This window comes from Mesorhizobium sp. M0060 (assembly GCF_040323155.1).
Taxonomy (GTDB): Bacteria; Pseudomonadota; Alphaproteobacteria; order Rhizobiales; family Rhizobiaceae; genus Mesorhizobium.
The window spans coordinates 1-50,000 of sequence record NZ_JAMYUP010000009.1; the positions used below are offsets into that span (position 1 = coordinate 1).

Annotated in this window: 48 protein-coding genes, 1 tRNA gene and 3 pseudogenes; 36 read left to right on the forward strand and 16 right to left on the reverse strand. The window is 62.8% G+C overall.

Going from position 1 to position 50,000, the window contains the following annotated elements:
* Positions 1 to 105: 105 nt before the first annotated feature.
* Positions 106 to 750, reverse strand: a pseudogene (locus NKJ94_RS11145) (LysR family transcriptional regulator); the annotation flags it as partial.
* Between the two features lie 67 nt (positions 751 to 817).
* On the opposite strand from NKJ94_RS11145, the gene NKJ94_RS11150 reads away from it, so the two are divergent.
* From NKJ94_RS11150 to NKJ94_RS11175, 6 genes are all read left to right on the forward strand, one after another.
* The gene (locus NKJ94_RS11150) at positions 818 to 1,618 is read left to right on the forward strand and encodes an SDR family NAD(P)-dependent oxidoreductase (protein ID WP_352524980.1); all 801 of its coding nucleotides are present in this window, start codon (positions 818 to 820) and stop codon (positions 1,616 to 1,618) included.
* A gap of 12 nt (positions 1,619 to 1,630) precedes the next feature.
* Positions 1,631 to 1,933 carry a putative quinol monooxygenase gene (locus NKJ94_RS11155; protein WP_352524982.1) on the forward strand — a complete coding sequence of 101 codons (303 nt, stop codon included), beginning with the start codon at positions 1,631 to 1,633 and terminating at the stop codon, positions 1,931 to 1,933.
* Between the two features lie 157 nt (positions 1,934 to 2,090).
* Positions 2,091 to 2,531 carry a TOBE domain-containing protein gene (locus tag NKJ94_RS11160; RefSeq protein ID WP_352524983.1) on the forward strand — a complete coding sequence of 147 codons (441 nt, stop codon included), beginning with the start codon at positions 2,091 to 2,093 and terminating at the stop codon, positions 2,529 to 2,531.
* Positions 2,532 to 2,622: 91 nt separating this feature from the next.
* Positions 2,623 to 3,621, forward strand: coding sequence for a zinc-binding dehydrogenase (locus NKJ94_RS11165; RefSeq protein WP_352524985.1), 999 nt, complete (start codon positions 2,623 to 2,625; stop codon positions 3,619 to 3,621).
* Positions 3,622 to 4,189: 568 nt separating this feature from the next.
* A tRNA-Leu gene (locus tag NKJ94_RS11170) sits at positions 4,190 to 4,274 on the forward strand.
* A 187-nt stretch (positions 4,275 to 4,461) separates the two neighbouring features.
* A complete protein-coding gene (locus NKJ94_RS11175) occupies positions 4,462 to 5,160 on the forward strand; it encodes an SDR family NAD(P)-dependent oxidoreductase (protein WP_352524986.1) in 699 nt (232 codons plus the stop codon).
* Between the two features lie 93 nt (positions 5,161 to 5,253).
* Here NKJ94_RS11175 and NKJ94_RS11180 read toward each other — a convergent pair whose 3' ends face one another.
* Together NKJ94_RS11180 and NKJ94_RS11185 are read right to left on the reverse strand one after the other, a co-directional pair.
* A complete protein-coding gene (locus tag NKJ94_RS11180; RefSeq protein ID WP_352524988.1) occupies positions 5,254 to 5,460 on the reverse strand; it encodes a sugar phosphorylase in 207 nt (68 codons plus the stop codon).
* Positions 5,461 to 5,791: 331 nt separating this feature from the next.
* Positions 5,792 to 6,400: a hypothetical protein gene (locus tag NKJ94_RS11185; protein ID WP_352524989.1), complete on the reverse strand. Its 609-nt coding sequence runs from the start codon at positions 6,398 to 6,400 to the stop codon at positions 5,792 to 5,794.
* A 416-nt stretch (positions 6,401 to 6,816) separates the two neighbouring features.
* Here NKJ94_RS11185 and NKJ94_RS11190 point away from each other — a divergent pair, with 416 nt between their 5' ends.
* Positions 6,817 to 7,140 (forward strand): hypothetical protein, encoded by a 324-nt coding sequence (locus NKJ94_RS11190; RefSeq protein WP_352525213.1) that lies wholly within the window; start codon positions 6,817 to 6,819, stop codon positions 7,138 to 7,140.
* A 10-nt stretch (positions 7,141 to 7,150) separates the two neighbouring features.
* On the opposite strand, the gene NKJ94_RS11195 is transcribed toward NKJ94_RS11190, so the two are convergent.
* Positions 7,151 to 8,431, reverse strand: a complete 1,281-nt coding sequence (locus NKJ94_RS11195; protein WP_352524991.1) for a GNAT family N-acetyltransferase — start codon at positions 8,429 to 8,431, stop codon at positions 7,151 to 7,153.
* Positions 8,431 to 9,831: a lipopolysaccharide biosynthesis protein gene (locus NKJ94_RS11200; RefSeq protein ID WP_352524993.1), complete on the reverse strand. Its 1,401-nt coding sequence runs from the start codon at positions 9,829 to 9,831 to the stop codon at positions 8,431 to 8,433. The genes NKJ94_RS11195 and NKJ94_RS11200 overlap by 1 nt, the downstream gene beginning before the upstream one ends.
* A 261-nt stretch (positions 9,832 to 10,092) precedes the next feature.
* Between NKJ94_RS11200 and NKJ94_RS11205 the strand changes: the two genes are divergently transcribed.
* On the forward strand, positions 10,093 to 10,278 hold the full coding sequence (locus NKJ94_RS11205) for a hypothetical protein (RefSeq protein ID WP_031194557.1): 186 nt from the start codon (positions 10,093 to 10,095) through the stop codon (positions 10,276 to 10,278).
* A gap of 62 nt (positions 10,279 to 10,340) precedes the next feature.
* Here NKJ94_RS11205 and NKJ94_RS11210 read toward each other — a convergent pair whose 3' ends face one another.
* Positions 10,341 to 10,532, reverse strand: coding sequence for a hypothetical protein (locus tag NKJ94_RS11210; protein WP_352524995.1), 192 nt, complete (start codon positions 10,530 to 10,532; stop codon positions 10,341 to 10,343).
* 56 nt (positions 10,533 to 10,588) lie between these two features.
* Between NKJ94_RS11210 and NKJ94_RS11215 the strand changes: the two genes are divergently transcribed.
* Both NKJ94_RS11215 and NKJ94_RS11220 read left to right on the forward strand, forming a co-directional pair.
* Positions 10,589 to 11,131 carry a hypothetical protein gene (locus tag NKJ94_RS11215; RefSeq protein WP_352524997.1) on the forward strand — a complete coding sequence of 181 codons (543 nt, stop codon included), beginning with the start codon at positions 10,589 to 10,591 and terminating at the stop codon, positions 11,129 to 11,131.
* Position 11,132: 1 nt separating this feature from the next.
* Complete coding sequence (locus NKJ94_RS11220; RefSeq protein ID WP_352524998.1) at positions 11,133 to 12,251, forward strand: helix-turn-helix domain-containing protein; 1,119 nt, start codon at positions 11,133 to 11,135, stop codon at positions 12,249 to 12,251.
* 23 nt (positions 12,252 to 12,274) lie between these two features.
* Here the strand turns inward: NKJ94_RS11220 and NKJ94_RS11225 are convergent, their stop codons facing one another.
* Positions 12,275 to 12,613 carry a hypothetical protein gene (locus NKJ94_RS11225; RefSeq protein WP_352525227.1) on the reverse strand — a complete coding sequence of 113 codons (339 nt, stop codon included), beginning with the start codon at positions 12,611 to 12,613 and terminating at the stop codon, positions 12,275 to 12,277.
* On the opposite strand from NKJ94_RS11225, the pseudogene NKJ94_RS11230 reads away from it, so the two are divergent.
* Positions 12,569 to 12,726: pseudogene (locus NKJ94_RS11230) on the forward strand (IS1380-like element ISCARN79 family transposase); the annotation flags it as partial. The gene NKJ94_RS11225 and the pseudogene NKJ94_RS11230 overlap by 45 nt on opposite strands.
* A gap of 227 nt (positions 12,727 to 12,953) precedes the next feature.
* A complete protein-coding gene (locus NKJ94_RS11235; protein ID WP_352525000.1) occupies positions 12,954 to 13,904 on the forward strand; it encodes a 2-hydroxyacid dehydrogenase in 951 nt (316 codons plus the stop codon).
* A 255-nt stretch (positions 13,905 to 14,159) separates the two neighbouring features.
* On the opposite strand, the gene secA is transcribed toward NKJ94_RS11235, so the two are convergent.
* Positions 14,160 to 16,892 (reverse strand): preprotein translocase subunit SecA, encoded by a 2,733-nt coding sequence (secA, locus tag NKJ94_RS11240; RefSeq protein ID WP_352525002.1) that lies wholly within the window; start codon positions 16,890 to 16,892, stop codon positions 14,160 to 14,162.
* A 251-nt stretch (positions 16,893 to 17,143) separates the two neighbouring features.
* On the opposite strand from secA, the gene NKJ94_RS11245 reads away from it, so the two are divergent.
* Positions 17,144 to 18,061: a peptidylprolyl isomerase gene (locus NKJ94_RS11245; protein ID WP_352525003.1), complete on the forward strand. Its 918-nt coding sequence runs from the start codon at positions 17,144 to 17,146 to the stop codon at positions 18,059 to 18,061.
* A gap of 67 nt (positions 18,062 to 18,128) precedes the next feature.
* Here the strand turns inward: NKJ94_RS11245 and NKJ94_RS11250 are convergent, their stop codons facing one another.
* Complete coding sequence (locus NKJ94_RS11250; protein ID WP_352525005.1) at positions 18,129 to 18,785, reverse strand: TetR/AcrR family transcriptional regulator; 657 nt, start codon at positions 18,783 to 18,785, stop codon at positions 18,129 to 18,131.
* 110 nt (positions 18,786 to 18,895) lie between these two features.
* Here NKJ94_RS11250 and NKJ94_RS11255 point away from each other — a divergent pair, with 110 nt between their 5' ends.
* Positions 18,896 to 19,132 carry a putative antibiotic biosynthesis monooxygenase gene (locus NKJ94_RS11255; protein WP_352525007.1) on the forward strand — a complete coding sequence of 79 codons (237 nt, stop codon included), beginning with the start codon at positions 18,896 to 18,898 and terminating at the stop codon, positions 19,130 to 19,132.
* Positions 19,133 to 19,135: 3 nt separating this feature from the next.
* Here the strand turns inward: NKJ94_RS11255 and NKJ94_RS11260 are convergent, their stop codons facing one another.
* The gene (locus tag NKJ94_RS11260) at positions 19,136 to 20,350 is read right to left on the reverse strand and encodes a caspase family protein (protein ID WP_352525215.1); all 1,215 of its coding nucleotides are present in this window, start codon (positions 20,348 to 20,350) and stop codon (positions 19,136 to 19,138) included.
* A gap of 193 nt (positions 20,351 to 20,543) precedes the next feature.
* Between NKJ94_RS11260 and argJ the strand changes: the two genes are divergently transcribed.
* The 5 genes from argJ to NKJ94_RS11285 all read left to right on the forward strand — a co-directional run bounded on the left by argJ (position 20,544) and on the right by NKJ94_RS11285 (position 23,716).
* Positions 20,544 to 21,785 carry a bifunctional glutamate N-acetyltransferase/amino-acid acetyltransferase ArgJ gene (gene argJ / locus NKJ94_RS11265; protein ID WP_352525008.1) on the forward strand — a complete coding sequence of 414 codons (1,242 nt, stop codon included), beginning with the start codon at positions 20,544 to 20,546 and terminating at the stop codon, positions 21,783 to 21,785.
* Positions 21,785 to 22,564 (forward strand): GNAT family N-acetyltransferase, encoded by a 780-nt coding sequence (locus tag NKJ94_RS11270; RefSeq protein WP_352525009.1) that lies wholly within the window; start codon positions 21,785 to 21,787, stop codon positions 22,562 to 22,564. Before argJ ends, NKJ94_RS11270 begins: the two co-directional genes overlap by 1 nt.
* Positions 22,561 to 22,983, forward strand: coding sequence for a (deoxy)nucleoside triphosphate pyrophosphohydrolase (locus NKJ94_RS11275; RefSeq protein WP_352525011.1), 423 nt, complete (start codon positions 22,561 to 22,563; stop codon positions 22,981 to 22,983). Before NKJ94_RS11270 ends, NKJ94_RS11275 begins: the two co-directional genes overlap by 4 nt.
* 125 nt (positions 22,984 to 23,108) lie before the next feature.
* Positions 23,109 to 23,426 (forward strand): hypothetical protein, encoded by a 318-nt coding sequence (locus NKJ94_RS11280; protein WP_352525012.1) that lies wholly within the window; start codon positions 23,109 to 23,111, stop codon positions 23,424 to 23,426.
* A gap of 110 nt (positions 23,427 to 23,536) precedes the next feature.
* The gene (locus NKJ94_RS11285) at positions 23,537 to 23,716 is read left to right on the forward strand and encodes a Flp family type IVb pilin (RefSeq protein ID WP_352525013.1); all 180 of its coding nucleotides are present in this window, start codon (positions 23,537 to 23,539) and stop codon (positions 23,714 to 23,716) included.
* Between the two features lie 5 nt (positions 23,717 to 23,721).
* Here NKJ94_RS11285 and NKJ94_RS11290 read toward each other — a convergent pair whose 3' ends face one another.
* Positions 23,722 to 24,594, reverse strand: a complete 873-nt coding sequence (locus tag NKJ94_RS11290) for a class I SAM-dependent methyltransferase (RefSeq protein WP_352525014.1) — start codon at positions 24,592 to 24,594, stop codon at positions 23,722 to 23,724.
* A 54-nt stretch (positions 24,595 to 24,648) separates the two neighbouring features.
* On the opposite strand from NKJ94_RS11290, the pseudogene NKJ94_RS11295 reads away from it, so the two are divergent.
* The 4 genes and pseudogenes from NKJ94_RS11295 to NKJ94_RS11310 all read left to right on the forward strand — a co-directional run bounded on the left by NKJ94_RS11295 (position 24,649) and on the right by NKJ94_RS11310 (position 27,054).
* Positions 24,649 to 25,448, forward strand: a pseudogene (locus NKJ94_RS11295) (ComF family protein).
* Positions 25,449 to 25,485: 37 nt separating this feature from the next.
* The gene (gene grxC, locus NKJ94_RS11300) at positions 25,486 to 25,755 is read left to right on the forward strand and encodes a glutaredoxin 3 (protein WP_352525016.1); all 270 of its coding nucleotides are present in this window, start codon (positions 25,486 to 25,488) and stop codon (positions 25,753 to 25,755) included.
* A gap of 10 nt (positions 25,756 to 25,765) precedes the next feature.
* Complete coding sequence (locus tag NKJ94_RS11305) at positions 25,766 to 26,632, forward strand: carbon-nitrogen hydrolase family protein (RefSeq protein ID WP_352525018.1); 867 nt, start codon at positions 25,766 to 25,768, stop codon at positions 26,630 to 26,632.
* The gene (locus NKJ94_RS11310; RefSeq protein WP_352525020.1) at positions 26,629 to 27,054 is read left to right on the forward strand and encodes a DUF1178 family protein; all 426 of its coding nucleotides are present in this window, start codon (positions 26,629 to 26,631) and stop codon (positions 27,052 to 27,054) included. Before NKJ94_RS11305 ends, NKJ94_RS11310 begins: the two co-directional genes overlap by 4 nt.
* A gap of 202 nt (positions 27,055 to 27,256) precedes the next feature.
* Here the strand turns inward: NKJ94_RS11310 and NKJ94_RS11315 are convergent, their stop codons facing one another.
* Positions 27,257 to 27,982, reverse strand: a complete 726-nt coding sequence (locus tag NKJ94_RS11315; protein WP_352525022.1) for an SDR family NAD(P)-dependent oxidoreductase — start codon at positions 27,980 to 27,982, stop codon at positions 27,257 to 27,259.
* A gap of 160 nt (positions 27,983 to 28,142) precedes the next feature.
* On the opposite strand from NKJ94_RS11315, the gene NKJ94_RS11320 reads away from it, so the two are divergent.
* Positions 28,143 to 29,363, forward strand: coding sequence for a helix-turn-helix domain-containing protein (locus NKJ94_RS11320; protein WP_352525023.1), 1,221 nt, complete (start codon positions 28,143 to 28,145; stop codon positions 29,361 to 29,363).
* Positions 29,364 to 29,372: 9 nt separating this feature from the next.
* Entirely contained in the window at positions 29,373 to 30,026 is a 654-nt protein-coding gene (locus NKJ94_RS11325) for a Vgb family protein (RefSeq protein ID WP_352525024.1), read from the forward strand.
* Positions 30,027 to 30,065: 39 nt separating this feature from the next.
* Here NKJ94_RS11325 and NKJ94_RS11330 read toward each other — a convergent pair whose 3' ends face one another.
* The gene (locus tag NKJ94_RS11330) at positions 30,066 to 30,551 is read right to left on the reverse strand and encodes a MarR family winged helix-turn-helix transcriptional regulator (RefSeq protein WP_352525026.1); all 486 of its coding nucleotides are present in this window, start codon (positions 30,549 to 30,551) and stop codon (positions 30,066 to 30,068) included.
* A 101-nt stretch (positions 30,552 to 30,652) separates the two neighbouring features.
* Between NKJ94_RS11330 and NKJ94_RS11335 the strand changes: the two genes are divergently transcribed.
* Entirely contained in the window at positions 30,653 to 31,543 is an 891-nt protein-coding gene (locus tag NKJ94_RS11335) for a DMT family transporter (protein WP_352525028.1), read from the forward strand.
* 3 nt (positions 31,544 to 31,546) lie between these two features.
* On the opposite strand, the gene ubiG is transcribed toward NKJ94_RS11335, so the two are convergent.
* Positions 31,547 to 32,296, reverse strand: a complete 750-nt coding sequence (gene ubiG, locus NKJ94_RS11340; protein ID WP_352525029.1) for a bifunctional 2-polyprenyl-6-hydroxyphenol methylase/3-demethylubiquinol 3-O-methyltransferase UbiG — start codon at positions 32,294 to 32,296, stop codon at positions 31,547 to 31,549.
* A 217-nt stretch (positions 32,297 to 32,513) separates the two neighbouring features.
* Between ubiG and NKJ94_RS11345 the strand changes: the two genes are divergently transcribed.
* From NKJ94_RS11345 to NKJ94_RS11385, 9 genes are all read left to right on the forward strand, one after another.
* Positions 32,514 to 33,203: a putative glycolipid-binding domain-containing protein gene (locus NKJ94_RS11345; RefSeq protein ID WP_352525031.1), complete on the forward strand. Its 690-nt coding sequence runs from the start codon at positions 32,514 to 32,516 to the stop codon at positions 33,201 to 33,203.
* A 76-nt stretch (positions 33,204 to 33,279) separates the two neighbouring features.
* The gene (locus tag NKJ94_RS11350) at positions 33,280 to 34,533 is read left to right on the forward strand and encodes an aspartate kinase (RefSeq protein ID WP_352525033.1); all 1,254 of its coding nucleotides are present in this window, start codon (positions 33,280 to 33,282) and stop codon (positions 34,531 to 34,533) included.
* Between the two features lie 181 nt (positions 34,534 to 34,714).
* Positions 34,715 to 36,985, forward strand: coding sequence for a phosphoenolpyruvate--protein phosphotransferase (gene ptsP / locus NKJ94_RS11355; protein ID WP_352525035.1), 2,271 nt, complete (start codon positions 34,715 to 34,717; stop codon positions 36,983 to 36,985).
* 9 nt (positions 36,986 to 36,994) lie between these two features.
* Positions 36,995 to 38,074, forward strand: coding sequence for a peptide chain release factor 1 (prfA, locus tag NKJ94_RS11360; protein ID WP_352525037.1), 1,080 nt, complete (start codon positions 36,995 to 36,997; stop codon positions 38,072 to 38,074).
* On the forward strand, positions 38,067 to 38,936 hold the full coding sequence (gene prmC, locus NKJ94_RS11365; protein ID WP_352525038.1) for a peptide chain release factor N(5)-glutamine methyltransferase: 870 nt from the start codon (positions 38,067 to 38,069) through the stop codon (positions 38,934 to 38,936). The genes prfA and prmC overlap by 8 nt, the downstream gene beginning before the upstream one ends.
* Positions 38,937 to 39,276: 340 nt before the next feature.
* The gene (locus NKJ94_RS11370; protein ID WP_352525039.1) at positions 39,277 to 40,188 is read left to right on the forward strand and encodes a DUF4167 domain-containing protein; all 912 of its coding nucleotides are present in this window, start codon (positions 39,277 to 39,279) and stop codon (positions 40,186 to 40,188) included.
* A 237-nt stretch (positions 40,189 to 40,425) separates the two neighbouring features.
* Positions 40,426 to 43,032, forward strand: a complete 2,607-nt coding sequence (clpB, locus tag NKJ94_RS11375) for an ATP-dependent chaperone ClpB (RefSeq protein WP_352525041.1) — start codon at positions 40,426 to 40,428, stop codon at positions 43,030 to 43,032.
* A gap of 148 nt (positions 43,033 to 43,180) precedes the next feature.
* On the forward strand, positions 43,181 to 43,546 hold the full coding sequence (locus tag NKJ94_RS11380) for an MmcQ/YjbR family DNA-binding protein (RefSeq protein WP_352525043.1): 366 nt from the start codon (positions 43,181 to 43,183) through the stop codon (positions 43,544 to 43,546).
* A 240-nt stretch (positions 43,547 to 43,786) separates the two neighbouring features.
* Positions 43,787 to 45,253: a L,D-transpeptidase family protein gene (locus tag NKJ94_RS11385; protein WP_352525045.1), complete on the forward strand. Its 1,467-nt coding sequence runs from the start codon at positions 43,787 to 43,789 to the stop codon at positions 45,251 to 45,253.
* 20 nt (positions 45,254 to 45,273) lie between these two features.
* Here the strand turns inward: NKJ94_RS11385 and NKJ94_RS11390 are convergent, their stop codons facing one another.
* A complete protein-coding gene (locus tag NKJ94_RS11390) occupies positions 45,274 to 45,906 on the reverse strand; it encodes a TMEM175 family protein (protein ID WP_352525047.1) in 633 nt (210 codons plus the stop codon).
* A gap of 167 nt (positions 45,907 to 46,073) precedes the next feature.
* Here NKJ94_RS11390 and NKJ94_RS11395 point away from each other — a divergent pair, with 167 nt between their 5' ends.
* On the forward strand, positions 46,074 to 47,639 hold the full coding sequence (locus tag NKJ94_RS11395) for an MFS transporter (protein ID WP_352525049.1): 1,566 nt from the start codon (positions 46,074 to 46,076) through the stop codon (positions 47,637 to 47,639).
* A gap of 14 nt (positions 47,640 to 47,653) precedes the next feature.
* Here the strand turns inward: NKJ94_RS11395 and NKJ94_RS11400 are convergent, their stop codons facing one another.
* Entirely contained in the window at positions 47,654 to 49,612 is a 1,959-nt protein-coding gene (locus tag NKJ94_RS11400; protein WP_352525051.1) for a M23 family metallopeptidase, read from the reverse strand.
* Positions 49,613 to 50,000: the final 388 nt, after the last annotated feature.

Sequence of the window (50,000 nt, forward strand, 5' to 3'; positions counted from 1 at the left end):
TTTCTGCTCATCTTCTTCGATCACTTGGTGTCCACCTATTTCGGTGGACACCTTGTGCATCAGAGCACTCAACAGCAAAAGGTGCGGGGAAATTCGCGCTTACGATTGGCCGATATCCCTGCCTTCGAAGCGGAAGGGCCAGGATGGCCGGGTGCGGCGAAAGTTGAATGTCAGGCAGTCGTGGCGTTCGAGATCGGCCGGCGTCGCAGGCCTGCCATGACGCGCGATGTAGTGTGGAGCGGCGCATACGACGCGCCGGCTGTGCCCGAGTTTCCTAGCAATCAGACCGCTGTCCGCTAAATTGCCCATGCGGATGGCGACATCGGTCTTCTCCGCGACGAGATCGACGATCCCATCCATGAAGCTCAGGTCGACGACGAGGTCGGGGTTGCGTGCGAGGAAGGCCGGCATAACCGGGGCAACGAACATGGTGCCGAAGGGGATCGTGGTGTTGACCCGCAGCCGCCCCCGAACCGCCCCGCCAGACGCCTCCTGATCGGCGTCGTTCAGATCCTGCAAGATCCTCAGCGCGGCATGATGATAGGCCTCGCCTTCCTCGGTCAACCTGATGGCACGCGTCGTGCGCAACAGAAGGCGCGTGCCGAGGCGCGCTTCCAGCCGGGCGATCAGCTTGCTCACCGCCGACGGTGTAATGTCGAGCTTGCGCGCCGCCGCGGAGAAGCCGCCCTCCTGCACCACGCGGGCGAACACCTCCATCTCGCCTGACCGTTCCATCAGTATGCGCGGCATTGATGATCTTCATTCACAGGTGCATATCCTGTATTGGCAATAGTTCTCCTGACTCTCAAATCATAGATTGCCTCCAGACACAATCTGGAGACGTTCCAAGACCGCCCTTGTCACCGGCGCCACTGCCGGCATCGGGCTCGAAATCGCCCGCGCACTCGCGCTCGAAGGCGCAATCGTCATCATCACCGGCCGCGACCGGGCGAAGCTCGATGCGGCGATCGCCACCGTCAAGGCGTCAGGCGACAAGGCCGTCAGCGGCATCCTGGCCGACGCCGCCAGCGCCGAGGGCGCATCCCTCATCGCCAAGGCCGCGCCAGCGATTGATATCCTCGTCAACAATCTTGGCATCTACGAGAGCAAGCAGTTTGGCGATATCACCGACGCGGACTGGAACCATCTGTTCGATATCAACGTGATGAGCGGCGTGCGCCTGTCTCGCGCCTATCTGCCGGGCATGCTGGAGCGGAGCTGGGGCCGGATCATCTTCATCTCCAGCGAATCCGGTCTCGCCGTCCCGGCCGACATGATCCACTACGCGACCACCAAGACGGCGCAGCTCTCGATATCGCGCGGGTTGGCACAACTTACGCGCGGCACCAACGTCACGGTCAACGCGGTGATGCCGGGGCCGACCCGTTCGGACGGCATCGAGACTTTCCTGCGCAGCCAGGCGGGCGACCCGTCCGCACCGATCAAGCAAATCGAGGCCGAATTCTTCGCCACCGCGCGCTCGTCTTCGATCCTGCAGCGCATGGTGGAAGCGGAAGAGGTCGCCAGCCTCGTCGCATATCTCGCCAGCCCACGCTCATCGGCCACCAACGGCGCCGCCCTGCGCGCCGAGGGCGGCCTCATCAACACCATCGCCTGAGAGAGGTTTTCGATGTCACAGTCACCGCTTACCGTCATTGCCATCACCACAGCCAAACCGGGCAAGGAGGCGGCGCTCGGCGCCGCCCAGGAAAAGCTGGTCGCAGAGACGCTGCTCGAAGACGGCTGCCTGCGCTACGAACTGCATCAGTCGCTTGATGATGGCCGGATCCGCATCTTCGTCGAGACATGGGAAAGCGAAGCTGAGTGGCGCGCCCATATGGACGGCGCTGCGATGCAGCGCTTCCAGGCGAGAGGCGTCGGTGACTATTTCGCCGATTTCGCCCTGCATCGCCTGACCAAAGTCGCAGGCTGACATGGGGCATCCGTCATCCGAACACGGTGGTGCTCGGGTCGGGATATATGCCGACGGACCTGCGCGCAATCCCGTCTAATCCCGTGCAAAAAGAGATTCCATCATGGAACGACGGCTACTTACCGTTCTTTATGTGACGCACGACCAGATCGAGGCGATGACCCTCGCCGACAGGATCGTCATCATGAAGGACGGTTACATCGAGCAGGTTGGGTCGCCGGAAATGGTGTTCACGCAGCCGCATAATCTGTTCGTCGCGAGCTTTATCGGCAGTCCGTCGATGAACCCTCTTCCGGCGACGGTCGAGACGGCTGACGGCGAGCCGGTGCTGGTTTCCGGGTCGCTGCGGATACAGGCGCCTGATGTGATGGCCACCGCCCTGAAGCCGACGCAGCGCGTCACGATCGGCGTGCGCCCATCCGATGTCGGCCTGGGGAACGGCAATACACCCGGAAACGGCTACGACGCAGCGATCGAGGTCGTCGAGTATCTGGGCACCGAGGCGCTCCTCAATGTCAAGGTCGGCGGTCAGGAAATGGTGGTGCAAATTCCGGCGTTGGCCAGACGACGGGCAAAAGAGCGTTCGCATCGTTTTTGATCCTGACAAACTGCACATTTTCGACACGCAAAGGGGCCTAGCCATTCGGCCTTGAGCCTCGCCAACGCTATCGATTCTTCTGGAGGACGCCATGGGGCGCGAGATCGTTTTCACCGGAAGGCGAAAATTCGAACTGCTGGACTACGACGATGCGCCGGCTGCGCCGAACGAGGTCCGTGGCCGCACGCTCGCGACCCTGGTCAGTCCTGGCACGGAACTCGCATGGGCCGATGCCGGCGATTTCCCGGTTCGCCCCGGTTACGCGGCCGTATTCGAGGCCGAGGACATCGGGGCGGCCGTCTCCGGCATCAATCCGGGCGATAGGCTGCTGTGCATGGGCGCGCATCGCTCCACTCAGAAGACCGACGCCCGCTACCTGCTGAAATTACCCGACGGCGTGTCGCCTGAAACGGCGGTTGTTGCCCGTCTCATGGGCGTATCGATGACCACATTGATGACGACCGCGGCACGGCCCGGGGACAGAGTTATCGTCTGCGGGGCAGGCCCTGTAGGCTATCTGGCGGCACATCAGTGTCGAATTTCCGGATACGAGGTGACCCTTGTCGAACCTGACGAACGACGGCGCGTCCAGGCCATCAACTCAGGCATTGCCGACACGCTTTCAGCTGTTCCGATTGGTGACCCGGCCTATGCGGGCAAGGTCGCGCTGGTGATCGATTGCTCGGGACATGAACAGGCCGTGCTTGACGGCTGCAAAGTGGTGCGCAAGCGTGGCGAAGTCGTGCTGGTAGGCGTGCCGTGGAAGCCTCATACCGGTGCGCTCGCCCACGAGATTCTTCACGCTGTGTTCTTCAACTATGTCATCTTACGCAGCGGCTGGGAGTGGGAGGTTCCTCTGCTCTCGCGCGGCTTTGTGTGGGAAGAACTATACGACGGATACAACAACGCGCCGCACAGCACCTATTCCGGCTTGGCCAAGGCGTTGAAATGGCTGTCCGAGGGCCGCGTTCCCCTCGATCGCCTCGTGCGCAGCCTACATCCCGGAGATCCCTCCGCCGTCTACAATGCGCTGATCAACAGAGAGATCGATGAACCCTTTGTGGTGCTCGATTGGAGCCGAGTCAGGTGAAAAGCGCGTTCTGGAACGGGCCACGGTGACCCATTGTCGATCATCTTTGTTCGACCATAAGGGAAGGATCACGTGAGTTGATCCCGAGCCCCACAATTTGACCAGCTGGATAATGTCGAACCCACGGGTTGCTGTCTCAATCGCTCCGCGCGCCGAGCCATTCCTGATTTGGTGGCAGCCGGGAAGGACGAGCCGAACAAGATCGCGGCGGCGCCAACAAAATGCAATCTCCAAGCCAATCAATCGACGGCGAACATGTCAGAAACCTGGCCGTCATCGCCGCCAGCAAGTTTGTTTGTGTTAAAACGAGATTGTTGGTGTTCTGACAATCTGTCGATCTAGTCGAGATCTGGGAGCTTGCGATGCGCGGCTCGCCGTCGGTTATGAACGGAGTTGGTGCCAAACGGCTAGGTAACTTCGTTTTGCTTTGAGCGAGCAAATAGCACGAAATTCGTCGCGAAAACACTCTGGACTTCATGGAATACGTTGTGGCATACGCGGTCGAGGAGCCACACGGAGTCGCGGGATCCCCACTGAAGGGGCCGCGAAACGGATTTGGTGGCTGGATGCGGGTGTGGTGGAATTGGTAGACGCGCTGGATTCAAAATCCAGTTCCGAAAGGAGTGTCGGTTCGAGCCCGACCACCCGCACCACTTCTTAAATCAATGGCATTCGGCAGTCAGGCGGTTTGAATTAAACCCGGCTCCTCGGGCATCGGCAACGTCACATGCGCCCTCCGAAAGCGAAGGCCTCGCGTTCGAATCGCGGCGAGGCGCCAACATTCTTCAGAGATTCGAACTACGAATCTGGGGGTTGGAAGTCACAGACAAAGCGGTTCTCGTGACCGGGGCCAATCGCGGCCTCGGCAAGGCGCTGGTCGAGGAAATATTGAAACGGGGTGCGAAGCGGGTCTATGCCGGCGCGCGCAAACCGCACGCCCACGCAGATCGGCGCGTCACGTCGCTGATCCTGGACGTGACCGATGCGGCGCAGATTGGGGCGGCTGTCGAGCGGATCGGGTCTCTCGACATCCTCATCAACAACGCTGGCATCGGGCTCTACGACGACCTTGGCGATCGTGCTGCGCTCGAGCGACACCTCGCCGTCAACCTGCTCGGCGTGCATGGCGTAACCCACGCATTCCTGCCGCTGCTCACGCATTCGCAAGGCGCCGTGGTTAACATCCTATCAGAAGCGGCTCTCGTTCCGTTTCCGATTATTCCGTCATACTCGCTGTCGAAGGCTGCCGCGTTCTCCATGACGCAATCGCTACGTGCTCTCGCCGGCGCTCGTGGCGTGAGCGTTCATGCAGTCCTGTCCGGTCCCATAGACACCGACATGAGCAGAGACGCCGACATACCGAAGAGCTCCGCGGAGAGCGTCGCGAAAGGTATCCTGGACGGCATGGAGCGGGGGGAGGAGGAAATTTTCCCTGATCCAAAATCGGCCTCCATGGCCGAGAGCTGGCGCGGCAGCGCGTTCAAGGCGCTCGAACGCCAGATGGCGGCTTTCGTCCAAGCCATGCCCGCCAAGTCATAGGCGATCGGCGCCATCGTTGCGCTGCCAGCATTCGCAATTCAGCGCCACCCAGTAGAGAGGAAAATCATGCTGTTGAACGCAACTTCCATGGTTTCACCAGCGGATGACGATGACTTTCTCGGTCCCGTTTGCGAGTTCGACAGCTTCGGTGCCATCTGGTTTGCGGCTTTGGATTTTGGCGCCGTCGACGACTTCAACGCCAACAACATTGACTCCAAAGGCTTCATCGATTTCGGCGGCACTGACCAAGGTGTCCGGTGGCAGGTCCTTTACTTGATCCAACAACTCGCGAAGCGTCATGGCGAATCTCCTTGGCGACAGCAGGAATAGGAGCAGCATGCTTTCGCCGCACATCCGGAACCATGTCCCTTGAGAAAGGTTCCCGATGAAAGTGCCAGACCCATCGCAGAATGGATGCGCGCGGCAATCCGCCTCGTCCCGGGCATCTCGCCTATGGTAAATTGCCCTAGGCTGCCGACGCGTCGCCGGTTCGACCCGGCTGGGGGCACCGTTTTCTTCCGGGGAACCTCGAGAGTTTGGTTGGACGTTATCCCAGGAGCGTCCTCTGGGATAACGTCTTTGAGGTCCGGCTGCCCTTCCTGGTAAGCTCGGATCGTAGCCTGAGCCGCTGTTACATCGGCCCCGGCACCATCTTGGTGGGCTGCTCCGGCATCGGAAACGCATAATTGTCGCATTTCACGTCCGGGTTCGTCGGGCTGAACATTCCGAGCGGGTTGTCCTTGAACAGCCAGGCGTGAAGATCGTAGTGGTGGAACTCCTTCGGGATGAGCGGATAATGCCCCTCCATCGGTCCCTGGAACGTCTGTCCGAAGAGCTTCCGCGGCTCCTTGGTGTCGGGCGTCAAGGGCACGAGCCATTCCGCGCCGACCAGGCGCAAGTCGCCGCCGACCGGCTCATAGATCAGCACATTGGGACGCGTCGGATCCGCGGTCGGGCCGATAGTCGTGACGTTGACGAAATGGATGCCCATCGCGCCCTTCGGGTAGTCCATCGCCCCTTCTACCTTTTCGCCGCTGTAGAAGACGCATCCAACCGTCGATAGATAAAGCTCGCGAATGGCAACCTTGTAGTCCTCATACCTGGACAGCGATTGACGCAGGGCATCGATCTCGGCCTTGTCGGGTTCGGCGGCCCGAGGAGTGGCGGCGTTCAGACACGCGCCAATGAGACCTGCCAAGGCGACGATACCGATACGCCTGAGGTGAGTTGTTTTCATCATGCATTCCTCCCAGATTTTTTCTTCTGGCCGTGCAAGACCGAGGCGGCAATGATGCTACGCGCGGCCGAAATTGATCGCCTCATCCCTATTGGGACTGCGTCGATGCTAATCCTTTCCGCTGATCGGGAGAATTAACCCTGACGACCTAGGCCCGAGCAGGCCCAGCCCATGGCGCGGGAAGACCCCAGACGGACAGAAACCAGAACAGGTTGGGCCTCGGCGTTATTTTGCTGGACATTGATTTGGCCGCAGCCGGGAAGCAGCATTGCCTACGCCTCGAAAGGGTATCGGGAAACGCCCGCTTCACTATATTAGTGTGCGCTAATGATATATGATTGCCGCAAGTGTCATTGGCGTTTGGAGCCGTTCGGGTGCACGCGGTCGGAAAACGATGGATGGAGGCCAGCTTGGCAGGCGTGATCGCCACGGCTGCAGCACTTGGGAGTGTTTCGGCATTTGCGCATAGTTCCGATGGCGGTTGGACCTATCCACCGGCCTGCTGTCACGGCGATCCGCTGACAGGAGAGTGCGGCAAGATTCCCAGCATAACCGTCACACCGCGGCCAGATGGCTATGTGATCGTTTTGCGGCCAGGCGACCATCAGAAGGTCACTCATCAGGACCGATATTTTGTCCCCTACGATAGCGTAATTCCCTCCGGCGACGACAATTTTCACATCTGCCTTCATCCGACCGAAGAACACGAAAACTGCTTCTTCGCGCCGGCAGACGCGATTTAGGCGAATACTCCTACCGCCGCCGTAACAGGCTCTTCATCCGGTTGCGCAGCAGGCGGGCCATGTTGCGGGTCTCGCGGTAGAGGTGAAGCTGCGAGGCTGCCTGGCGGGCGGGGCGGTCAGCATCCGGCGTCAGCCCGATCACCAGCGTGCCCATCGGCTTGCGTTCCGTCCACAGCCGGCTCATCACCGGATGGTCGGGCACGGCGCAGGAATCGGTCATCATGATGTTTGGGTCGTCGAGATGCTGCCTGGTCACCTCGATCATCAGCAGCGTGCCCGGCGAATAGGCGGCGAGCGTCTCGTCATAGGCGGTCTTCCAGGTGTAGGCGACGCCGGCCTCGACGAAGACGACCAGGCAGGCGATGGTGCGGCCGTCGAGCGTCAGCGAATGGATGCGGCAGAGATCCTGCTCGGCCAGCCGATGCACCGCCTCGCGGGCGAAGGCGGCGCGGTAGCGGTCGATGGCCATGGCGGTGCGCTCGCGGCCTTTCCAGCCGGCAGCTTCCAGCGTCAGGAAATTTTCGATGGCATGGCGGATCTCGTCCGGCCCCCGTGCAACATGATGTTCCAGCCGGCCGAGGTCGGCGAGGCGGCGCTTCAGGCGGCGGAATTCGCGATAATGGTGCGCGCGCAGCGAGGTTTTCAGATAGTCTTCGCCGTCGAGCGCGCTTTCGAGCACCGGGCGGTCGGCCTTGCCGGTGGTGACCAGCGTCAGGCCGCGCGTCTCGGCGACGCTGGCGAGCAGGCTCGCCACCGGGCCGTCCAGCCGAATATCGGGCAGCACGAAGACTTTCGGCAGCTTGAGATGCGGCCGCGACAGCATCGAGAAGAAATCCTCGATGACGCCGATCGGATCGTCGCGGTCGACCAGCGGCGTGCCGATCGGGCCGAACGGGCTTGACCAGGTGCGCATGACGGGAACGCCGAGCGGCATCGCCGGCCGCTCGACCGAGAACGGCACCAGCAGGCGCAGCCGGTTGCGATACTGGTCGCCGTCGCGGATGACGGCCAGCCGCACCTCGCGGTCCTCCAGCCTGGGCATTGCCGGCGCCAGGAAGCGCGGATTGAAGAAGACATTGGGCTCGATCGTGCGGGTGCAGAGATAGTCGAGCTCCTCGACCAGGTCGAAGCCGGCGGAGGCCGGATAGATGGCGAGCTTGCGCTCGGGCCGGTTGTTGGCGAGGATCTCGATATGGGCGGGATCGGCTTCGCGGGCAAGCCCGGCCAGGCCGGACACCATGGCGCCGGCCGGGCCACCGCTGGTTTCCTCGAGCAAGGGGACGGCAGCCATCAGGCGGCTCCTTTGGCGGGTACGAAAATGACCATGACGATGCCGAGCTTGCGCCAGACCGTGAAGGACAGCGCGCTCGCCTCGAAGATCATGGCGAAAGCGGTGGCCATCGCCGCGCCCCACAGGCCGAAGAGCGGGATCAGCACGACGTTGAGGGCGATGTTGAAGGCCAGCGTCATGGCGTAGACGGCGGCGCAGATATTCTGGTTGCCGCTCATGGTGAGCAGGCTTTCGCAGGGGCCGACGGCGGCCCGCGCGACGACGCCGAACACCAGCAAAAACAGCAGCGGATAGCCGGCGGAAAATTCGGGACCGAACAAGGTCAGCATCGGCTCGCCCAGCGCCAGCACCAGCAGCGCCATCGCCAGCGACGGCCAGAAGGTCCACGACACCGTCTCGCGGGCAAAGGCGGCGAGCTTCTGCGGCTCGCCATGGGTGAACTGCGCATAGCGCTGGGCGACGCCGGCCTTGACCGCGAAATTGACGAAATGCACCAGCGCCAGCGTCTTGACCGTGGCGAAATAGACGGCGACGTCGTTGGGATCGAGATAGGCGCCGACCATCAGCACGTCGGCATTGGTGAGCAGGAAGAAGAAGCTCTCGACCAGGAAGATCGGCAGCGACACGATGAACCATTGGCCGAAATGCAGCTTCATCGGCCCGGCCGGGATCCTTTTGTCCATGCGCGACGTCACGCCGACGAGCTGACCGAGCGTGGTGGCATAGGTGGCGGCGATCGCCGCGAAGATCGCCGTTCTGGCGTCGGGCGCATAGCCCACCAGCAGCATCAGCGCCATGAACGCCAGGATCAGCACCGGCCGCACCAGGAATGTCGGCGACAGCGCAAACAGCGCCCAGGAATTGGCCCGCGCCAGCCCTTGCAGAAGGTCGGACATGGCAATCATCGGCAGGCAGATGATGCCGAGGATGAACGGCACGACATAATAGGCTTCGATAAAGGGCGACAGCAGCCAGACGGCGAGCGCGCCGAGGCCGGCGATCGCCGTGGAGGCAATCAGCACGAACAGCCGGCTGGCCCGCACGATGCCGCGCAATTCGGCCATCATGCCGCGCTCGCGATATTCGGGTATGAAGCGGATGACCGAGGTGTGGAAACCGAGGCAGGCGAGATTGCCGACGATGACCATGGTCACCCAGACGAGGACGAAAATGCCGTATTCGAACGAGCCCATCCAGCGCGCCATCAAGACCTGGCTGACGAAGGCGATGACGGCGCTGACGATGCGGACCGAAAAGGCGATCAGCGACATGCGGCCGGCCTCGCCGCGCTCGCCGGCGGTGAACAGCACGGCATCGATCAGGCCAAGCAGCGGCCTCATGCGCAGCGCAAGGCGCTGCGGCAGGAACCGCCCGGCTGTCGTCGCCGCGGAAAAGCGCACCCAATACTCTCCGTTTTCCGCCAATTTACAGGGGCTGGGTGTAGCGAAAACACATTAAGAAACGGTTGGGTGGGGGAGCCCTTCGCCCCGTCTCTGTACGGGGAGAAGGTGCCGGCAGGCGGATGAGGGGCGGGCGCGCTGCTTCATATTCGCGCAACTCTTCACCCTGCTCGGTAGTGTCTCAGTTTGAAATACGCGGAAACGCCTATCTCGTTTGCCCCATAAACGCCTATATGCTTAGCGGAACGCATGGCAGCAACAATGGTCTACACTGTCATCTGGTATGGAAGGCAGGGCATCGTCGACAAGGTGATCTTCGACGACGAGAAGACCGCGAAAGATCATGCAACCTCCATGTTCCAAACCCGAAAGGGAGACGATGGAATCGTGTCCGTTGAAGTTCGTAAGGACAACGGCGCTGTCGTCTTTAGCCATGCGGAGAACTAGGAATGCCAACCGGACCTAAAGGCCAGAAGCGCTCCGCCGCAACATCGGCAATGCCGTTCGCGTCATGCGCATTGCCACTGACGAGGAAGCCGACGACGTGACGGCAAAGACCTGCCGCGAAAGCGCGGGGCGCGAAAGGCGGCAAGAAGCGGGCCGAGAATATGACGCCAGAGCGTCGCGCTGAGATCGCCAAAAAGGCTGCGGAAAAGCGATGGGTAGGCGCTAGGAATAATTTTCGGAATAATTTTCTTCATTTTCGTCGCGCGGTGATGTATCCTGCCAAACAGAATCAGGCAGGAGAGATTGGCCCGTGGAAATTGATATCGGCATCATCATGGATCGGCTGTCGCCATATCTGGACTGTATCGACGCCATCCTGCGGCATGGCCACACGACCTATGAGCGTTATGCGCCTGAGATTGTCTTGGACCACGACGCCAGCACTCAGGCTCACTGCACCTTTCGGCACACTTTGGCGGAAGCTCACAGAACTCTGGATGACTTGCCAAATGTCCGGCACATGGAAATCCGGGGGCAAAATCTATGGCTAATTGAGACCGCCAATTCAGTCATACGTTTTAAGAAGACGGACGAAGATGGCGTGTCGTCCAACTATCCAACACCCCAAGCCGTTGCATTTGATGACGGTGACGAACTGCCTGGGCTGACCCCCATGCCAACGAGGCTGACCGCCGGCTATCTTCTTGACGCCACTGGCACGGGGTTCATGCGGTCGCAGATATCGTTGCCAACGAATAAGGGCGCGATGTGGTGTGCAGCGATTGTTCCGTTTGAATCGAGAGCAGCCGACGAAACTGCTTGGCATGAGGTTACCCGGCAGCGCCGGTTCTAAAATGCAGCAGATTGAACTTTTTAATCGCCACATGATGGCGCTCGCTCGCGATTCTCGCGGGATTAATCAGTCTGTGCTTGCCGACAGGATGGGCGTGGCCCAAGGCACGATTTCAAAAATCGAGGCCGGCTTGATGGCTGCGCCAGAGGACTTTGTGGTCGCCCTTGCCGGCACCCTCGGCTATGAGCCCGATTTCTTTTTCGAGACTGGCCGCCCGTACGGCATGCCGCCCTTCCATTACAGAAGGCGGAAAAAGCTCGGCCAAAAGCCGCTCGACAAGATGATCGCGGAAATGAATATCCGCCGCATCCAACTCGGCATCCTCCTAAAATCCGGTGGTGTCAAAACGAACGGCTTCATTCCGGAGATTGATCGGGATGAATATCAGGGCTCGACTTCTCGCGCTTTCAGCATTGAAGATGCTGCTCGGCACTTGCGCGAAGCCTGGATGCTGCCGGATGGTCCCGTTGAAAATGTTACCGCTTTGATCGAGGACCACGGAGGCATCGTGATCCCATGTAATTTTGATAGCGACTTGATCGACGCTGTCAGCCAGCGGATTGATGGCCTTCCGGTACTATTCTTCGTGAACATAAATGCTCCCGCAGATCGGATACGGCATACCCTCTGCCACGAACTTGCGCACATGGTTTTGCATACGACCACATTTTTGGATGATGAGGTCATGGAACAAGAAGCCGACCAGTTTGCCGGGGCATTCCTTTTGCCGGCGAAATCCATTCGGTCTCAGTTGACCAAATTTGAATTCCGACAAATTGCCAATATGAAGAAATATTGGAAGGTCTCAATGTCCTCCATAGTCATGAGGGCAGACCGTTTGAACTATGTAACGCCATATCAAAAGAAATCGTTCTTTATACAGATGAGCAAGCTTGGATATAGAAAGAATGAACCGTATGAACCTCCCAAGGAATATCCGATTAAGGTAAATAAGCTTGTGGATTACCACAAGAATGTATTGGGATATTCTGATAGGGAATTGGCGAAAGCGCTGTACATTTCTGAGGCCGAGTTTGAGCGTATGTACGGTTCAAAAATGCTCGGCCCCCATGGCGCGGGAGGTCAAACAGGGAGGCCCGCGCTTCATATTGTAAGGTGAACGGTCTTTCGCAAACTCTCTGATCAATGGACGATATTTGCAAAAAGATGGGCGCCATAGCACCAAAGCCAGGCAAGCGTGGCCCATATAAGAAAAGCACAGATTAGGTGTTTTCTGGTTCTCTCATAGCCTCCAGTGAAAAAATATCGATCAACCTGATCGCAGCATCTGCCGAAATAGGCTTTTGCAAGAATCTCTATCCCAGAAGAGGGATGCGTGGAATTCAACCAGTTAGGTGACCTCGAACGCCGTGCCCTGCGTCCCGGCAACGTCCACAGTGCCGACAACAGGAAGGATGTTCTGGCACCACTGACCAGCTCACAAAGAAGCTCATCAAGATCGGTGCCGAGGTTATCAGCCATGGGCGTTATGTCGCCTTCCAGATGCGGAGGTCGCTATCCCGAGGCAACTCTTCACCGACATCCTGCGGCTGATCGCGGAACTCCGGCCATCGCCCCATCCGTCACCGGCGTGACCGGCCCGGTTGCATGCGTTCCAGCAAATCCAGGGGAGAGCTATGCCTTGAGGAAAGCGAAATCGACATCCTCGGCCAGCAACGGGCAGACATCACGGCTTTGGCGGATCACCAACGCCATTTTTGCCGGGGTCTGGTCTTGCAACTGGTGCCAGTTTGCGCAAACCTCAGTCTCAACAGACCGGTAATCCGGTGGTGCCTGATTACCTGAATCTGGGAGGGGCGAAGTGTTAGGCGAGCCCATTACCGTTCTGATGGTCAATGAGTATCCTGACTACATTGATGCACAAGTATGGGCTGCTGAGCTGAAAACCCGTGTGCCGCAGCTGGAGTTCAGGCTTTGGCCAGACGCCGGGAACAAAAGTGACATAGATATTGTGCTGATCGACAAGGGCGCCAGTCCTGGCTTTTTTGATGCCATGACGGGGCTAAGCGCCGTCGTCTATTTGGGAGCCGGTGTCGAGGGTATTGATCTTCAGAGCTTTCCCAAGAGTGTTCCGCTCATCAGGCTCGCAACGCGTGAGCAGGCTTCGGAAGTGGTGCAGTACATCGTCCTTCGCGTTCTCTGTCAGCAACGGCATGTTGCGGATTACGTGAGTCTACAAGCCCGCAAGTTGTGGAATCCGATCGCGCCGCGGAAGATCTCCGAGACAAGAATTGTTGTGCTGGGTGCGGGCCGGATCGGTGGCTGGGCCGCAAAGCTGTTTGCGGACTTGGGCTACGACACAGCAGTCTGGTCTCGTCATCAAAAGACGCTTCCTGGTATACACAGTTACTTTGGCCGTGCCCAGCTTGCGGACGCACTCACAAGTCGGGACTACGTTATCTGTTCACTGCCCCTGACTGGTGACACTCGTGGGATACTGAACTCCAGTGCCTTTGGAAAAATGAAGCGAGGTGCCTACCTTGTGAATGTCGGCAGGGGCGCGCATGTCAACGAAGCCGACCTGATCCGCGCTCTCGACGAAGGTCAGCTTTCTGGTGCTTGTCTTGACGTGTTTGAGCGTGAACCGCTGGAGGCTTCATCGCCCTTGTGGACTCATCCCAGGGTGACCATCACACCTCATGTCGCGAGCTTCTGGGTGGATTCTGGAATCGACCAGGTCGCCGATCTCTGCGGTCAAGTTGCAAGAGGAGAGCCGCTGTCCAACAAAATCGACCTCGAACGGGGTTATTGAATCGAAGTAGTGTCTTTACCCACTTAAGCAGCTTCCGATCTTATGCAGCGCGGACCTCAGCGCGTGCGTCACCCGGCTATTAGATTTCAAACTGAAACACGTATTTTGGTGTCGGCGGGACAGCGCCCCTCTCTGGCGTGCCGGCCATCTCCCCCTCAGGTGGGGAGATTGGCTAATCGCCAACGCTGGCGCCGGCCCTCATCCGCCCTTCGGGCACCTTCTCCCCGTATGACGGGGAGAAGGGGAGTGGGTGCTTTACGCAAACGCCCCATGACAATGCTTGTACTTCTTCCCTGAACCACAGGGGCAGGCCTCGTTGCGGCCGACCTTGCCCCAGGTCGCCGGGTTGTTCGGGTCGCGGTCTTCGGGGGCGACGGTGGCGTTGGTCTCCTGGCGGACCAGAAGTGCGGTCTCGCCGCCGTCGAAATCGTCCTCGCCGGTGAAGCCGTCGATATGGCTGCCGAACATGTCGGGGGCTTCGGGCGGCGGCGCGTCGGCCGCCTGGCGGACCAGTTCGACGCGCATCAATTGCGCGGTGACGGCCTGGCGCAGATTGCCCAGCATTGCCTGGAACAGCTCGAACGCCTCGCCCTTGTACTCCTGCAGCGGATCGCGCTGGGCATAGCCGCGGAAGCCGACGACCGAGCGCAGATGGTCGAGATTGACGATGTGCTCGCGCCACAGATGATCGAGCGTCTGCAGCACCACCGAACGCTCGACATAGGTCATCACGTCGGGACCGAAGCGCTCGGCGCGCTCCCTGGCGGCGGCGTCGGCGGCTTGGCTGATGCGCTCGCGGATGTCGTCCTCGGCAATGCCTTCTTCCTTGACCCAGTCCTCGATCGGCAAATCGAGATTGAGGAATTCGGCGATCTCGGCCTTGAGGCCGGCGACGTTCCACTGCTCGGCATAGGCGTTTTCGGGGATGTTCTTGGCGACGACCTCCTCGATGACGCCCTCGCGCATCTCGGTGATGGTCTCGGACAGGCCTTCGCCGTCCATCAGCTCGATGCGCTGCTCGAACACCACCTTGCGCTGGTCGTTCGAGACGTCGTCATATTTCAACAGGTTCTTGCGGATGTCGAAGTTGCGGGCCTCGACCTTCTTTTGCGCCTTTTCCAGCGCCTTGTTGATCCAGGGGTGGATGATCGCCTCGTCTTCCTTGAGGCCGAGCTTCTGCAGCATGCCGTCCATGCGCTCGGAGCCGAAGATGCGCATCAGATCGTCCTGCAGCGACAGGAAGAATTTTGACCGGCCGGGGTCGCCCTGGCGGCCCGAGCGGCCGCGCAACTGATTGTCGATGCGGCGCGATTCATGGCGTTCGGTGGCGAGCACGTAAAGACCGCCGGCGGCGAGCGCCTTTTCCTTCAGCCGGGCGATGTCGTCGCGGATTTCCTTTTCCTTGGCCTCGCGCTCGGGGCCGGCCGGCATGTCGCCAAGCTCGTCGGCGATGCGCATGTCGGCATTGCCGCCGAGCTGGATGTCGGTGCCGCGGCCGGCCATGTTGGTGGCGATGGTGATGGCGCCGGGTTTGCCGGCCTGGGCGACGATCGCCGCCTCGCGCTCATGGTGGCGGGCGTTCAGCACCTCGAAATCCTTAAAACCTTCCTTGCGCAGGCGCTCGGCCAATTGCTCCGACTTTTCAATCGAGGTGGTGCCGACCAGCGTCGGCTGGCCCTTGGCGCGGGCTTCCTTGATCTCCTTGACGATCGCCTTGTATTTCTCCTCGACCGTCCGGTAGACCTCGTCGTCCTCGTCAATGCGGATGACCGGCAGATTGGTCGGGATCTCGGTGACGTCGAGATTATAGATGTTGGCGAATTCCTCGGCCTCGGTCAGCGCCGTGCCGGTCATGCCGGCGAGCTTCTTGTAGAGGCGGAAATAGTTCTGGAAGGTGACCGAGGCGAGCGTCTGGTTCTCCGGCTGGATCGCCACATGCTCCTTGGCTTCGAGCGCCTGGTGCAGGCCCTCCGAATAGCGGCGGCCGGGCATCATGCGGCCGGTGAACTCGTCGATGATGACGATCTCGCCGTTGCGGACAATATAGTCCTTGTCCTTCTGGAACAGCCGGTGCGCCTTCAGCGCGTTGTTGACGTGGTGGACGATGGCGACGTTCTCGACGTCGTAGAGCGACTCGCCCTTGAGCAGGCCGGCATCGCGCAGCATGTTCTCCAGCTTCTCGGTGCCTTCCTCGGTGAAGATCGAGGTTTTCTGCTTCTCGTCGATCTCGTAGTCCTGCGGTTGCAGCTGGATGATGAAGGTATCGATGGTGTTGTACATTTCCGAACGGTCCTCGAGCGGACCGGAAATGATCAGCGGCGTGCGCGCTTCGTCGACCAGGATCGAATCGACCTCGTCGACGATCGCGTAGCTGTGGCCGCGCTGCACCATCTGGGCGCGCTCGTATTTCATGTTGTCGCGCAGATAGTCGAAGCCGAGTTCGTTGTTGGTGGCGTAGGTGACGTCGGCGGCGTAGGCGACCCGGCGCTCCTCGTCGGACAGGCCATGGACGATGACGCCGACCTTGAAGCCGAGGAATTTGTAGACGCGGCCCATCCATTCGGAGTCGCGCGTGGCCAGATAGTCATTGACGGTGACGACATGAACGCCATTGCCGGCGAGTGCGTTGAGATAGACCGGCAGCGTCGCCACCAGCGTCTTGCCTTCGCCGGTGCGCATCTCGGCAATGCCGCCATTGTGCAGCACCATGCCGCCGATCAGCTGCACGTCGAACGGGCGCATGCCGAGCACGCGGCGGGCGGCTTCACGCACGGTGGCGAAGGCCGGCACCAGGAGGTCGTCGAGGCTGGCGCCGTTGGCGATGTCCTGGCGGAATTTGTCCGTGCGGGCCTGAAGCTCGGCGTCGGAAAGCGCCTGCATCTCGTTTTCCATGGCATTGATCGCCTCGACGCGCGGCCGGGTCGATTTGACCCGACGATCGTTGGAGGAGCCGAAAACCTTACGGGCGAGACCGCCGAGACTGACCATCCAATGGTCCTTTCGATAGCTTCCAAGTCATTGCGACGGGTGCCGGCCGGCCCCATCAAATCCACATGAACGCGGACAAACGCAAAAAGCGCCCGGAAAACGGTTCTGGACGCAAAGTCGTTGGACAGATAAGAGGGGGCTCATTCGATGTCAACGCCGCGCTCGCCCTGTCGAGCGCGCCAAATTCCGCCACAATCCTGCTGGTCTGGAAGCCATTCCGTTCTAGCTACCCCGCTTTGGAGATAATCGTAATGTCCGTATTGTTCCGCCGCGCGTCGCTCGCCAGCCTTGGTCTGGCATTCGGGCTGTCGGCCCTCTCGCTGTCGCCGTTGATGGCGCAGGAAGCCGCCCCTCCCCAGCCGGCAGCACCCGCCCCGGCGGCCAAGCCGGTCGATCCGAACGCCGTGGTCGCCACCATCAACGGCCAGACGCTGACCGAGGCAGACCTTGGGCTTGCCGAGGGCGAGCTGTCGCAGCAGTTCGCGCAGCTTCCGCCCGAGCAACGTCGCGCCGCGGCGCTGTCGGCGGCGATCGAAATCCGGGTGATGGCGGCTCAGGCGGTGACCACCGGCCTCGACAAGGATCCCGAGTTCCAGCGCCGCATGGCGTTCCTGCAGCAGCGCGCGCTGCATGGCGAAATGGTCGAAAAGGGCGTCGTCAACAAGGTCACCGATGCCGAGGTCCGCGCCCGCTACGACCAGGAAATCGCCAATACGCCGCCCACCAATGAGGTGCACGCCCGTCACATCCTCGTGAAGACGAAGGAAGAGGCAGACGCCATCATCAAGCAGCTCGATGGCGGCGCCGATTTCCAGAAGCTCGCCAACGAGCACACCAGCGATCCGAGCGGCAAGACCAGCGGCGGCGATCTCGGCTGGTTCGGGCCCGGCCAGATGGTGCCGGAATTCGACAAAGCTGTGTTTGTGCTGGCGGTCGGCAAATATACCGAGCAGCCGGTGCAGTCGCAGTTCGGCTGGCACGTCATCAAGGTCGAGGACAAGCGCACCAAGCAGCCGCCGGCCTTCGACGAGGTCAAGGACCAGGCGCGCCAGGCGGTCATCCGCGACAAGTATTTCGCGCTGGTCAAGTCGCTGCGCGCCAACGCCAAGGTCGACATCCCCGATGCGAACCTGAAGAAGACGGTCGACGCACTGGAAAGTGCCAAGTAGGCCGGCCTGCGGGCTGAGCCCAGTCCGCAGATTGAGCTACGACAGGGCGCGTTGCCGCCCTGTCGCTCTACCTGGGGGCGCGACCGATGACGCGTCGACGCCTCCGCCGGACCGCCGTGGCGTCGCCGGCATCGTCAGCGACTATGCCTTTCAAGACATAGCGGACCGCCTTGCGTAAGGTCGCTTCGTCCTCGTCCAGGCGGTCTGTCAGAAGATGGGTCCAGGCAAACGAGGCGATCAGGTCGGCGACGACAGTGGCATCGACGTCGGCAGCCGCTTCCCCCCTTGCCTTGGCGCGTTCGACCATCTGGCCGGTATGGGCACGACGCCCTCTCGCGTATTCGGCAAGGGCGGCGGCGGCGTTTTCATCCGACTGTGCCTCGGCGATCAGCGATCTGAACACGCTGCCCGACGATGTGTCGTGCCAGTGCGCGAACAAGCTCTTCAGGAAGCCGACGAGATCCTCCTCCAGGTTCCCGGTATCGGGATTGTCGACGCGCTTTTGCCGTTGATAAACGTCGAGCAGCAGGGCGGCCTTGCTTGGCCACCAGCGATAGATCGTTGGTTTTCCCGCGCGCGCCCGCCGCGCCACCGCCTCGATCGAGAAGCCGGAATAGCCGGCTTCGACCAGCACTGCCTCGGCGGCGTCGAGAATGGCGTCGGCGCTCTCGGGGCTGCGCCGTGCGCCGACCGACCTGCGACCCGGATCAGCGGTTTCGTCCATCTCATCCTCCTTGCCCATGATTTTCAATAGCCATCATACACGGCCTCTTGACGAAACGAAACGATCCGTTTTATATAACGGAACGTTCCGTAACGATAAGGAGAACAGCAATGACATCGACCGCCGCCACGCGTTTTTCGCGCCTGCGCTTCGCCCTGCTGGTGCTGCTCGGCGTCTACCCGCTGATCACTGCCATTCTGTACGTGATCTTTCCGCTGACCGAGGAATGGCAGATCTGGCAGCGCACGCTGGTCATCGCGCCGCTGATGGTCTCGATCATGATCTGGGGACTGATTCCGGGCGTGCAGCGGGCTTTTCGCGGGTTCATCAACCCAGCCGTCCGGTGATGGTCATTTCAGCGCTTGCGACGTTTCCGACGCAACGCGCCACTCGCCGTCAGTCATGACGAGTTCCAGCGTCACCCGTGCCTTGCCGGTCAGGCGCTGCGCCGATTTGTCCTTCGGCACATAGTCGTAGCTCATTGCGAAAACCGCATCGGCGCGGTCCTTGCCGTGCGGCGTCACCTCAAGGCTGCCGGGCTCGAGATCGAACGACCACGACGCCCATTGTGCGAACCAGTCGGTCTTGACCTTGACGATGGCCTCGCTGTCGTAGCGGGTGCCGTAGATGGTGGCGGACGAGCCGTAAAGCCGCTTGACGGTCTCGCGCATCGCCCTGGCATCAGGCGCCAGATAGTCGTCGCGCAGGAATTTCTCGATGGCGCTCCTGTCGCCGACGGAGCGCTCGAGCGCTGCGACCTCAGACGCGGGCGCCGGGCTGACGGTCGGTTTCGGTTGCTGGGCAGTGTCTCCGCCCGGCACGAATTCGAAACGCTCGAGCAGAGATCCCTGCTCCCAGGGACGCTGCGCCTCGCGCGTTTCAGAAACGACGTCGCGGCGCACCGCGATCATCATGTCGTTGATGCTTTGGCCAGGCTCGGCCATATGCCGCAAAAGCGCGGCGGCGAAGGGCGAGTTGCGCCCCGTCCCGTCCATTGCGACAGCGCCGGGCGCCGTCGAGAAGGCGATGAACGAACCGCGCGTCGACTCGAACTGGGCAAGGCCGGCGAGGGCCGTCGCCGACCGGGTCGTGGCGCTGCGGCTGAGACTTCGGGCAAACGGGTTGTTGCGGCAGGCATCGAGGAAGACCAGGCTGACCTTGGTCTGCTGCTCCATAATGTCGAGGACCTCGTCGATCGGTACCGCCTCGAGCTGCAGTTTGACCGGCATATCCAGCCTGGCGTCGACCGGCACGATGAAGTTGCGTCCGTCGACCTGCAGGCCGTGGCCGGCATAGTAGAACAGCCCGGCACCGGCGCCTTGCAGCGCATCGGAGAATTCGCCGATCTTGCGTTCGAGCTCGCGCTTGCCGAGATCGTTGCCTTCGATCACCTCGAAACCGATGGCGCGCAGCTTGTCGGCAATGTCGAGCGCATCGTTGACGGGATTGGCCAGCGTGCCGGCTTCGGCGTAGCTGCCGTTGCCGACCACAAGCGCCACGCGCCGCGCCGTCTGCGCATCCGCCCGCAACAGCAGAAAGCCTAGAAACGCCAGTGCCAAGACCACACGCCTGCCCATGGGCAGGACCATAGCGCTATCGGCCGCAGCGATCCCAACAAATTTGCAACAGCCTTGCTTGCGGCATGAGGCAGTGTCAGGCGTCCGGCACCCGTAACGGCTGTGAAAACGCCTTGCGCCGGCGCGCGCTATCGGGCAAACCGGCGTTCCTTTCGCGATTTTTCCCGCCCCGGGGTCTTCCATGTCCGCACAGGTTTCGCCGCTCGCGCCGAAGAAATATCCCAAGATGCCGGCCATCGAGGGCGCACGCATCGCCACCGCCGAGGCAGGCATAAAATACAAGAACCGCACCGACCTGCTGGCCATGGTGTTCGACGCCGGCACCTCCGTCGCCGGCGTGTTCACCAGGTCGAAATGCCCGTCGGCGCCGGTCGACTTCTGCCGGCAGAATCTCACGGCGGGCAAGGCGCGGGTGCTGGTCGTCAATTCCGGCAATGCCAATGCCTTTACCGGCCAGAAAGGCCGCGCCTCGACGGCACTCACGGGCGAGGCGGCGGCGAAGGCTGCCGGCTGCACCGCGGGCGAGGTGTTTCTGGCCTCGACCGGCGTCATCGGCGAACCGCTCGACACCGGCAAGTTCAGCCATCTGCTGGCCGGGCTGGTCAAGGACGGCAGGCCGGAATTGTGGACCGAGGCCGCCAAGGCGATCATGACCACGGATACCTACCCCAAACTGGCGACCGCAACGGTCAAGCTCGGCGATGCCGATGTCACCATCAACGGCATCGCCAAGGGCGCCGGCATGATCGCGCCCGACATGGCGACGATGCTTTCCTTCATCGCCACCGATGCGCCGATCGCAGCACCGGTGCTGCAGGATCTTTTGTCGCGCGGCACGGCCAAGACCTTCAACGCGGTGACCGTCGACAGCGACACCTCGACCAGCGACACGCTGCTGATCTTCGCCACAGGTGCTGCCGCCAGGCGCGGCGCGCCGGCAATTTCCGACCCCAAGGATGCGCGCCTCGGTGCGTTCCGCCGTGCCCTCGGCAAGGTGCTGAAATCGCTGGCACTGCAGGTGGTGCGCGACGGCGAGGGCGCCCGCAAGCAGGTCGAGGTCACCGTCACCGGGGCCAAATCGGCCCGCTCGGCCAAGCGCATCGCGCTGTCGATCGCCAATTCGCCGCTGGTCAAGACGGCAGTCGCCGGCGAGGACGCCAATTGGGGCCGTGTCGTCATGGCCGTCGGCAAGGCCGGTGAACCGGCCGACCGCGACCTTTTGTCGATCTGGTTCGGCGACAACCGTCTGGCGCATCAGGGCGAGCGCGACGCGGCCTATTCCGAAGAGGCGACTTCGGCGTATATGAAGCGCGACGAGATCCGCATCCGCGCCGATATCGGCATCGGCCGCGGCAAGGCGACGGTGTGGACCTGCGATCTCACCAAGGAATATGTCGCCATCAATGGCGATTATCGGAGCTGATGACGTTGGCTTCCAGACATCCGGCAAGCGTGTTGGCGATCGTGCGCCGCTATGAGGCGGCGGGCTTTCGCGCCTGGCCTGCGGCCGCCGTCCATTATGACGGCACCTGGGTGGTGCGGCTGACGGCCGGCCATCCGGCCAAGCGGCTGAATTCGGTCAATCCGCTCGATCCGGGCGACATCCAGCACATTGCCGAGCGCATCGGTCGCGCCAGCCGCCGCTTCGACGCCTATGGCAGGCCGCTGACCTTTCGCATCTCGCCGCTGTCGGGGCCTGATCTTTCAAAGTACCTCGACAGCGAGGGCTGGAGCACATTCGCCGAGTCGCTGGTCATGCGGCTGCCGCTGGCGGACGCCGCGCTCGACGATGCCATGGACCAGATTCCGTTGAAGGACATCAGCCGTTTCATCGGCGCGGCGCTCAAGGTGAGCGGTTCGGATGTGTCGCTGCGGCCAGGCCTGTCGGAAATCGTCGGCGCCATCCAGCCGGAGGCCGGGCTGTTTGCGCTGGAGGACGGCAGCGAGCCGCTGGCAACGTTGATCTGCGTGCATGACGGCGACCTTGCCGGACTGTTCGAGATCGCCACCGACAGATCGGTGCGCAACCAAGGCCATGGCCGCCACCTCATCCGGTCGGCGCTGAAATGGGCGCGGTTGCGCGGGGCGCGGGAAGCCTGGCTGCAAGTCGAGGCGGACAACGCGCCGGCGCTGGCGCTTTACCGCTCGCTCGGATTCGACGAAGTCTATCGCTATCACTATCGCCGGCCATCCGGCGCATGAGCGGTTCGAGCACGGTCGGCAAGCGCCTGCTCCTGGTCGCCGCGTGCGCGCTGGTCGATGCCGACGGACGCGTGCTTTTGGCGCAGCGGCCCGAAGGCAAGCAGCTCGCCGGCCTGTGGGAGTTTCCGGGCGGCAAGGTCGAGCCCGGCGAGACGCCGGAACAATGCCTGATCCGCGAACTGTACGAGGAGATCGGCATCGAGACCGATATCCCTTGCCTGGCGCCGCTGACCTTTGCCAGCCATTCCTACGATGATTTTCACCTGCTGATGCCGCTGTTCGTCTGCCGTCGCTTCCGCGGCATTGCGCAGCCGAAGGAAGGGCAGGTGCTGAAATGGGTGCGGCCGCGCCAGATGCGCGATTTTCCAATGCCGCCGGCCGATGCCCCGCTGATCCAGTTCCTCATCGATCTGCTGTAACGGTCGACCTCCTGTAAACCGGGCATCTCCGCGACGCGATATCAGCAGCGTTAATGAAAGATTTATCTGGCCGTGAAAAATTGACACAAGGCGGTTACCCGATTCCACCGCTGGGGAGCGATTGCATGAGCCTCGACAAGGACTGGGACTCGCCTTGGCCCGACCGCCTTCCTGGCGCCGCTAATGCGGGCATGGGAATATTGCGCATCACCCTGCTGTTCGGCTCGGCCGCGGTGGCTCTGGCCTTGATCGCGACACCCTACCTCGACAGCCGAACCCGGTCGCAATCTGCCCGCGATAGCTTTACCAGCGGTCTTGACACGATGAGCACCGGCTCGATCGGCAAGCGCGACAGCTACACGCTGCGCAAGAGTGTGCTGCAGCCGCTGCCCAGTTCGATCTGTATGATACGCACCAATGGCAGAAGCAGCGGCGACTGCTGACGTTCGTCGACAGATCTCGAGAATGCAGCTGTTTCACTGCCCGTTAAGCCTGTCGCGTTAACCTTTCTTAAGGGGTCGACGCTAGGTTGCGGCAAGAGGGATCGGCGCCCATGAAAATCTTGCTGCAACGATTTTTAGAAGACGAGAGGGGTGCGACGGCTATCGAATATGGTCTGATCGTTGCCGTGCTGTCGCTTGCCATTGTCACTGGCATCGGCCGGGCTGCCGGCGCGATCGAGTGGCTGTTCAGCGACAATAGCAGCAGGCTTGCCAACGCTTTTGCGCAGTAATCCGCTTACGGGCCGCCGGGATTTTCCAGGATCGTCTTCAGCGATATTTTTGCGGAGCCCGGCTTCAGCGGCTTTTGCTGAGAGGCATCGGGCGCCCAGCCTGACATCCAGACCATCGAGAAACTCGCCCTGACGCGGCCATCGGCGTCCGAAAACCGCTCCGCATAGATTTCGGCGGCGCGCGCGAACAGCGCTCGCGTGCCCGGCCGTCTGCTGCGGTCGATGAGCGCGCTGGTCTCGCCCATGGCGCGCAGATCGGCGATCAGGCCAAACAGAGAATCGTAGCGCACGGTGATCGTCTCGACGTCGGCAACCGGTAGCGCCAGACCGGCGCGCTGCAGGAGCGCGCCGGCGTCGCGGACGTCGGTGAACGGGATGACACGCGGGCTGGCGCCGCCGTAGAGCTCGGTCTCGGCCGCAAGCAGGCTTTCGCGCATTTCGGAAAGCGTCCCAGTGCCGGCGAATGCGCCGAGGAAAAGCCCGTCCGGCTTCAGCGCCCGGCGGATCTGCACCAGCATGCCGGGAATGTCGTTCATCGCCTGCAGCGACAGCAGCGACACCGCAAGATCGAGGCTTTCCGGCTCGAATGGCACGGTTTCCGGCGGCGCCACCAGTCCCGACCGGCCATCCAGGAAAGCGGCGTCGGCCTCCACGCGCACGATTTCCGTCACCTTCCCGCTTTCGGCGAGCACCTCGACTGCTGCCGGCGTCTGGCAAAACAATGAGGCTGCGTTGCCGAACCTACGCTCGACGGCGCCGAGCCGGTCGGCAAGATCCTCGGCCGCCCGCCGCATGAGGAAATCCGCCCCGGCGATGGGACGGGCCAGTGCGCGGCGCTTGCGCGCCAGCCAGAGCGAAGTGTCGATTACAGGCTGCAATGGGCAGGTCCTTGTTCTTCGCTCTCTGATATAGTGATGCGGAGGACCAACCACGTGGCCGATCCGATGCCAGAGATCAAGCGTATTGCGATCAAGAGCATTGCCCGAAAGGCATTGGGCTGGCCGGCGCGCCATTTGTTCCCGCCGGTCTGCGCCGGCTGCCGTCGCCATGTCTCGCAGCCGGGCGTATTGTGCGGCGCCTGCTGGCCGAAACTCAGGCTGCTGGAACGGCCGTGGTGCCCGGTGATGGGCACGCCGTTCACCCACAATATGGGCGAGGGGTTCCTGTCGGCAGAGGCAATAGCCGACCAGCCCCCTTCGAGCGCGCGCGGGCGGCGGTCGCCTATTCCGGCGTTGCCCGCCAGATGGTGCAAGGGCTGAAATACCAGGACCGCACCGATCTGGCGCCGTGGATGGCGCGCTGGATGCTTCGCGCCGGTGCCGAGCTCGTCGCCGAGGCCGACGTGATCGTACCGGTGCCGCTGCACCGGCGACGTTTCTTCAGGCGGCAGTTCAACCAGTCGGCGGAACTGGCGCGGGCGGTGGCGCAGCTCGGGGATCGGCCTTTCGCGCCTTCTGCCATCAAGCGCGTAAAACTCACGCGCCAGCAGGTCGGGCTGGAGCGGCCGGAACGCGAGGAAAATGTCCGCGCCGCATTCAAAGTGCCGGATGAGGCGGAGATCGAAATCGCCGGCCGCCGGGTGCTGCTGATCGACGACGTCTACACCACCGGCGCCACCGTCCGCGCGGTCGCCAAGGCGTTGAAGAAGGGCGGTGCCGGCGCGGTCGACGTACTGACCTTCGCACGCGTGCTGCCAGGGGACTTTCGGGCAGACGAATCGGCGCCTATATAGCCTATATGACAGCGGAACGAGGCAGGATTGCTGACCGATGGTCGATGTGACGATCTACACGCGGATGATGTGCGGCTATTGCACGGCGGCCAAGCGGCTGCTCGACAGGAAGGGTGTCGCCTATACCGAGCACGATGCCTCCTTCTCGCCGGAACTGCGTCAGGAAATGATCTCCCGCGCCCACGGCCGTTCCACCTTTCCGCAGATATTCGTCGGCGGTACGCATGTCGGCGGCTCCGACGATCTCCACGAATTGGAGGCGGAAGGACGGCTGGACAAATTGCTCGCCAACGGCTCGACCAGATAAGGACATGACCATGGGTGCTTTCAAGGCGGCGGCGATCCAGATGCGTTCGGGAACCAGCCCGGAGCGCAATGCGGTCGATCTGGAACGGCTGGTGCGCGAGGCGGCAGGCCTTGGCGCGACCTATATCCAGACCCCGGAAATGACCGGCGCGCTGATCCGCGACAGCCAAGCACGGGCCGCCTCGTTCACCTCCGAGGACAAGGACATCATCGTCTCGACGTCGCGGAAGCTGGCCAAAGAGCTCGGCATCTTCCTGCATATCGGCTCGACCGCCATTCTGCGCGCCGACGGCAAGCTCGCCAACCGCGCGCTTTTGTTCGGGCCGGACGGCGCAATCCTTGCCGTCTATGACAAGATCCATATGTTCGACGTCGATCTAGACAATGGCGAGAGCTGGCGCGAATCCGCCGCTTATGAGCCGGGGACGGAAGCCGTCGTCACCGAAATCGAGGCTGCGAAGCTTGGCTTCGCGGTTTGCTACGATCTGCGCTTTCCGCAACTGTTCCGCGCCGAGGCGCTGGCCGGCGCCGATCTGCTTTCGGTGCCCGCCGCCTTCACCCGCCAGACCGGAGAAGCGCATTGGCATGTGCTGCTCAGGGCGCGCGCCATCGAGAACGGCGCCTATGTCGTTGCCGCCGCGCAAGGCGGATTGCACGAGGACGGCCGCGAAACCTATGGCCATTCGCTGATCGTCGATCCCTGGGGGCGCGTCATCGCCGAGGCGGCGCATGACGAGCCGGCGGTGATCGTCGCCGAAATCGACCCGGCGCAGTCCGTCGCCGCGCGCAAGAAGATACCGAACCTCAAGAACGCACGCGATTTTGCGGTCAACGCCGGTTCGGCGGAGGCGCCGCGTCTTAGGGGTGCTGCCTCTTGATCCGCTTTTCCCTGATCTGCGAGCATGAGCACGAATTCGAAGCCTGGTTCCGCAGTAACGACGATTTCGACACCCAGAAGAAGCGCGGCTTCGTCGACTGCCCGACCTGCGGCTCGCACAAGGTCGAGAAGGCGCTGATGGCGCCCGCCGTCTCGACCGGGCGCAGCCAGGAAAAGATCGCGCTGGCCATGGGCGAGGCGCAAAAGCAGGCGCTGGCCCAGCTCAAGGCGATGGCGGAGAAGGTGCGCGAAAACGCCGATTATGTCGGCGACAAATTTGCCGAGGAAGCGCGCAAGATCCATTTCGGCGAAAGCGATCCGCGCGGCATCTATGGCGAGGCGACGCTGGAGGAGGCCAAGAGCCTCGCCGAGGACGGCGTCGAGTTCTTGCCGATTCCAAGCTTTCCCGACGACCGCAACTGATCCGTCAACTTGCTCCGGACATAACGAGGCATCTCTCCGCCAGGCAGCGCCATGATCGTGAAGGTCGGCGCCGCCGCCAGCGACAGCCGACCGGGGGCGCCGCGGGCGGCGATGCTGCCGTCCCCTGCACAAGCGCTCGCAGTTTCAGGCCGAGCAGCAAGGATGGGCCTCGCGGGTAATCGTTTCGCTCCTTCTTTCATGCCTACTGCTTGACGGGCTTGCTTCCGCATATGCTGCAAACTGGGCGTTCAAGCGCCTTGACCGCACTGTTGCGCCAGCCTTCCGCCACGGACTCCGACATGGGATCGGGGAAGATTTCCTCCTCGCCGTTCTCCACTCCGTCCAGGATTGCCCGTGCGACAGACTCCGGAGAGGCCTTCGCTATGTCCAGACCCCGTGTCATGTCTGTGTCTACCGGGCCAGGAAGGACCCTGTGGACGCTGACACCCCGTCCGGCCAAGAGGGTGCGCAACGACTGTGACAGGGAGAATGAGGCCGCCTTCGAGACCGAGTAAGCCGGACTGAACGGCACGGCGGCAATCGAGGCCAGCGACAGAATGTTGACGATCGCTCCCCGGGACCGAGCCAGCAACGGCAGCAGAGCCTGAGTCACATCATACGAGCCGAAGAGATTTACGGCGAGCTGTTGTTCGAGCACACGACGGTCGCTGAGGTCATCGAAGGGCGATACGCCGGCGTTGTTGATGAGGATATCGAGAGCATCGATCTTCTCGACGGCTTCCCGGATCTGCGCAGCGTTCGTTACATCCATGGCCAGGGACGTAACACGCCGATCCGAGTGGGCCAGGGGTTTGCGGGTTGCGGCAAAGACGCGCTTCGCGCCTCTGCTCAGGGCTTCCTCGACCAGTGCCCGACCGATGCCCCGATTGGCTCCAGTTACCAGGATAGTTGTACCTTCGATTTTCATTGCGTCTCTCCTAGTGCTTATCGTTGCGTTCGAACTCAGTGCACAATCGCGGCGCAACTCAGGTTGGCTACAGTGGCCGTTCTCGCTACGACTGGGTTGGTGAGATGGACTTAGCGCCGGATATCGAAGCCATGGGAGTGACAAGTGTGACGGGATTCCGATGGACTCGCTGATCACGGCCGCGGCGTACGCGCTCGCGGCGGGCGATCCGCTCGGCGCCTTGAAGCGGGTTGCGCTGCGTGACGACGCGCCGGCGCTTGCGCTCAGAGGCATCGCGATGGCGCAGCTTGGTGACCTGGTTCGAGCGAAGGTTCTCCTCAAGAGGGCGGCGCGCGCATTCAGCCCGAGGGAGGCCGTGGCCCGCGCGAGGTGTGTCGTCGCCGAGGCCGAGATCGCGCTCGTCTCGCGCGACCTCACCTGGCCGGCCAAGGCACTCGACGCCGCGCGGGCGACGCTTGAAAAGCATGGCGACCGCGTCAACGCCGCGCATGCGCGCAACCTCGAGGTTCGGCGCCTGCTCTTGATCGGCCATCTCGACGAAGCCGAGCGCAGGCTGGACGGCTTTGATCCCTCGCCGCTGCCACCCGCATCGCGGGCCGCCCACGAACTGGCTGTCGCCGGCATCGCCATCCGCCGCTTGCGGACCGGTCCTGCGCGCGCCGCACTTGGCGTGGCGGCGCGGGCGGCGCGCGCGGCCGGCATTCCCGCGCTGATCGCGGAGGTGGAGAGCGCAGCGCTGGTGCTGGACACGCCGGCGGCACGCCTTATCGCCCGTGGCGAGGAACGGCCCCTCCTGCTCGACGAGGTCGAAGCGCTCCTGGCGTCGGAGGCGCTCGTGGTGGATGCATGCCGCAATGTCGTGCGGGTCGCTGACACTGTCGTCTCGCTGGCGACCCGCCCGGTGCTGTTCGCGCTGGCCCGTGCGCTGGGCGAAGCCTGGCCGGGGGACGTGGCAAGATCGACGCTTATCGCGCGCGCTTTCCGGGGAAAGGACGCGGACGAATCACATCGCGCACGGTTACGGGTCGAAGTCGGGCGGCTTCGCGCGGAGCTTCGGAGCTTGGCCGATGTGAGCGCGACGAAGCGGGGCTTTGCGCTGGCGCCGCGCCGCGCCGGCGAGGTCGTCGTGCTGGCGCCGCCCGTCGAGGACGATCATGCCGCGGTGCTCGCTTTCCTCGCCGACGGCGAGTCTTGGTCGAGTTCGGCCCTGGCGATTGCGCTTGGCGCCAGTTCGCGTACCGTGCAGCGGGCGCTCGAGCAGCTCGCCCAGGCCGGCAATGTGCAGTCGTTCGGCCGCGGGCGAGCGCGTCGCTGGATGACCCCGCCGGTGCCGGGTTTCCCGACAATCTTGTTACTCCCCGGTCCACTGCCGGGCTACTAGGATACAATCATGGAACGATCCGCAGCCGAAATCCTCCGAGAATACGGGCCCTTTCCGGGTGTCGACCACGTGGACGGCGTTACCTTCGACGGCGAGCATGTCTGGTTTGCGTCAGGCGACAGATTGAATGCCTTCGATCCAGCGAGCGGCAAAGTGGTGCGCTCGATCGATGTCGCGGCACACGCTGGGACGGCCTTCGACGGCCAGCACCTCTATCAGATCGCCGAGGATCGCATCCAGAAGATCGATCCGAAGACTGGCCAGGTGCTGGCGACGATCCCGGCGCCCGGCAATGGCGGTGACTCCGGGCTCGCCTGGGCCGAAGGAACGCTCTGGGTCGGGCAGCATCGGGGCCGAAAGATTCATCAGGTCGATCCCGAGACAGGGGCAATCCTTCGCACCATCGTTTCCAATCGCGTCGTCACCGGGGTCAGCTGGGTCGACGGCGAACTGTGGCATGGCACCTGGGAGGGTGAGGAGAGTGATGTTAGGCGGATCGATCCTGAAACGGGAAAGGTCCTGGAGAAGCTCGATATGCCGCCGGGAACAGGCGTGTCAGGGCTCGAATCCGATGGCGGCGACCAGTTTTTTTGTGGCGGCGGCAACAGCGGCAAGGTCAGAGCCGTTCGCCGGCCCAAGCGAGGTTCCGCGACCAGGATTTGAGCTTTCCACCCTCTCGGCCGGCCCTCTTGGCCGGTTGGGTTAGCCTAGGCTCGCGATCAATTTTTCGAGCAGGCGTGCCAGCATGATCTGTTCTGGGCGTGCCAGGCCTGAAAGTATCTGGTGCTCGTTGGCAACGTGCGCGGCGATTGCCTCGTCGATCAACGCCAGACCTTTTTCGGTCAGCTGCACGACAATCCCGCGCCGATCGTTCGGATGCGGCCCGCGCAGAATCAAGCCGGATTTCTCGAGCCGATCGAGGCGGTTGGTCATCGCGCCCGACGTCACCATCGTCGCCTCGTACAGAGCCGTCGGCGTCAGCGCGTATGGAGACCCGGAACGACGCAGCGTCGCCAGCACATCGAATTCTCCGGATTGCAGTCCGTAACGTGCAAACAGCGGCGCCAGCCGCTCTCGCGCGATCAGCGAGGCGGCCTCGTTCAACCGTCCGAGCACGGCCATCGGCGAGACATCGAGATCCGGCCGTTCCTTTTTCCATTGCTCGATCGCTTTTGCTGCGCGATCCATGTCTCTCACCGTTATGTATCTCAACGTGAAGAATCTTTCTATTATCTTACCTCAGCTTGTGGTATTGGCCAAGGGCCGCGAACAGGCGACGGGACGGTGCGATGAAATTTCTCTGGGACTCGGCGCTTGGCCTTCTAGTCGTCACCGGCGGACTGCTCGGCCTGACGCTGCCGTTCGGCAAAATCGCGACGGCGGCCGGCGTCCCCGCCATGATCTGGGCCTTCGTCATCTCGCTCGGTGCCGGCGGCGTGCTTTTGTGCGCATTGCTGCTCAACGGGCAGCGCATCCGGCTTACGCCGCACAGGCTGCGCTATTTCTTGGTCACTGCGGCCGTCTCCTACGCTATCCCCAATCTGCTGATGTTTTCGGCCATTCCGCATCTGGGCGCCGGCTACAGCGGCATCATGTTCACGCTGTCGCCGGTCGTCACGCTGGTGTTCTCGATGCTGCTCGGGGTCAGGCGCCCCACCACGCTGGGCGTCGTCGGCATTGCCGTCGGTTTCGTCGGGGCGGTCATGGTGGCGGTAACGCGCGGCGAAGCGGGCCAGCCAGCCGAATTTTTCTGGGTTGCGATGGGCCTGCTCATCCCCGTCAGCCTTGCCGCCGGCAACATCTACCGCACCATCGACTGGCCCGAAGGCACCGGCCCGATCGAGCTTGCCGTCGGCAGCCATCTGGCAGCGGCCGCGATGCTGCTTGCCGGCATTCTGGTTCTGCTGGGCGGCAACGCATTCGGCTCGCTCGGCAGCGTGCCGCTGGTCGCTGCAGCACAGGCGGCATCGGCCTCGGCGATGTTCGCCTTCTTCTTCCGGCTGCAAGCGGTCGGCGGCCCGGTCTATCTCAGCCAGATCGGCTATGTGGCGGCTGCGGTCGGGCTGTTTGCCGGGACGCTCTTCCTCGACGAGCGCTATCAATTGCTGACCTGGGCTGGTGCCGTCATCATCACCGCCGGCGTGTTCATCACCACCAAGGCGCAAAGCCAGAAGGCGTAAGTTTCAGACGGATGCCTTCTCCGCCAGCACCATGTAGTTGACGTCCATGTCCTTCGACCGCTGCCAGCGGTCGGCGAGCGGGTTATAGGTGACGCCGGTGCGGTCGATGACGGTCAGGCTGGCGCCGGCAAGCGCCTTTTCGAGCTCCTCGGGGCGCACCAGCTTGCCGAACTGGTGGGTGCCGCGGGGCAGCCAGCGCAGTACATATTCGGCGCCGATGATAGCCAGGCCAAGAGCCTTCAGCGTGCGGTTGATGGTGGCGACGAACATGATGCCGCCAGGCTTGACCATCTCGCCGCATTTGGCCACGAACAGGTCGATGTCGGCGACATGCTCGACCACTTCCATGTTGAGGATGACATCGAATTTTTCGCCGGCGTCGGCCAGGTCTTCCGCGGTCGTGGCGCGGTAATCAACGCTCACGCCGACTTCCGCCGCATGCAGTTTTGCTACCTCGATATTGGTGGCGGAGGCATCGGCGCCGACCACTTCGGCGCCAAGCCGCGCCATCGGCTCGCACAAAAGCCCGCCGCCGCAGCCGATGTCGAGGAAGCGCAGGCCTTCGAACGGCCGTGCCGCACGCGGATCGCGGCCAAAGCGGGCCGCCACCTGGTCACGGACATAGGCAAGCCGGATCGGGTTGAACTTATGCAACGGGCGGAACTTGCCGTTGGGGTTCCACCATTCGGCGGCAAGGGCGGAAAAGCGTTCCACCTCTCCGGCATCGATCGTCGATCGTCGGGGCTCTGGCATGGCGTGGTCTCCTCGGACGCTAGGAAGTCGGGCGCGAGGCTGCGAATGTCAAGGCGCGAAATTCACGGCCTGACTGCGCGTAGCCTGTGATGCCCGCCAGCGTTGCGTTTTCGCCAGCTGCATTTATGTCAGCACATGTCAGTTGACGGTGTGCCGGAAGGAAACACCCATGCTCTGGCGGACGAAGCAGAGACATCGTGTTCGAAGGGAGTGGACAATGATGCAAACGGTAGCTTCCATTCTTTGGTGCCGGCTCGATCTCGAAGGCCACGACGCTTGCCTGCTGTCGGAATCGGGCTCGGGGCGGAACCTCAGGGGACATGCGCTTTTCGTCCAGGACGGCAAACCGTGCAGCATCGCCTACGAGGTGGACTGCGATGCCGGCTGGCATACACGATCGGCGCGCGCCGACGGCTTTCTCGGCACGCAAGAGCTGCATTGCCAGATCGAACTGCTTGCCGGCGGCCAATGGACGCTGAACGGCAAACGCCAAGTGGAAGTCGACGGTCTCATCGATGTCGATCTCGGCTTCACGCCCGCTACGAACCTTTTGGCGCTCCGCCGTTTTGCCCTCGATGTCGGCACGGCGACGCCCGCCCCGACAGCCTATCTGACATTTCCCGAACTCAGGCTCGTTCGCCAGAACAGACCTATCAGCGCGTCGATGCGGCACACTACGCCTATGCCGCCCCGCTGTTCGGCTACAATGAGATGCTGGAGGTCTCGCCGGTTGGCTTCGTCGTCGACTATCCGCGCCTGTGGAGAGGCACAGCACAGCTGGGCTGAAGCGAGCAGCATTTGCCAAGAAGTAGCGCAGGCGCGATGCTGCGCTCGTGTGTCGCCCAGGCGGCAGCGGCAGCACGCCTTGCGAAACCGCGATCATTTGGCTAAGGAGGCCGCGCATTGAGCGTCCGGCCCCGGTCGGACGCATTTTCCGCTTTTCGGCCTTCGGTCCGGCATTCATTCAAAGGCATTTCGCTTCCATGGCGCGCATCGTGATGAAATTCGGCGGAACGTCCGTCGCCGACATCGCCCGCATCCGCAATGTGGCGCGTCATGTCAAACGCGAGGTCGACGCCGGCCATGAGGTCGCCGTCGTGGTCTCGGCAATGGCCGGCAAGACCAACGAACTCGTGCAATGGACGCGCGAGGCCTCGCCCATGCACGATGCGCGCGAATATGACGCCGTCGTCGCCGCCGGCGAGCAGGTCACCGCCGGCTTGCTGGCGATCGCGCTGCAGAATATCGGCGTGCATGCCCGTTCCTGGCAGGGCTGGCAGATCCCGATCAAGACCGACAACGCGCATGGCGCGGCGCGCATTCTCGACATCGACGGCGCGTTCTTGATCAAGCGCTTCGGCGAAGGCCAGGTGGCGGTGGTTGCCGGGTTCCAGGGCATCGGGCCGGACAATCGGATCGCGACGCTCGGTCGTGGCGGCTCCGATACCAGCGCAGTCGCCATCGCGGCGGCGGTCAAGGCCGATCGTTGCGACATCTACACCGACGTCGACGGGGTCTATACGACCGATCCGCGCATCGAGCCGAAGGCGCGGCGGCTGGCCAAGATTTCGTTTGAGGAAATGCTCGAAATGGCCTCGCTCGGCGCCAAGGTCCTGCAGGTGCGCTCGGTCGAGCTTGCCATGGTGCACAGGGTGCGTACTTTCGTGCGGTCGTCCTTCGACGATCCCGACGCACCAGGAATGGGGGATTTGCTTAATCCGCCGGGAACGCTTATTTGCGACGAGGAAGAGATCGTGGAACAGCAGGTCGTCACCGGAATTGCCTACGCCAAGGACGAGGCGCAGATTTCGTTGCGCCGCGTCGGCGATCGGCCGGGCGTCGCCGCCGGCATTTTCGGGCCGCTGGCCGAGGCCAACATCAATGTCGACATGATCGTCCAGAACATCTCCGAGGACGGCAAGTTCACCGACATGACCTTCACCGTGCCATCCGGCGACGTCGACAAGGCGCTTGCCGTGCTGGAGCGGCTGAAGGCGACGATCGGCTATGACGTGGTGCAATCGGAAGCCGGCATGTCGAAGGTTTCGGTCATCGGCATCGGCATGCGCAGCCATGCCGGCGTCGCCGCCACCGCCTTCAAGGCGCTGGCCGACAGGTCGATCAACATCCGTGCCATCACAACGTCCGAAATCAAGATTTCGATCCTGATCGACGGTCCCTATACGGAACTTGCAGTTCGCACTTTGCATTCCGTCTACGGTCTGGATAAGCAGTAGCAGACTGCATCGGCCCCGAAATCGGAGTCGATTTTCGGAAAGCACGATGCAGCAGATCGAAAGTCTTAGAGCGTCCTTTGTGCGTCCAATTGGACGCACAGCGCTCTAATTGAGTTGTTGCGTGAGCGCCGGCCGCAGGAGAAACTGCGCCGGCTGACATGCCATTGGAGAAGAAGCCGCGATGCGTGATACGGCCAGTGGCCCGCGCGTTTTGCTGAAACGGCTCCGCGAGCTCATGCAAGAGCCGCTGGAGCCGCAGGAGCGGCTTGACCGCATCGTGCGCGACATCGCCTCCAACATGGTTGCCGAGGTGTGCTCGCTCTATGTGCTGCGCTCTGATTCGGTGCTCGAGCTGTACGCCACTGAAGGCCTGAACCCGACCGCCGTCCACCTGGCGCAGCTCAGGCTGGGGCAAGGCCTGGTCGGCACGATCGCGGCCTCGGCGCGGCCGCTCAACCTCTCCAATGCACAGGAACATCCTGCCTTCGCCTACCTGCCGGAGACCGGGGAAGAAATCTACAATTCCTTCCTCGGCGTGCCGGTGCTGAGGGCAGGGCGGACGCTCGGCGTTCTGGTCGTGCAGAACAAGACCATGCGCCATTATCGCGACGACGAGGTCGAGGCCCTGGAAACGACGGCAATGGTGATCGCCGAGATGATCGCCACGGGCGATCTGGCGCGGCTGACCCGGCCCGGCCTCGAGCTCGATCTGCGCCGTCCGGTGAGCTTTACCGGCCTGTCCTTCAACGAAGGCGTTGGCCTTGGCCATGTGGTGCTGCACGAGCCGCGCATCGTCGTCACCAACCTGTTCAACGAGGACAGCGAGGAGGAGGTCAGGCGGCTCGACACGTCCCTCGGCTCGCTCAGGCTCTCCATCGACGACATGCTGGAGCGCCGCGATGTCGCCTTCGAGGGCGAGCATCGCCAGGTGCTCGAAGCCTATCGCATGTTCGCCAACGACCGCGGCTGGGTGCGCCGGCTGGAGGAGGCGATCCGCAACGGCCTGACGGCCGAAGCGGCGGTCGAAAAGGTGCAGAGCGACATGCGTGCCCGCATGCTGCACATGACCGATCCGTATCTGCGCGAGCGGATGAGCGATTTCGACGATCTTGCCAACCGGCTGTTGCGGCAGCTGATGGGGCGCGGTCCGGAGGACGTCGCGGCCTCGCTGCCCAAGGACGCCATCATCGTCGCCCGCTCGATGGGGGCTGCCGAGCTGCTCGACTATCCCAGAGACAAGCTGCGCGGACTGGTGCTGGAAGACGGCGCGGCGACCAGCCACGTCGTCATCGTGGCGCGGGCCATGGGCATACCCGTCGCCGGCCAGATGAAGGGCGCCGTTTCCATGGCGGAAAACGGCGATGCCATCATCGTCGATGGCGTGGAAGGCGCGATCCATCTGCGCCCGCAGCCCGACCTCGAAGCCGCCTATGCCGAAAAGGTTCGTTTCCGGGCGCGGCGTCAGGAGGTCTACCGCGAGCTGCGCAAGAAGCCGTCGGTGACCAAGGACGGCGTCCAGGTCGATCTTCTGATGAATGCCGGGCTGGCGGTCGATCTGCCGCAACTGGCCGAAGCGGGTGCGGCCGGCATAGGCCTGTTCCGCACCGAGCTGCAATTCATGGTCGCTTCGACCTTTCCGCGCGCCGAAGCCCAGGAACGCTTGTACCGTGACGTGCTCGAGGCGGCGCGCGACAAGCCGGTGACGTTCCGCACCATCGATATCGGCGGCGACAAGGTGCTGCCCTATTTCAAGGGCTCGATCCAGGAAGAGAACCCCGCGCTCGGCTGGCGGGCCATCCGCCTGACGCTCGACCGGCCTGGCCTGCTGCGCACCCAGATCCGCGCGCTGCTCAAGGCGTGCGGCGGGCGCGAACTGAAGCTGATGCTGCCAATGGTGACGGAACTCGGCGAGATCGCGCAGGCGCGCGAGATCATCGATCGCGAGGTGCGGCATTTGTCGCGCTTTGCCCATCACCTGCCGACCAGCCTCAAGGTCGGGGCGATGCTGGAGGTGCCGTCTCTGCTGTTCCAGCTCGACGAGCTGATGAAGGCGGTCGATTTCGTCTCGGTCGGCTCGAACGACCTGTTCCAGTTCGTCATGGCGGTGGATCGCGGCAACACCCAACTGTCCGACCGCTTCGACACGCTGTCGACGCCGTTCCTGCGCGTCCTGAAGCAGATTGCCGACGCCGGGGCTCGCAACCATACGCCGGTGACCTTGTGCGGCGAACTCGCCGGCAAGCCGATCTCGGCGATGGCGCTGATCGGCCTTGGCTACCGCTCGATCTCAATGTCGCCGGCATCGATCGGCCCGGTCAAGGCGATGCTGACGGAACTGCCGCTCAGCGAGCTGGAAGCGTTCTTCGACGACAATCTGATGGCGCCGGCGCAAGGCTTGCCGATGCGGGCCCTGCTGCAGGCCTTTGCCGACGACCGATCTATACCGCTATAGCATTTGGCCATGATCAACCTGCCCCGCGACCGTATGGATCAAGTCGTCAAGCGTCTCGACATGCTCGAGGCGCAGATGTCGGCCGGGCCGGCGGCGGACGCCTATGTCCGGATGGCCTCCGAATATGCCGACATCCAGGAGATGGCGGCAAGGATCAGGTCGCTGCGCGCCGCCGAGCGCGAACAGGCCGATCTGGAGGCGATGCTCGCCGACAAGGGCACCGACGCCGAGATGCGGGCCTTGGCCGAGGCCGATCTGCCGGAGGTCAAGGATCGAATCGAGGCGCTGCAGAAGGACATCCAGATCCTGCTGTTGCCCAAGGATGCCGCAGACGACAAGAACGCCATCCTCGAAATCCGCGCTGGCACCGGCGGCGACGAGGCGGCGCTTTTCGCCGGCGACCTGTTTCGCATGTACGAACGCTATGCCGCGGCGCATGGCTGGCGTTTCGAGACGGCGTCGGCCAGCGAGGGCGAGGTCGGCGGCTATAAGGAAATCATCGCCACCGTCTCGGGCAAGGGCGTCTTTGCCCATCTGAAATTCGAATCCGGCGTGCACCGCGTTCAGCGCGTGCCGACGACTGAGGCGGGCGGGCGCATCCATACCTCGGCGGCGACGGTCGCGGTGCTGCCGGAAGCCGAAGAGGTCGATATCGACATCAGGGCCGAAGACATTCGCATCGACACGATGCGCGCCTCGGGTTCCGGCGGCCAGCACGTCAACACCACCGATTCGGCCGTGCGCATCACCCATCTGCCGACCGGCATAATGGTGGTGCAGGCGGAAAAGTCGCAACACCAGAACCGGGCGAAGGCCATGCAGATCCTGCGCGCCAGGCTCTACGACCTCGAGCGCGGCAAGGCGGACGAGGAGCGCTCCGAATCGCGCAAGTCGCAGGTCGGCTCGGGCGACCGCTCGGAACGCATCCGCACCTATAATTTTCCGCAAGGGCGCGTCACCGACCATCGCATCAACCTGACGCTCTATAAGCTCGACCGGGTGTTGATGGGCGAGCTCGACGAGATCATCGACGCGCTGATCGCCGATCACCAGTCGAAGCTGCTCGCCGATATCGGTATCGATGGCTGACAGCCTGCCCGGCACGCTGGCCTCACTGTTGCGGGAGGCGCGAAACCGTCTTGCCGCATCCGGGGTTGCGGATCCGGCGCTCGATGCCAGGCTGATCGTCGAGCATTTTTCCGGCACGACCCGCACGCAAGCCATCGCCGATCCCGAGCGAACGGTCGATGCGGGCGTGACGGCAGCGATCGATGCCGCCTTGCGACGGCGCATCGCCGGCGAGCCGGTGCACCGCATCCTCGGCTACCGCGAATTCTACGGCTTGCGCCTGTCGCTTTCGCCGGAAACGCTGGAGCCGCGGCCGGATACCGAAACGCTGGTCGAGGCGGTGCTGCCCTTCGTCAAGGCAATGGCGGCACGCGAAGGCGGCTGCCGCATCCTCGATCTCGGGACCGGTACCGGTGCCATCGCGCTGGCGCTGCTCAGCGCCGTTCCAGCCGCGACCGCCACCGGCGTCGACATTTCGCAAGAGGCGCTGGCCACCGCCACGCGCAATGCCAGGGAAGTGGGGCTCGCCGGCCGGTTCACGGCGCTCAAATCCGACTGGTTTGAAAAAGTTTCTGGCCGGTACCATGTAATTGCCGCAAACCCTCCCTATATACCCTCAGACGACATTGGAAATCTGCAGGACGAGGTCCGCGGTTTCGATCCACGCCAGGCCCTTGATGGCGGTGTGGACGGTCTGAGCCCCTACAGGAAGATCGCCGCAGGAGCGGCAGCGTATTTGGAACTCCAAGGCAGGATTGCGGTCGAGATCGGCCATACGCAGCACCAACAGGTTACGGAGATATTCTCCGCAGCTGGGTACTGTTCGGTCGGGGTGTTTCGTGATCTCGGCGGAAACGACAGGGTTCTTGTGTTCGAACGGTGAAACCCGTGATGCAGTGCGAAAAAAGCGCTTGGCAATACCGGGGAATGCGGCTAGGGTCGCCTTAACCGGATGAGACGAAGCAGGCAGTGCTCTTAGCGATTCGGTTTTCCTTGGAAATAGCTGCCTTCTTGCGCAAACGACGCCCAAGCTTCGTGCGGGAATCGTCCGGCAAGTGAAGTAACCGGAACAGGATGGCACGTGGCGCCAACGCAATCGATGCGGGCGAACGCCGGTGAAGGAACGAAACGGCTGGCCGCATGAGCGCCTCCGTTCGTGAAGAGTTTTTCGAAAATTTCAAAGTGAAGAGAGTCTAATGAGGCCACAACAGCAAAACAGGCGCATGCGCGGTCGCAACAATAACGGCGGCGGCGGCGGCAACAACAATAACAACAACCGTAAGGGGCCGAATCCCCTGACGCGCAACTACGAGAGCAACGGCCCGGACGTGAAGATCCGCGGATCGGCTCAGCAGATTGCCGAGAAGTACGCGACCCTTGCCCGTGACGCGCAAAGCTCCGGGGACCGGGTGATGGCAGAAAACTATCTCCAGCATGCAGAGCACTATAACCGCATCATCGCAGCCGCTCAGGCGCAGATGCCGATCCAGAACGCCCAGCAGAATCGCGACGATTTCGACGATGACGGCGACGAGGATCGCGACGAGTTTGACAATGCCGGCAACAACAATGCCAACGAGGCATCGGGTTCGACGGTCAATCAAGGTGCCGGCCCGCAGCCGGTCATCGATGGCACGCCGGCCGAGCTGGCTCTGAACCAGGAAAACAGCCGCGACAACCGAGGCCGCGATAACCGTGACAATAACGGCCGCGACAACAATGGCGGACGCCAGCGCGACCGTCGCCCCAATGGCGGTTACGGCCAGCGCGGCGAGTATGGCTCGCGCGGCGAGCAGCAGGGTGGACAGCGCGTCGAACAGCCACGGCGCGACGAGGCGCCGGCGCAGGCGGAGCCCGTGCCTGCCGCTGAGCCGGTCTTTGTAAGCGAGCCCGCACCGCAATTCGAAAACTTTTCGCCGGCGGGTCTCGCCGCCCAGGCCGAGCTCAACGAAGCCGCTGCCGAAAACAGCCCCGCACGCCGCCCCAGGCGTCCGCGTCGCCCACGCGTCGATGTCGAGCAGGCAAATGGCGGCAACGACAACGCCGGCCCTGACAGTGCCGAGACTGGCAATGCCGATGCGGCGCCGGCTGAAGGCGCTGGCGGTCAACCTATTATTGCCGACGTCGAGAATTGATCGAAGAAACGTTCAGGCGATCTTAGCGCATCCTTTACCCTAGACGGCGGAGAGAAATCTCCGCCGTTTTTGTTTGCGCGCTCGGGATATTATGCGTTCGCCAGTGTCGAGGCGTCTTGAGGGTCCGTGGTTTGCGTCCCATATCTTGCGTGTACAGGATCCGGCTCGAACGGGCGGGTCCGTCACCGCAATCTGATCCGGTGCCGCGAAGCGGGCCGGTGACGGAAGGAGACAGGCATGAATCTTGAAAAATATTCCGAGCGCGTGCGCGGTTTTATCCAGTCCGCGCAAACCATGGCGCTTTCCCGCAATCACCAGCAATTCACCCCCGAGCATATCCTCAAGGTCCTTGTCGATGACGACGAGGGCCTGGCTGCGTCGCTGATCGAGCGCGCCGGCGGCAATGGCCGTGACGTCAAGCTCGGCGTCGAAACGGCACTGGAGGCAATGCCCAAGGTCGAGGGCGGCAATGGCCAGCTCTATCTCGCGCAGCCGCTGGCCAAGGTGTTCTCGACCGCCGAGGAACTGGCCACGAAGGCCGGTGACAGCTTCGTCACCGTCGAACGGCTTTTGCAGGCGCTCGCCATGGAAAAATCGGCCAAGACTGCCGGCATCCTGGCCAAGGCCGGTGTCACGCCGCAGGCGCTGAATCAGGTCATCAACGACGTACGCAAGGGTCGTACCGCCGATTCTGCGAGCGCCGAGCAGGGCTATGACGCGCTGAAGAAATACGCGCGCGACCTGACGGCGGACGCCCGCGCGGGCAAGCTCGATCCGGTCATCGGCCGTGACGACGAGATCCGCCGCACCATCCAGGTGCTGTCGCGCCGCACCAAGAACAACCCGGTGCTGATCGGCGAACCCGGTGTCGGCAAGACGGCGATCGCCGAAGGGCTGGCGCTGCGCATCGTCAATGGCGACGTGCCGGAATCGCTCAAGGACAAGCAGCTGATGGCGCTCGACATGGGGTCGCTGATTGCCGGCGCCAAATATCGCGGCGAGTTCGAGGAGCGGCTGAAGGCGGTGCTTTCCGAAGTCACGTCTGCCGCCGGCGGCATCATCCTGTTCATCGACGAGATGCACACGCTGGTCGGCGCCGGCAAGGCGGATGGCGCCATGGATGCGTCGAACCTGCTGAAGCCGGCCCTGGCACGCGGCGAACTGCACTGCGTCGGCGCCACCACGCTCGACGAATACCGCAAGCATGTCGAGAAGGATGCGGCCCTTGCCCGCCGCTTCCAGCCGGTCTTCGTCAATGAGCCGACAGTCGAAGACACCGTCTCGATCCTGCGCGGCCTGAAGGAGAAATACGAGCAGCACCACAAGGTACGCATCTCGGATTCGGCGCTGGTCGCGGCCGCAACGCTGTCCAACCGCTACATCGCCGACCGCTTCTTGCCGGACAAGGCAATCGATCTCGTCGACGAGGCCGCGTCGCGGCTCAGGATGCAGGTCGATTCGAAGCCCGAGGCGCTGGACGAGATCGACCGTCGCATCATGCAGCTCAAGATCGAGCGCGAGGCGCTGAAGGTCGAGAAGGACGATGCGTCGAAGGACCGGCTCGCCCGGCTCGAGAAGGAGCTCTCGAACCTGGAGGAGGAATCGACGGAGCTGACCTCGAAATGGCAGGCCGAGAAGCAGAAGCTCGGGCTTGCCGCCGACCTCAAGAAGCAGCTCGACGAAGCGCGCAACGAACTTGCCATCGCTCAGCGCAAGGGTGAATTCCAGCGCGCCGGCGAACTTGCCTATGGCAAGATTCCGGAACTCGAAAAGCAGTTGAAGCAGGCCGAAGCCAGGGATGGCAAGGCCGGCATGGTCGAAGAAGTGGTCGGCCCCGATCACGTCGCCCATATCGTCTCGCGCTGGACGGGCATCCCGGTCGACAAGATGCTGGAAGGCGAGCGCGACAAGCTGTTGCGCATGGAAGACGAGGTCGGCAAGCGCGTGGTCGGCCAGGGCGAGGCGGTGCAGGCGGTGTCGAAAGCGGTACGCCGTGCGCGCGCCGGCCTGCAGGACCCGAACCGGCCGCTCGGCTCGTTCATGTTCCTCGGGCCGACGGGCGTCGGCAAGACCGAACTGACGAAGGCGCTGGCCAGCTTCCTGTTCGACGACGAGAGCGCCATGGTGCGCATCGACATGTCGGAGTTCATGGAGAAGCACTCGGTCGCCCGGCTGATCGGCGCGCCTCCCGGCTATGTCGGCTATGAGGAGGGCGGCGCGCTGACCGAAGCGATACGGCGCCGGCCCTATCAGGTCGTGCTGTTCGACGAGATCGAGAAGGCACATCCGGACGTGTTCAACGTGCTGCTGCAGGTGCTGGACGACGGCCGGCTGACCGACGGGCAGGGCCGCACGGTCGACTTCCGCAACACGCTGATCATCATGACGTCCAATCTCGGCGGCGAATATCTGGTCAATCTCGGCGAGGACCAGGATGTCGACGTCGTGCGCGACGAGGTGATGAATGTCGTCAGGGCTTCGTTCCGGCCGGAATTCCTCAACCGCATCGACGAGGTGATCCTGTTCCACCGGCTGCGCCGGCAGGATATGGATCGTATCGTCGAGATCCAGCTCAAGCGCCTGGAAAACCTGCTTGTCGACCGCAAGATCGCGCTTTCGCTCGATCAGGAGGCGATCGATTGGCTGGCGGCCAAGGGCTATGACCCTGCCTATGGCGCGCGGCCGCTGAAGCGGGTGATGCAGAAGGAATTGCAGGACCCGCTGGCGGAAAAGATCCTGCTCGGCGAGATCCTCGACGGCTCGACCGTCAAGGTCACCGCTGGGTCCGACCGCTTGAACTTCCGCTCGAAGCCGGCAGTCGTGGCAACCGAAGCGGCTGCCTGACTTTAAGCCGAGAGCCTGTTCCATCCCGATGGAATCGGGATGGGGCTCCTATCTTCTTTTTTGACCATGATCTTTTCCGAAAACCGGCATCCACTTTTTGCTACGCTTCGGTTCGGGATCATGGTCTAACATCACTGGCGGGGCGCAGATGACGCTGGACGACTATAACGGCTTCTGCGCCTCGCTGCCTTCGACGAGCCATGTCGTGCAGTGGGGCGGCGCCCATGTCTGGAAAGTCGGCGGCAAGGTCTTTGCGATCGGCGGCTGGAGTGAAGGCAAAGAGCCGTTCGTCACCTTCAAATGCTCCGACATCGCCTATGACGTGTTGAGGGAGCAGCCGGGCCTTCGGCCGGCGCCGTATCTTGCCTCACGCGGCATGAAATGGATCCAGCGCCAGACCAGCGAAAGCATGGATGATGGCGCGCTGAAGGATTATCTGCGCGAAAGCCACCGTCTTGTCGTGCTTAAGCTGACGAAACAGGCGCGCAAGGAATTGGGGTTCGCTGCCGGTTGATCGGTCAGAAATCCGCCATCTTCATGCCCGGTTCATATTGGAACATTATCGTTGGCAACTGATTTGCTGGCGAAGAGGGGTTCGCCTACGCGTCGGCCCGAAAATCGAATGCGATTTTCGGAAAGCACGATGCGGAGATTTAAAGCGTTAGAACGTCCTTTGCGCGTCCAAAAAGACGCGCGGCGCTCTAAAGAGACAATGCCGGCGGCGGCAATTACGGACCGGAGAATTTTGGCCATCATGTTGCGCACCATCTTCACCCTTTCAGCGCTTGCTGCCGGGCTGCTGGCGTCGAATGCGATGGCCTCGCCAATGGCAGATACCGCGCCACGGGTGGTTCGTGCTGCCGATGACGGCGGCATTCTTGTCGCCCAGAACAGCAATCTCGACATCTATTACGACGCCAGGGGAAACCGCGTCATCGTCGATGCGGAGACCGGCAAGGTCATCGCCATCCAGCCGCCGCAGACCAGACTCGACCGCCGCGCCTTGCGCCGCGAGCGCTTGCGCAACCTCGGACCGGTCGAGGACGACCCCTATTATCTCGACGACCCTGAGGACACGGCGCGGTTCCGCCGCAGGCAGTTGGAAGACGAGGGCAGGGTCATCATACCGCCGGCTGACGAGTACGACCCCTATGGCGACAATTCGGTGGAAGCCTTCCCCGAAGCGCCGCGGGATGACGGCAGCTATGGCAACAATTCTCCGGAGGCACTGCAGCCGGTAAAACCGCACACCATCGAGCGCCAGCCGCTCAACGAGGCCTCGATCGAGCCGGTCGAGCCGACGGTGCCGAACGATCAGGCGGCCTTGCCGCCAAACACCGGCGGCAAGACGGCAGTCGACCCGTCGCTTTCGCTCGGCGCCCGCCAGGATGTGGCGGAGCTGCAGGTGCTGCTCGACCGTGCCGGTTCTTCGCCCGGCGTCATCGACGGACGCTTCGGCTCGAATGTCGACAAGGCACTCGCCGCCTACAATGAAATCACCGGCAGCAATCTGAAATCCACCGACGCGGTCGGAATCCAGGCCGCCCTGGCGCAATCCGGTGGCGATGCATTCGCCTCCTACACGATCACGCCCGAGGATGCGGCCGGCCCCTATGTCGCTGCGATACCGGAGGACTACAGCCAAAAGGCCCAGCTCGACCGCATGGGCTACGTCTCCGTCACGGAGGCGATCGCCGAGCGCTTCCATATGGATGAAAACTATCTGAAGAAGCTTAACCCGGACGCCAATTTCAACCGCCCTGGCACCATCATCAAGGTCGCCAATTTCGGCAGGCTGGTGGCGACGCCGGTGGCGCGCATCATTGCCGACAAGGCCAATAAGCAGGTCCGCGCCTACGATGCAGCGGGCAAGCTGGTCGCCGCCTATCCGGCGACAATTGGCTCGTCGGACACGCCGTCGCCGTCCGGCACGCATGCGGTATCACGTGTCGCGTTTGACCCGAACTACACGTATAACCCGAACATCAATTTCAAGCAGGGCGAAAACGACAGGATCCTGACCATCCCGCCGGGGCCGAACGGCCCGGTCGGCTCGGTCTGGATTGCGCTGGACAAGCCGACCTACGGCATTCACGGCACGCCGGATCCGTCGAAGATCGGCAAGACCGAAAGCCATGGCTGCGTGCGGCTGACCAATTGGGACGCGCGCGAGCTGGCCAAGATCGTGTCGCCTGGCGTCACGGTGGAGTTCGTCGACTGAGCTGAACGTCTTCGCTCCATTCAGCCGATGATCTTTCGCAGCAGTGGCGCGCGCAGCGCCGCCGCATAGATCAGCTGCACCACCAGGATGAAGCCGACGCTGAGCAACGGGCTGACCAGACAGAGTGCGGCCCCGACAGCCCACAGGATCTGCGCTTTGACGATGCGCAGATAGACCGTTCGGGTGGTCTCCGCGTCGACGCCTTCCGCCAGGAAGCCGTTTTTGTCCGCATAGCGCCAACTGGCGAGCAGCGTTAATCCCAGCATCAAAAGATTGAGCCAGTAGACGAGCACCGCGGTTCTGAATTCGAGGAAGTCGGCGAGAAGGTCGGTCGAGAACGGCAGCAAGGCGATGAAGCCGAGGAAACAGAGGTTCAGCGTGGCAAGCCGCCGGTCGGACTTCGCGATCAGCCCGTGCTGCGCCTGCTGGCCGAACCAGAAGATGGTCAGCGTCAGGAAGCTGAGCGCATAGGTCAGGAAGCGCGGCGCCAGTGCTGCGACCGCTGCAATCAGTTCGCCTTCGGAATGCACTGTTTCATGCGCCGGCACCCTGATCTCGAGAACGATCAGGGTGAGCGCAATGGCGAACACGCCATCGGTGATGCCGACGACGCGCCCGCGTCCTTCCGCCGAGGGTTCGAGCGGTCGTTTCATGCGGTATTTCCCCCTTGTTGCAGCGTTGCGGGAAATCTAGCACGGCATCTGCCGTTTGCATCCGGGTTGGCGTAATCCTGCCTGTATGGTCAGGTTCGGCCTGGTTTCAATGAGAACAGCCTGCTGGCCGGTTGTCGGCGGCGTGCCGGCGGTCTAGGTAAGGCGGCATGCACACGCCAACCAAAGTCGGTATCGGCGCCGTTCCCCTGACCGGCTCACTTCCGGCCGATACGTTCTGCCCGCAGGCGCAGCGGCGGTTCGTGCTGATCGCCGCGATCCTGGCTTCCGCGCTGGGCTTTATCGACGGATCGGTCCTGGCCATTGCGACGCCGGCGATCCGCGTCGATCTCGGCGCCAGCCTCGCCGAGGCGCAATGGATTTCCAATGCCTATGCATTGACGCTTTCAGCCCTCATTCTCGTCGGCGGCGCCGCTGGCGATCGCTTCGGCCTGCGCCATTCCTTCGTCGCCGGCATCGTCCTGTTCGTCGCCGCCTCGCTTGCCTGCGCGTTGGCGCCTAACCCGGCGGTGCTTATTGCGTTTCGGGCTATCCAGGGTGTTGGAGCGGCCGTCATGGTGCCGGGCAGCCTGGCCATTATCGCCAAAGCCTATCCGAAAAAGGAACGCGGCCGGGCGATCGGCATCTGGGCGGCGGCATCGGCGCTGACGACAGCGCTCGGCCCGGTGCTGGGCGGCTTCGTGCTGTCGGCCTTCGGCGACGGCATCTGGCGAGCGATCTTCGCCATCAACCTGCCGCTCGGTCTTGTCTCGATCTATCTTCTGCTGGCCAAGGTCCCTGCCGACGCGCCAGCGGAAAAGCGCAGCCTCGATCTCGGCGGCGCAGCACTCGCCATATTGGCGTTCGGAGCGCTCGCTTACGGCCTGACCTCGATGAGCGGCGACGGGGAGGGGCTGATGTCCGGCCCGAGTATTGCCGCCGGCGCAGTTTTGCTCGTCGTGTTCATCGTCTTCGAACGCCGGCGGCGCGAGCCGATGATCGACCTGTCGCTGTTTCGGATCGGCGCTTTCGCCGGTGCCAATGTGGCGACCTTCTTCCTATATTTCGCGCTGTCGGCCAATCTATTCTATCTGCCGATGCTGATGATCGCCGGATGGGGGCTGAGCACGGCCGAGGTCGGCTTCATCTTCCTGCCGCTGTCGGCATTGATCGCGCTGCTGTCCGGTCCGGTCGGCCAGTGGTCCGACCGCATCGGGCCTCGCTTTCCGATCGCCAGCGGCAGTCTGGTGGTGGCTCTTGCCTTTGCCGGGCTTGCCTTGCTGGCCTATTGGGGCATCCACAATTTCTGGTTGGGGGTATTCCCGCTGATGGCGCTGATGGGGCTCGGCATGGCGCTGGTGGTGTCGCCGCTGTCGACCGCCATCATGACGGCGGTCGAGGACAAGGATACGGGTGCGGCCTCGGGCATCAACAACGCCGTCTCGCGCATCGGCGGCTTGATCGCCGTGGCGGCGATGGGATCGCTGGCGGCCTGGGTCTATGCTGCCGTGCGCGGCACGGGTGCCGGCTCCGGCATTCCGGGTTTCGGCGAACCGGCGCCCGCCGGCCTGGCGCCCGGCCTCGATGCGGCAAGGCTTGCCGCCAGCGACGCGGCATTCGCGGCCGTTGCCGCGGTGACCGCGCTGCTTTGCCTGCTTTCGGCAATGACCGCCTGGACGACGGTTTCCGGTGAGCGGCTGCCTTGGTCGCGCGACACGGCGAATCAGCAGGGCTGAAGCGGAAAATCGGCTCAGCCTTCGATTTTGGCGCTCGCGACCTTCAGTTGATTGCTGTCTTCTTGCTTGAGCAGGTCGTCGATACGTTCGCGCTCGCGCTTGAAGGCGACGAGATCGTCGCCTTTCAGCGTCTTGCCGACCGGCAGGCGGACGCGCATCGAATCAACTTTGGTGCCGTTGACGATCAGTTCGTAATGAAGATGCGGACCGGTGGAGAGGCCGGTTGAGCCGAGATAACCGATAACCTGACCCTGGCGAACGCGGACACCCGGCTCGATGCCCTTGGCAAAGGCGCTCTGGTGATTGTAGGACGTCTCGTAGCCATTGGCGTGGCGCAGGATGATCTGCTTGCCATAGCCGCCGGCCCAGCCGGCCTTTTCGACGACGCCGTTGCCTGCGGCAATGATCGGCGATCCCACCGGAGCTGCCCAGTCGGTGCCGGTATGCATTTTCACATACCCCAAAATAGGGTGACGCCTGGCACCGAACCCGGACGTAAATCGGCCATTGGGCAAGGGATTGCGCAGCAGAAACTGCTCGGCACTGCTGCCGTTTTCGTCGAAATAGTCGGTGCTGCCGTCCTGCATCTGGAAACGGTAGAAATTTCGCGTCGCGCCGCCGAAAGTCGCGGAGACGTAAAGCAGTTCGGAATCGTCCGACGCCTGGTCGTCGCCATCGGGCTGCGAGAACAGCACCTCGATGCGGTCCGTGGGATTGAGGCGCGACTGGAAGTCGACACTGGATGCCAGCAACTTGATCAGCCGCTGCGTCATCGCCTTGGACATGCCGTAGGAATAGGCGGTGCGGTAGATGCCGTCATAGACGTTCGGCAGATTGCCGCGCACCACGGGCGCAGGCGAATCGTCGAACGCCGTCAGCAATTCGGGATTTGGCTCCGGCTCCTGCGCCGGCACGTACTGGTCGTGGTCGTCGAGCGCGATGGTGACGATGTGCTGGGTCCTGTCGTAAACGCTGGTGCGAACGATCTTGGCGGCGTCGCCATGGACCTCGAGCCCGACGCGCAGCACGGTTCCGGCCTTGAGGGCCGTGGCATTCAGCAATTTGGCGATCGCCTCGGCCATGCCGGTGGCATCCTCGCCGGTATAGCCTGAATCGGTGAAGGCCTCGGCAATGTCGAGATCCTTGGTGAAGGGAATGATTTCTTCGGCGAAGGCCGGCGCCTGGTCGTCGACGGCGGCGCGCGGCGACACCGAGACGTTTTCCGGGACAATCTTGACGTCATAGGAGCCGGCCATGCTCTCGGCGAAGCCGTCACCGAATCGCTGTGGGTCGACATAGTGCAGCGACGCGACCTGGACGGCGCCGTCGCTCAGATCGGTGCCGGCCTCGCGCACCACCTTTTCCACCTCGTCGGCAGAAAGGTCGCTCTTTTCGTCGAACGCCGCCGTCTCGATCGGGAAATCGACGGTCTTCAAGCTCATCTCGCTTTCGACCTTGGCGCCATAGATCTGGCTGGCGGTGGCGGCTGCCGGCTGCGCGGCATTGTCGTCGCCGTTGCCAAACACCTGCATCGGGTCGAAAGGCGGATAGGCACGGCTGGTCGTGTGACCGGCGGCAAGCGCCATCTTGATCTGCACGAAAGGCATGGTGTGGATGACGTCGCGGTCGCCAACCTTGGTCACCATCGACACTTCCATGCGCCGGCGGTCCTTGGCCTTGGCAATCTGGCGCAATGCCACCAACCTGGTCGTCTTGGCGACCTCGCCGGAATCGTCGCCGCTGGCAAGGCTGATAAGCTCGGCGATCTCGGGCGGGGTCGCCAGCTGCTGGCGGCCGTCAAGCGCTGCAAACAGCGCCACGCCCATCAGCACGCTCGAGGTCACGCCGGTAAGGAAGGTGCCCGACAGCCAGCGCGCCGAAATCTCGCGCCGGTCGGGAGGGCCGCTGCGGCCGTCCGCGATCAGCGGCGGCTCGTTGCCGAGGTCGGCTATGACATCTTCCGTGTCTGGCATCCAGAAAGGCTGCTTCTTCCCCGGGGCGGAACGGCTTGTCGTTCTTGTTGTGGCCATGACATTTGCCTGTCACGGCGGGTGAAGTCAACGAAGCGCCTGGCCCCGGCCGAAATCCCCAATCACACGTCTGTCTCTATGGGTTCTCTTTAGTCTCTTATAGGAGGCGCCGTTTGGTCTCTTATAGAAGGCTCTGCGCGGATGGCGCTTTCGCCTGCTTCGTTGGCCTTGGTGTCAAACCGCAATACGGCGGCAATAGGGCTCCACTGTGAAAGCCGGCTTCGTTGTCCCCATGCCGCAGCGGCAGTCGGCTACAGAAAAGCGGCGCCACAACTTTCGTCGCAAAAAATTCAAAAAAGTTCGGAATCGCTGTTGACACTTTGGACGCCCC

What these genes read in the sequence shown, in the direction of transcription:
- prmC (WP_352525038.1), top strand. Translation starts at nt 38,067, where the DNA reads ATGGCTGACAGCCTGCCCGGCACGCTGGCCTCACTGTTGCGGGAGGCG.
- NKJ94_RS11335 (WP_352525028.1), top strand. Translation starts at nt 30,653, where the DNA reads ATGAAATTTCTCTGGGACTCGGCGCTTGGCCTTCTAGTCGTCACCGGC.
- NKJ94_RS11370 (WP_352525039.1), top strand. Translation starts at nt 39,277, where the DNA reads ATGCGCGGTCGCAACAATAACGGCGGCGGCGGCGGCAACAACAATAAC.
- NKJ94_RS11185 (WP_352524989.1), bottom strand. Translation starts at nt 6,400, where the DNA reads ATGATGAAAACAACTCACCTCAGGCGTATCGGTATCGTCGCCTTGGCA.
- NKJ94_RS11195 (WP_352524991.1), bottom strand. Translation starts at nt 8,431, where the DNA reads ATGGCTGCCGTCCCCTTGCTCGAGGAAACCAGCGGTGGCCCGGCCGGC.
- NKJ94_RS11220 (WP_352524998.1), top strand. Translation starts at nt 11,133, where the DNA reads ATGCAGCAGATTGAACTTTTTAATCGCCACATGATGGCGCTCGCTCGC.
- NKJ94_RS11285 (WP_352525013.1), top strand. Translation starts at nt 23,537, where the DNA reads ATGAAAATCTTGCTGCAACGATTTTTAGAAGACGAGAGGGGTGCGACG.
- NKJ94_RS11270 (WP_352525009.1), top strand. Translation starts at nt 21,785, where the DNA reads ATGACGTTGGCTTCCAGACATCCGGCAAGCGTGTTGGCGATCGTGCGC.
- NKJ94_RS11325 (WP_352525024.1), top strand. Translation starts at nt 29,373, where the DNA reads ATGGAACGATCCGCAGCCGAAATCCTCCGAGAATACGGGCCCTTTCCG.
- clpB (WP_352525041.1), top strand. Translation starts at nt 40,426, where the DNA reads ATGAATCTTGAAAAATATTCCGAGCGCGTGCGCGGTTTTATCCAGTCC.
- NKJ94_RS11255 (WP_352525007.1), top strand. Translation starts at nt 18,896, where the DNA reads ATGACATCGACCGCCGCCACGCGTTTTTCGCGCCTGCGCTTCGCCCTG.
- NKJ94_RS11165 (WP_352524985.1), top strand. Translation starts at nt 2,623, where the DNA reads ATGGGGCGCGAGATCGTTTTCACCGGAAGGCGAAAATTCGAACTGCTG.
- NKJ94_RS11305 (WP_352525018.1), top strand. Translation starts at nt 25,766, where the DNA reads ATGGGTGCTTTCAAGGCGGCGGCGATCCAGATGCGTTCGGGAACCAGC.
- NKJ94_RS11250 (WP_352525005.1), bottom strand. Translation starts at nt 18,785, where the DNA reads ATGGACGAAACCGCTGATCCGGGTCGCAGGTCGGTCGGCGCACGGCGC.
- grxC (WP_352525016.1), top strand. Translation starts at nt 25,486, where the DNA reads ATGGTCGATGTGACGATCTACACGCGGATGATGTGCGGCTATTGCACG.
- NKJ94_RS11390 (WP_352525047.1), bottom strand. Translation starts at nt 45,906, where the DNA reads ATGAAACGACCGCTCGAACCCTCGGCGGAAGGACGCGGGCGCGTCGTC.
- ptsP (WP_352525035.1), top strand. Translation starts at nt 34,715, where the DNA reads ATGCGTGATACGGCCAGTGGCCCGCGCGTTTTGCTGAAACGGCTCCGC.
- NKJ94_RS11315 (WP_352525022.1), bottom strand. Translation starts at nt 27,982, where the DNA reads ATGAAAATCGAAGGTACAACTATCCTGGTAACTGGAGCCAATCGGGGC.
- NKJ94_RS11380 (WP_352525043.1), top strand. Translation starts at nt 43,181, where the DNA reads ATGACGCTGGACGACTATAACGGCTTCTGCGCCTCGCTGCCTTCGACG.
- NKJ94_RS11275 (WP_352525011.1), top strand. Translation starts at nt 22,561, where the DNA reads ATGAGCGGTTCGAGCACGGTCGGCAAGCGCCTGCTCCTGGTCGCCGCG.
- NKJ94_RS11245 (WP_352525003.1), top strand. Translation starts at nt 17,144, where the DNA reads ATGTCCGTATTGTTCCGCCGCGCGTCGCTCGCCAGCCTTGGTCTGGCA.
- prfA (WP_352525037.1), top strand. Translation starts at nt 36,995, where the DNA reads ATGATCAACCTGCCCCGCGACCGTATGGATCAAGTCGTCAAGCGTCTC.
- NKJ94_RS11330 (WP_352525026.1), bottom strand. Translation starts at nt 30,551, where the DNA reads ATGGATCGCGCAGCAAAAGCGATCGAGCAATGGAAAAAGGAACGGCCG.
- NKJ94_RS11180 (WP_352524988.1), bottom strand. Translation starts at nt 5,460, where the DNA reads ATGACGCTTCGCGAGTTGTTGGATCAAGTAAAGGACCTGCCACCGGAC.
- NKJ94_RS11320 (WP_352525023.1), top strand. Translation starts at nt 28,143, where the DNA reads ATGGACTCGCTGATCACGGCCGCGGCGTACGCGCTCGCGGCGGGCGAT.
- NKJ94_RS11210 (WP_352524995.1), bottom strand. Translation starts at nt 10,532, where the DNA reads ATGAAGAAAATTATTCCGAAAATTATTCCTAGCGCCTACCCATCGCTT.
- NKJ94_RS11205 (WP_031194557.1), top strand. Translation starts at nt 10,093, where the DNA reads ATGGTCTACACTGTCATCTGGTATGGAAGGCAGGGCATCGTCGACAAG.
- NKJ94_RS11345 (WP_352525031.1), top strand. Translation starts at nt 32,514, where the DNA reads ATGATGCAAACGGTAGCTTCCATTCTTTGGTGCCGGCTCGATCTCGAA.
- secA (WP_352525002.1), bottom strand. Translation starts at nt 16,892, where the DNA reads ATGGTCAGTCTCGGCGGTCTCGCCCGTAAGGTTTTCGGCTCCTCCAAC.
- argJ (WP_352525008.1), top strand. Translation starts at nt 20,544, where the DNA reads ATGTCCGCACAGGTTTCGCCGCTCGCGCCGAAGAAATATCCCAAGATG.
- NKJ94_RS11280 (WP_352525012.1), top strand. Translation starts at nt 23,109, where the DNA reads ATGAGCCTCGACAAGGACTGGGACTCGCCTTGGCCCGACCGCCTTCCT.
- NKJ94_RS11395 (WP_352525049.1), top strand. Translation starts at nt 46,074, where the DNA reads ATGCACACGCCAACCAAAGTCGGTATCGGCGCCGTTCCCCTGACCGGC.
- NKJ94_RS11385 (WP_352525045.1), top strand. Translation starts at nt 43,787, where the DNA reads ATGTTGCGCACCATCTTCACCCTTTCAGCGCTTGCTGCCGGGCTGCTG.
- NKJ94_RS11155 (WP_352524982.1), top strand. Translation starts at nt 1,631, where the DNA reads ATGTCACAGTCACCGCTTACCGTCATTGCCATCACCACAGCCAAACCG.
- NKJ94_RS11160 (WP_352524983.1), top strand. Translation starts at nt 2,091, where the DNA reads ATGACCCTCGCCGACAGGATCGTCATCATGAAGGACGGTTACATCGAG.
- NKJ94_RS11350 (WP_352525033.1), top strand. Translation starts at nt 33,280, where the DNA reads ATGGCGCGCATCGTGATGAAATTCGGCGGAACGTCCGTCGCCGACATC.
- NKJ94_RS11225 (WP_352525227.1), bottom strand. Translation starts at nt 12,613, where the DNA reads ATGGCTGATAACCTCGGCACCGATCTTGATGAGCTTCTTTGTGAGCTG.
- NKJ94_RS11400 (WP_352525051.1), bottom strand. Translation starts at nt 49,612, where the DNA reads ATGCCAGACACGGAAGATGTCATAGCCGACCTCGGCAACGAGCCGCCG.
- ubiG (WP_352525029.1), bottom strand. Translation starts at nt 32,296, where the DNA reads ATGCCAGAGCCCCGACGATCGACGATCGATGCCGGAGAGGTGGAACGC.